Annotated in this window: 39 protein-coding genes and 1 pseudogene; 19 read left to right on the top strand and 21 right to left on the bottom strand. The window is 70.4% G+C overall.

All coding sequences use genetic code 11. The features are described from left to right. Positions 1–284: 284 nt before the first annotated feature. Positions 285–698, top strand: coding sequence for a response regulator transcription factor (locus tag PSEJ35_RS17480; protein WP_028917784.1), 414 nt, complete (start codon positions 285–287; stop codon positions 696–698). A 215-nt stretch (positions 699–913) separates the two neighbouring features. Here the strand turns inward: PSEJ35_RS17480 and PSEJ35_RS0110680 are convergent, their stop codons facing one another. After that, on the bottom strand, positions 914–1765 hold the full coding sequence (locus PSEJ35_RS0110680; RefSeq protein ID WP_028917783.1) for a hypothetical protein: 852 nt from the start codon (positions 1763–1765) through the stop codon (positions 914–916). Between the two features lie 449 nt (positions 1766–2214). Between PSEJ35_RS0110680 and PSEJ35_RS0110675 the strand changes: the two genes are divergently transcribed. Then, entirely contained in the window at positions 2215–2625 is a 411-nt protein-coding gene (locus PSEJ35_RS0110675; protein ID WP_028917782.1) for a hypothetical protein, read from the top strand. A 53-nt stretch (positions 2626–2678) separates the two neighbouring features. Here PSEJ35_RS0110675 and PSEJ35_RS16030 read toward each other — a convergent pair whose 3' ends face one another. Together PSEJ35_RS16030 and PSEJ35_RS16025 are read right to left on the bottom strand one after the other, a co-directional pair. Then, complete coding sequence (locus tag PSEJ35_RS16030) at positions 2679–3614, bottom strand: DUF4344 domain-containing metallopeptidase (protein ID WP_232207636.1); 936 nt, start codon at positions 3612–3614, stop codon at positions 2679–2681. Between the two features lie 181 nt (positions 3615–3795). Next, on the bottom strand, positions 3796–5037 hold the full coding sequence (locus PSEJ35_RS16025) for an amidohydrolase family protein (RefSeq protein WP_232207635.1): 1242 nt from the start codon (positions 5035–5037) through the stop codon (positions 3796–3798). Between the two features lie 109 nt (positions 5038–5146). On the opposite strand from PSEJ35_RS16025, the gene PSEJ35_RS0110660 reads away from it, so the two are divergent. Beyond that, the gene (locus PSEJ35_RS0110660) at positions 5147–5578 is read left to right on the top strand and encodes a YciI family protein (RefSeq protein ID WP_232207634.1); all 432 of its coding nucleotides are present in this window, start codon (positions 5147–5149) and stop codon (positions 5576–5578) included. 30 nt (positions 5579–5608) lie between these two features. Here PSEJ35_RS0110660 and PSEJ35_RS0110655 read toward each other — a convergent pair whose 3' ends face one another. After that, positions 5609–5977, bottom strand: coding sequence for a hypothetical protein (locus PSEJ35_RS0110655; protein ID WP_028917780.1), 369 nt, complete (start codon positions 5975–5977; stop codon positions 5609–5611). A 94-nt stretch (positions 5978–6071) separates the two neighbouring features. Here PSEJ35_RS0110655 and PSEJ35_RS0110650 point away from each other — a divergent pair, with 94 nt between their 5' ends. Further along, positions 6072–9161 (top strand): DUF3427 domain-containing protein, encoded by a 3090-nt coding sequence (locus tag PSEJ35_RS0110650; RefSeq protein WP_028917779.1) that lies wholly within the window; start codon positions 6072–6074, stop codon positions 9159–9161. A gap of 284 nt (positions 9162–9445) precedes the next feature. Here PSEJ35_RS0110650 and PSEJ35_RS0110645 read toward each other — a convergent pair whose 3' ends face one another. The 4 genes from PSEJ35_RS0110645 to PSEJ35_RS0110630 all read right to left on the bottom strand — a co-directional run bounded on the left by PSEJ35_RS0110645 (position 9446) and on the right by PSEJ35_RS0110630 (position 16025). Further along, on the bottom strand, positions 9446–13021 hold the full coding sequence (locus PSEJ35_RS0110645; RefSeq protein ID WP_028917778.1) for a methylmalonyl-CoA mutase family protein: 3576 nt from the start codon (positions 13019–13021) through the stop codon (positions 9446–9448). A 288-nt stretch (positions 13022–13309) separates the two neighbouring features. Then, entirely contained in the window at positions 13310–14071 is a 762-nt protein-coding gene (locus PSEJ35_RS0110640; protein WP_028917777.1) for a hypothetical protein, read from the bottom strand. Positions 14072–14424: 353 nt separating this feature from the next. After that, positions 14425–15363 carry an alpha/beta fold hydrolase gene (locus PSEJ35_RS0110635; RefSeq protein WP_028917776.1) on the bottom strand — a complete coding sequence of 313 codons (939 nt, stop codon included), beginning with the start codon at positions 15361–15363 and terminating at the stop codon, positions 14425–14427. A 20-nt stretch (positions 15364–15383) separates the two neighbouring features. Next, positions 15384–16025, bottom strand: coding sequence for a TetR/AcrR family transcriptional regulator (locus PSEJ35_RS0110630; protein ID WP_028917775.1), 642 nt, complete (start codon positions 16023–16025; stop codon positions 15384–15386). A 198-nt stretch (positions 16026–16223) separates the two neighbouring features. Between PSEJ35_RS0110630 and PSEJ35_RS0110625 the strand changes: the two genes are divergently transcribed. Together PSEJ35_RS0110625 and PSEJ35_RS0110620 are read left to right on the top strand one after the other, a co-directional pair. Continuing rightward, entirely contained in the window at positions 16224–17324 is a 1101-nt protein-coding gene (locus tag PSEJ35_RS0110625) for a Glu/Leu/Phe/Val dehydrogenase dimerization domain-containing protein (protein WP_028917774.1), read from the top strand. A 223-nt stretch (positions 17325–17547) separates the two neighbouring features. Further along, the gene (locus PSEJ35_RS0110620; RefSeq protein ID WP_028917773.1) at positions 17548–18705 is read left to right on the top strand and encodes an isovaleryl-CoA dehydrogenase; all 1158 of its coding nucleotides are present in this window, start codon (positions 17548–17550) and stop codon (positions 18703–18705) included. Between the two features lie 245 nt (positions 18706–18950). On the opposite strand, the gene PSEJ35_RS0110615 is transcribed toward PSEJ35_RS0110620, so the two are convergent. Both PSEJ35_RS0110615 and PSEJ35_RS0110605 read right to left on the bottom strand, forming a co-directional pair. Continuing rightward, positions 18951–21920 carry a S8 family serine peptidase gene (locus PSEJ35_RS0110615; RefSeq protein WP_156924793.1) on the bottom strand — a complete coding sequence of 990 codons (2970 nt, stop codon included), beginning with the start codon at positions 21918–21920 and terminating at the stop codon, positions 18951–18953. A 259-nt stretch (positions 21921–22179) separates the two neighbouring features. Continuing rightward, a complete protein-coding gene (locus PSEJ35_RS0110605) occupies positions 22180–25053 on the bottom strand; it encodes an autotransporter serine protease (protein WP_051412646.1) in 2874 nt (957 codons plus the stop codon). Between the two features lie 164 nt (positions 25054–25217). On the opposite strand from PSEJ35_RS0110605, the gene PSEJ35_RS0110600 reads away from it, so the two are divergent. From PSEJ35_RS0110600 to PSEJ35_RS0110570, 7 genes and pseudogenes are all read left to right on the top strand, one after another. Further along, positions 25218–26393, top strand: a complete 1176-nt coding sequence (locus tag PSEJ35_RS0110600) for a thiolase family protein (protein WP_028917770.1) — start codon at positions 25218–25220, stop codon at positions 26391–26393. Positions 26394–26518: 125 nt separating this feature from the next. Continuing rightward, positions 26519–26860 carry a hypothetical protein gene (locus PSEJ35_RS0110595; RefSeq protein ID WP_028917769.1) on the top strand — a complete coding sequence of 114 codons (342 nt, stop codon included), beginning with the start codon at positions 26519–26521 and terminating at the stop codon, positions 26858–26860. A 163-nt stretch (positions 26861–27023) separates the two neighbouring features. Continuing rightward, the gene (locus PSEJ35_RS0110590; protein WP_028917768.1) at positions 27024–27392 is read left to right on the top strand and encodes a hypothetical protein; all 369 of its coding nucleotides are present in this window, start codon (positions 27024–27026) and stop codon (positions 27390–27392) included. Positions 27393–27500: 108 nt separating this feature from the next. Then, entirely contained in the window at positions 27501–29108 is a 1608-nt protein-coding gene (locus PSEJ35_RS0110585; RefSeq protein ID WP_028917767.1) for a carboxyl transferase domain-containing protein, read from the top strand. Between the two features lie 57 nt (positions 29109–29165). Further along, complete coding sequence (locus PSEJ35_RS0110580; RefSeq protein ID WP_028917766.1) at positions 29166–29942, top strand: SDR family NAD(P)-dependent oxidoreductase; 777 nt, start codon at positions 29166–29168, stop codon at positions 29940–29942. A 74-nt stretch (positions 29943–30016) separates the two neighbouring features. Further along, positions 30017–30467, top strand: a pseudogene (locus tag PSEJ35_RS16020) (SRPBCC family protein). Positions 30468–30541: 74 nt separating this feature from the next. Further along, the gene (locus tag PSEJ35_RS0110570) at positions 30542–31867 is read left to right on the top strand and encodes a glycosyl hydrolase family 8 (RefSeq protein WP_028917765.1); all 1326 of its coding nucleotides are present in this window, start codon (positions 30542–30544) and stop codon (positions 31865–31867) included. 72 nt (positions 31868–31939) lie between these two features. Here PSEJ35_RS0110570 and PSEJ35_RS0110565 read toward each other — a convergent pair whose 3' ends face one another. From PSEJ35_RS0110565 to PSEJ35_RS0110555, 3 genes are read right to left on the bottom strand one after another with little or no spacing between them, the layout of a single operon-like run. After that, positions 31940–32212: a DUF6587 family protein gene (locus PSEJ35_RS0110565; RefSeq protein ID WP_037083054.1), complete on the bottom strand. Its 273-nt coding sequence runs from the start codon at positions 32210–32212 to the stop codon at positions 31940–31942. A 7-nt stretch (positions 32213–32219) separates the two neighbouring features. Next, positions 32220–34079 carry a ferrous iron transporter B gene (locus PSEJ35_RS0110560; RefSeq protein WP_028917763.1) on the bottom strand — a complete coding sequence of 620 codons (1860 nt, stop codon included), beginning with the start codon at positions 34077–34079 and terminating at the stop codon, positions 32220–32222. Continuing rightward, positions 34076–34327 carry a FeoA family protein gene (locus tag PSEJ35_RS0110555; RefSeq protein ID WP_028917762.1) on the bottom strand — a complete coding sequence of 84 codons (252 nt, stop codon included), beginning with the start codon at positions 34325–34327 and terminating at the stop codon, positions 34076–34078. The genes PSEJ35_RS0110560 and PSEJ35_RS0110555 overlap by 4 nt, the downstream gene beginning before the upstream one ends. Positions 34328–34463: 136 nt before the next feature. On the opposite strand from PSEJ35_RS0110555, the gene PSEJ35_RS0110550 reads away from it, so the two are divergent. The 4 genes from PSEJ35_RS0110550 to PSEJ35_RS16690 are packed head-to-tail and all read left to right on the top strand — an operon-like array spanning position 34464 to position 40712. After that, positions 34464–35252, top strand: coding sequence for an enoyl-CoA hydratase-related protein (locus PSEJ35_RS0110550; protein WP_028917761.1), 789 nt, complete (start codon positions 34464–34466; stop codon positions 35250–35252). A gap of 8 nt (positions 35253–35260) precedes the next feature. Beyond that, positions 35261–37267 carry a biotin carboxylase N-terminal domain-containing protein gene (locus PSEJ35_RS0110545; protein WP_028917760.1) on the top strand — a complete coding sequence of 669 codons (2007 nt, stop codon included), beginning with the start codon at positions 35261–35263 and terminating at the stop codon, positions 37265–37267. Then, entirely contained in the window at positions 37267–38160 is an 894-nt protein-coding gene (locus PSEJ35_RS0110540) for a hydroxymethylglutaryl-CoA lyase (protein WP_028917759.1), read from the top strand. The genes PSEJ35_RS0110545 and PSEJ35_RS0110540 overlap by 1 nt, the downstream gene beginning before the upstream one ends. Then, complete coding sequence (locus PSEJ35_RS16690; protein WP_051412645.1) at positions 38157–40712, top strand: EAL domain-containing protein; 2556 nt, start codon at positions 38157–38159, stop codon at positions 40710–40712. Before PSEJ35_RS0110540 ends, PSEJ35_RS16690 begins: the two co-directional genes overlap by 4 nt. 472 nt (positions 40713–41184) lie before the next feature. Here PSEJ35_RS16690 and PSEJ35_RS0110530 read toward each other — a convergent pair whose 3' ends face one another. Together PSEJ35_RS0110530 and PSEJ35_RS0110525 are read right to left on the bottom strand one after the other, a co-directional pair. Beyond that, complete coding sequence (locus tag PSEJ35_RS0110530) at positions 41185–41883, bottom strand: MOSC domain-containing protein (RefSeq protein ID WP_028917758.1); 699 nt, start codon at positions 41881–41883, stop codon at positions 41185–41187. 63 nt (positions 41884–41946) lie between these two features. Then, positions 41947–43146, bottom strand: a complete 1200-nt coding sequence (locus tag PSEJ35_RS0110525) for a PLP-dependent aminotransferase family protein (RefSeq protein ID WP_028917757.1) — start codon at positions 43144–43146, stop codon at positions 41947–41949. Between the two features lie 125 nt (positions 43147–43271). On the opposite strand from PSEJ35_RS0110525, the gene PSEJ35_RS0110520 reads away from it, so the two are divergent. Continuing rightward, positions 43272–43463, top strand: coding sequence for a hypothetical protein (locus PSEJ35_RS0110520; RefSeq protein ID WP_028917756.1), 192 nt, complete (start codon positions 43272–43274; stop codon positions 43461–43463). Positions 43464–43467: 4 nt separating this feature from the next. On the opposite strand, the gene PSEJ35_RS0110515 is transcribed toward PSEJ35_RS0110520, so the two are convergent. The 6 genes from PSEJ35_RS0110515 to hrcA all read right to left on the bottom strand — a co-directional run bounded on the left by PSEJ35_RS0110515 (position 43468) and on the right by hrcA (position 50582). After that, entirely contained in the window at positions 43468–44604 is a 1137-nt protein-coding gene (locus tag PSEJ35_RS0110515) for a prephenate dehydrogenase (RefSeq protein ID WP_232207633.1), read from the bottom strand. Continuing rightward, on the bottom strand, positions 44601–45509 hold the full coding sequence (gene pdxY, locus PSEJ35_RS0110510) for a pyridoxal kinase (protein ID WP_028917754.1): 909 nt from the start codon (positions 45507–45509) through the stop codon (positions 44601–44603). The genes PSEJ35_RS0110515 and pdxY overlap by 4 nt, the downstream gene beginning before the upstream one ends. A 136-nt stretch (positions 45510–45645) precedes the next feature. Then, complete coding sequence (gene dnaJ, locus PSEJ35_RS0110505) at positions 45646–46761, bottom strand: molecular chaperone DnaJ (protein ID WP_028917753.1); 1116 nt, start codon at positions 46759–46761, stop codon at positions 45646–45648. A 123-nt stretch (positions 46762–46884) separates the two neighbouring features. Next, on the bottom strand, positions 46885–48813 hold the full coding sequence (gene dnaK / locus PSEJ35_RS0110500) for a molecular chaperone DnaK (protein WP_028917752.1): 1929 nt from the start codon (positions 48811–48813) through the stop codon (positions 46885–46887). Between the two features lie 110 nt (positions 48814–48923). Then, positions 48924–49436, bottom strand: coding sequence for a nucleotide exchange factor GrpE (gene grpE / locus PSEJ35_RS0110495; protein ID WP_028917751.1), 513 nt, complete (start codon positions 49434–49436; stop codon positions 48924–48926). A 69-nt stretch (positions 49437–49505) separates the two neighbouring features. Then, positions 49506–50582, bottom strand: a complete 1077-nt coding sequence (hrcA, locus tag PSEJ35_RS0110490; RefSeq protein ID WP_037083051.1) for a heat-inducible transcriptional repressor HrcA — start codon at positions 50580–50582, stop codon at positions 49506–49508. 132 nt (positions 50583–50714) lie between these two features. Here hrcA and recN point away from each other — a divergent pair, with 132 nt between their 5' ends. Further along, the gene (recN, locus tag PSEJ35_RS0110485) at positions 50715–52448 is read left to right on the top strand and encodes a DNA repair protein RecN (RefSeq protein WP_028917749.1); all 1734 of its coding nucleotides are present in this window, start codon (positions 50715–50717) and stop codon (positions 52446–52448) included. Positions 52449–52475: the final 27 nt, after the last annotated feature.

Genomic DNA, 52475 nt, shown 5'->3' with positions numbered 1-52475 from the left:
TTCCGTCGAGGTGAGCCGCACATTCTGGCAGCCCGTTCCGGAAGTGTCAACACCGCGTCAGCGATATCTTCAGCTTCCGTCGACTTCCGCAGCGAACCGCTTCCGTCGAGGTGAGCCGCACATTTTGGCGACTCTTTCAGGAAACGTCAACATCGCGATGCGATCTCTTCACTTCCCTCCCGCCTGAACCGGTGCGCTTTTCAGCGCGTCCTCGTTGGCGGGGCGCGCATTGTAGCGAGCCCGGACCGATCCGCATAGCCTCCGCGCGAAAATTTTCTCGCGCGTTGCTTTCGTCGCACGCGATCGGCGGCGAAGAACGCCGCGCAACCCTGCGCGAGCAGCGCCCGGACGTGCTCGTCGTGGATCCGGGCCTGCTTTCGGAAGCCGTGCCGCCGGCCGCACTCGTCGGCATCCGCGTGCTGCACATTTCCCCGCACCCGCATGCACGGCCTGCGACGGGCAGCAGCGCCTGCGGGTTCGTCAGCGAACGCAGCGACCTGGAGCGGGTCTGCGAGGCCCTGGAAATCATCACCGGCCGCACGGTCGCCCATGGCCAGCGCGGGGACTGCCAGGCCTGCCCGCTGAGCAAGTCGCTCAAGCCGGCGCCGCTGCCGGTACTGACCCGCCGCGAGTCGGAAGTGTTCGCCCTGATCAGCCGGGGCAAGGGCCCGACTGCCATCGGCCAGGGCTGGGCCTGAGCATCAAGACCATCGAGACCCATCGCGAGAACATCAAGCGCAAGCTCGGCCTGTCCTGCTCGATGGACCTGGTCGACCTGGCCCGGCGCTGGAGCCGTGGCGAATCGATCGACGATGCGTTCCCGGCGCGGCAGGCGCCCAACGGCGTGCGGCGACCACCGGCCTGAGCATCGGCGCGCAGCGTCGCCAGGCGCGGCGTACGGCCACCGCCTCGATCAGCGGTAAGGCCCGGGCCCGCGCCAGACCAGTTCGCCCAGGTGGTAGACGGCGACCACCACCACGACCTGGCGCGCGTCGCCGATGCCCTGCATCTGCGGGTCGGCAGGATCCAGCAGCCGGCACTTGCCCGAGCCGCGGCGCAGCGCGATCTCCAGCGGGCACACCATCCGCGAACGCAGGCCCGGCAGCGGGAAGGAGATCTCCTCCATGCCCTGCTCCTTCCACGAACGCAGGCGCTCCTCGGCCAGCAGGTCGTAGATGATCTGGTAGCCGCCGACCTCGACGCTGGGCTCGGCCGCGTCCAGGTCGTGCCCCCTCCCCGGCTTGTTGGCCGGGCCGCGCGAGGGACCGCTGACCGCAGGACCGGTTTCCTCCTCCAGCATGCCTGGCGGGCGCCCGGTCCATTCGTGCGGGCGCCGCTGCGCCTGCGCGGGGCTGGACGCCGGTGGACGCACCGCGTCCTTCCCCGCCGTGTCGCTCGGCCGGGTGCTGGCTTCCGGCTGCGGCTCCTCCACGCGAAGGATGTACTTGGCTTGCGCGACGGGTTTGCGCGGAGGCTCGGGCTTGCGGACCTCGCGCGTGGCGGGCTTCGGCGGCGCACTCGGCGCCGGGCTGGGCGGCGCCTGCGTTTCCGGCGACTCGGCCGGCTCGCCGAGGAAGTTCACCCGTACCCGGCCGCCACCGGCCGCGCCCTGCGGCGTGGTCACCACTTCCTGGCGCGCCGCGTACAGGACCAGCAGCAGGAACAGCACGTGCAGCAGCGCGCTCAGCAGCGCGGCGATCCAGCGCTGCAGGCGTTCGTTGCGTGGCGTCGGGTCCGGCTGTGGGGACTGGTTGGGCGCGTTCATTCCGCCATGGGGGCGTGGCAGCTGCGGGCCCTCATGCGGGAACCACGAAGCGGTGGAGGAGCAGGCGGGCATGGTAACGCCTGCGCGCGCACCCCGATCGCCCCGGCGGGCCGGCGCTCACCGCCGCGTCACGTTGCCCCGACGCCGCCGTCCGCGCATCGGTGCTAACAGCGGGTTCATGGCCCGCTCCCCTGCCCCACCCTCCGGCCTGCCCGGCGCGCTGCGCTGCTGGCGCAAGTTCCTGCGCCAGTTCCCGGCCGGCTTCCGGGATCCCACCTACCTGGACTGGGAACGCGACTACAAGGTCGAGAGCCATCGCCGCTGGCGGGAAGCGCTGCCGCGCGCCACCTTCCGCGCCCTGCTCAACGGCGGCCAGGAAGCGGAGGTGGCGGCGCGTGCCGTGCGGGTGGAACAGCGCTCACGCCACAGCATGCTGTTCTCGTTCGAAGATGGCCCTGCGCGACGCCCTGCGCGACCCGGACGGCGCCCATGCCTTCGCCCATGGCCTGTACGACTTCCTGCACGGCCGCGGCGCGCTGCCGGCGCGCTTCGACCGCTGGGTCGCCGTCCTCGACCGCCTGCCGCGCCGGCAGACCCGCGTGCTGACCTGGCCGCTGGCGACCGTGTTCGGCTTCATCGCCCAGCCGCGCACGCACATGTTCATGAAGCCCAACACGGTGCGCGCCGCGGCGCGCGCCTACGGGTACGACCTGCCCTACCGGTCGCGCCCTTCCCGGGAGATCTACCAGGGGCTGCTCACCTTCGCCGCCCTGGTGCGGCACGACCTCGCTGACCTGCAGCCGCGCGACATGATCGACGTGCAGTCGTTCCTGTGGGTGCATGGGGCGGACGAGTACTGAACGCCGCCGGGAGGCTGGCCGTTTGCCCGAAGGCCCGCTCGCTCCCTACGGCACTACTTGCTGCTGGCGGTCGCGTCTTCGCCGCTGCGTTCCAGGTACGCCTCCGCTTCCGCCGCGTAGGCCCCGTAACCGGGCGCCAGGTGCGGCAGCAGCAGGCGCACCCAGGCGCGGCTGGCGCGTCGGGTTTCGCGCGGACAGCCGGCGGCGCGGGCGGCGGTCAGGTCGCCGGCCGCGACCATCCCGGCGAAACCTTCCGGATCGGTGCCGTAGACCAGGCATTGCAGGTTGAAGTAGCGCTGCTCGCCCAGCGCATGCTCGTCGGCGTAGGCGTCCAGGTTGTAGGCGCCGGTGCTGCGCGAGAGCAGCCAGTTCGCAGCCAGTTCCAGGTTCTCCGCGACCTCGCCCGGCGATTCGTCCAGCCCGGCGAAGCGCAACATCAGGATCGCCGCCAGCTGATCAACCGCGTCTTCCTGGCGCCCGGTCACCGGCAGGTCCAGCAGCTCGACCAGGGCATGGCCGGCCTCGTGCAGGACGATGAAGCGCACGTTGGCGCGCACGTAGCGCAGCGGGTGGTCCGGCCCCAGGCCGAGGGCCTGCTGGTGGGCCTGGCCATGCTCGTACAGCGTGCGCAAGGTCTCGTAGCAGAGCACGACTTCGGCGCTGTCCGGATGGTAGAAGGCGCCGAACTCGCCGCACTCGGCGGTGACGAAGCGCAGCCGGCGCGGCAGCGCGAACATGCCGTCGATCGCCTGCACTTCCGGCAGCCGGCGTAGCAGGTCGGCTTCGCGGACGCGGCGGTAGATCGTCTGCAGGTCGTCCGCGGTGGGCGGCTCGTAGACGTACTCGAAGGCGTAGGTCGCGTTGCTGCCCTCTCCGGTGGCCTGCACCACCGAGCGTGGCAGGGGCGCCGCGCTGTCCTCCGCTGCCGGGTCGTCCGTGACCGTCGCGGCGACGGCAACAGGACCGGCGCTGGCCAGCGCCAGCAACACCAGTAATCCGGTTATGCGATTCCTGCTGGCCATCCGGCAGCCCTGTTCCCCTACGGGCCAAGCTTAGGCGATCAGCGGCCCGGCGTGGCGGCCGCGGCCGGCATCAGGTCTTCAGCAAGCCCGCGTTCCCGCGGCGCAGCTGCGCGCCCGGATGCACCAGGCAACCGGACTGTGCGCGGGCTCACCTGGACGGTCCGGCGCCCGCTTCGCGGCTGTAGATCGATTTGCCGCCACGCAGGGTGTGGACGACGTCGGCGAAGGCGGTGGCGTCCTGTTCGGGCGAGGCGCCGAGGATGACCAGGTCGGCCACCGCGCCCGGCTCGATCCGTCCGCGCTGCGCGCCCTCGCCGAAGAACCCGGCCGGGGCGGTAGTCAGGCTGGCCAGGATCTGCCGCCAGTCCAGGCCGGTGGCGGCCAGCAGCTGCAGCTCGCGGGTGGTGTCGAAGGCCTCGACGTAACCGGCATCGGTGCCGAACAGGACCGTGCCGCCGGCCGCGGCCAGCGCCGCCACCTGCTGCTGGCCATTGCCGACGAAGCGCTCCACCACCGCTGGCGGCGCCTGCTCGCGCCGGATCTCGATCTCGAACATCGCCAGCGTCGGGACCACGGCCACGTCGTCGCGGACCAGCCGCGCCACGATCCCGTCGCTCCAGGGCCCATCGGCCGGCGTGGTATGGGCCAGCACGTTCGCCCCGCCGTCGATCGCGATCTCCATGCCGCGCACGGTGGTCGGGTGGGCGAAGACGGGCTTGCCAGGCGCACGCGCCACCCTGCCGACCGCCGCAGCCACCGGCGCGTCCATCAGCTTGACCCCGTCGCGGCCGAGGATGGCGCCGGTGAACAGCTTCACTCCGTCCAGGCCTTCGTCCAGCTGGCGGATCGCTCGCGCGCGGCCTTCTTCGGCGCTGGCTACCTCGGGGCTGGGCACGCCGGCCTCTTCCAGCAGCTGGCGGGTGTAGACCGGCGTGCCATCCAGCGGGAAGAACGGCATGCCTACGCTGAGCACGCGCGGGCCGCGCACCTCCCCGGCCTCGATGCGCCGCTTCAGCGCCGGCGCGTCGCCGCCGAAGGAGGCCAGGTCGAACACCGTGGTGAAGCCCCAGTGGCCGTACTGCTCCTGCAGCACCGCGGCGAGCCTGCCGGCCGGCTGCCGGGCCACATCCTTGTAGGCCTCGCCGAGCAGGTGCATGTGGCTGTTCCAGAAGCCGGCCACGATCACCTGGCCGTCGACCTCCAGTCGCGGCACGCCGTCCGGCACGGCGACCTCGCCGGCGCTCCCGACCGCCTCGATGCGGCCGTCGTCGACCAGGATGACGCCGTTCCCGATCGGCGCCGCGTCCGGCGCGGGAATGATGCGTGCGCCGACGATGGCCAGGTCGGTGGCGCCGGCCGGCGCAGCGCAGGCCAAGGCGCCCAGCAGCACTGCGCGGGAGCGGGCTGCCGCGCGGAGCCCGGCGTCAGGCTGCCATCCGGTCAGAATCCGCGGCATCCCCCGTCGACGTGACAAAGGCCATCCGGCCGCTTCACGGAGCATGGCAATACGCGTCATGGTGATCGTCAAGGCCACCCCGGAAAGCGAACAGGGCACCCTGCCCTCGCCGGAAGCGTTCGCAGCGATGGACCGGTTCACCGAGGATCTGGTCCGCGCCGGCGTCCTGGTCGCGGGCGCCGGCCTCAAGCCCTCGCGCCACGCCAAACGCGTAGTCTTCGACGCCGGCGCCTGCCTGGTCACCGACGGCCCGTTCACCGAAACCCGCGAGCTGATCGCCAGCTTCTCGATCTGGGAGGTCAAGGACATGGACGAGGCCGAAGCCTGGGCCCGGCGCTACCCGCCGCTGGCCGCCGGCCCCAGCGAGATCGAGCTGCGGCCGTTCCTGGAGCTGGCAGACCTGGCGGAACGGGTGGCGCCGGAAGAACGGGAGACGCCGCGCGAAGGGGAGCGTGGGAGGCTGGGGGTGGCGTAATACGGAAAGTCAGGCCCCCGCCTCTCGGGGCTATAAGTCACAGTTCGGCGACAAGGTGACGTCCCACCTACCCGCTGCATCGCGCATCCGGGCCAGCATCGTGGCCAGCGTGCCCCAAAGCGGCAACCGCAGGTCGTCCGCTTCCGCAGGACGCAGACGTACAAACTCGTGGTAAGCATGGTCCAGATCGGACGGTCCTTCGCCGACCGATTCCCAATGCTCTCGGCACAACGCCGGGACACCAATCTGCTCGGCCACGAATTGATCGGACCACTCCAGGCAGCCCCGGATGATTGCCTCGGCCGTCGGGTCCTGGCCGGCAAGCCGCAAGCGGCCGCCTGTCTTAAAGTTCCCTGCGTCCCGGTAGATGTACTCAAACACCGTAAACTCTCCGTCCATGGTGCACTCCCGTGCTCAAGCTGGCCGCGGCGAGCATAGGAACCGGTAGTCTCACCAGCTGCGAGCGACTTCAACCTGTTGGCTTAGGACACCCATGTCTGAATTACCTCGTGGACTGTACGAGCAACTCGTAACCAAGGGCCTGGAAGATGCACTGGCCACACTGGATCCCCGACACCGCGCCCAACGCGAAACCTTGCACCCGGAAGAGGCTGCGGACCGGCTGGCCTTCCATCTGGCGGCCCTCGTCCGCCGCAGCGTAGCCGCCCTGGACGCCGGCAAGCGCATAGAAGTTGGCCTCAAGCTTGCCGACGAAGTCATCCAGCTGCTGGCTACGGGTAGCAAGGGCGTCGATGACGCCGACTCGCTTGCAACTAGCGGCGATGTGCTCCGAGCCATCACTGCATTGCGTCCAGACGGGCAGCCCGAAGCAGTTACCCTCCCGGCCACGCCGCTCCTCGACACGACCCTGCTAACCAATGCGCCCGGCGAGCCGCATATCGGCTTCCAGCTCAATTCCGAGATCAGTTCGGCCGACCGCATCGACCTACTGATGGCCTTCGTCCGCCGGACCGGCATCCGGCCGATGCTGGACCTGTTGCGCCGGCACGTGGACCAAGGCCGCCCGCTGCGCCTGATGACCACCACTTATACCAATTCGACCGAGCTGGCCGCGCTGGAAGTCCTGCGCGGGCTTGGCGCCGAGATCAAGGTCTCCTACGACGCCACCAGCACCCGACTCCATGCCAAGGCCTGGCTCTTCCATAGGCATTCGGGGTTTTCGACTGCGTACATTGGTTCGTCGAACCTGACCCATTCGGCGCATGTGACCGGGCTGGAGTGGAACGTCCGTGTCTCCGGCGCGCGAAACCCCGATGTCATCGACAAGTTCTCGGCGGTCTTCGAAAGCTACTGGCATAATGCCGACTTCCGGCCATTCGATGCCGAGGAGTTCCGCGAGCTGACCCAGACCCGGAGCGACGGCCCGGTGGTCTACCTGAGCCCGGTCGAGATACGTCCCGAACCTTTCCAGTCGCGCTTGCTAGAGCTGATTGAACTCTCTCGCTTACAAGGCCACCATCGAAACCTATTGGTCTCGGCTACCGGCACGGGCAAGACCGTCATGGCGGCCTTGGATTACCAACGTTTACGTACCCGCCTGCCGCGCTCGCGTCTGCTGTTCGTTGCCCATCGCAAGGAGATTCTCGAGCAGAGTCTGGCGACGTTCCGGCATGCGCTCCGCGACCCCGCCTTTGGCGAGCTATGGGTCGGGGGCGACCGTCCCGACCGCTTCGAACATGTATTCGCGTCGATCCAGAGCCTACGGGGAAGCAAACTTGAGAACCTGGCGCCCAATCACTTCGATGTCGTCATCATCGATGAGTTCCACCACGCCGCCGCGCCCACCTATCAGACGCTTCTGGAGCATTTGCTTCCTCGGGAGCTGCTAGGCCTGACCGCAACGCCGGAGCGTGGCGATGACGAACCGATCCTGCACTGGTTCGGCGACCGGATTGCCGCCGAGCTACGTCTCTGGGATGCCATCGAGCAGCATCGTCTAGTCCCCTTCGCCTATTACGGCATTGCAGACGACACCGATTACCGCAATGTCACCTGGCGGCGTGGCCGTGGCTATGATCCTCAGGAGTTGAGCAACCTAGTTACCGGCAATGATGTGCTGGCGCGGCGCATCATCTCCAAGGCTCGGGACACCGTGCCCAACTTCGAAAGCATGCGGGCGCTGGGCTTTTGCGTCTCAGTGGGACATGCACGCTTCATGGCGGACCAGTTCAACGCCGCCAACCTGCCTTCGGTAGCCGTGTCGGCGGACACGCCCCAGGCCGAGCGGACGCAAGCCCTGCAGGCATTGGCAGCCGGACAGCTTCGCGCGGTGTTCTCCGTGGACCTTTTCAACGAGGGGATCGACGTGCCGGCGGTGGACACCCTGCTCCTGCTTAGACCCACCGACAGCCCCACCGTTTTCCTGCAGCAGCTCGGCCGAGGCCTTCGCCGGGAACCGAACAAGAGCATCTGCACCGTCCTGGACTTCGTCGGCCATCACCGCAACGAATTCCGCATGCATAGGCGGTACGGGGCACTGCTTGGCGGCGGCCGCAGGCAGCTCGAGCGACAGATCGAACAAGGCTTCCCATTCCTGCCGAGTGGTTGCCACATGCAGCTGGACGCGGTAGCCGCCCAGCGGGTGCTTGATAACATCCGCCAGAGTATTCCGCGTACCTGGCGCGGCAAAGCCCAGGAGGTGCGCCGGGTCGCCGAATCCGACCCGCGGATCACCCTCAAGAATTTCATCCTCCAAAGCGGCATCGAGCTGGAGGACATCTACGCCAACAACAAGAGCTGGTCGGACCTGCTCGAGGAAGGCGGCGTGCCCACCCTGCCGCCGGGGTCGCACGAGGCCAGCCTGCGTCGGGCACTGGGGCGCATATTGCACCTGGACGACGCTTTGCGTATCGAGCAGTACCGGGCCTTTGCCGTGCAACCGCATGCCCCGGTCATTGCCCAGTTGGATGTGAGGACCCGCAGGCTGTTCCACATGCTGGCTGCGATGCTCACTGAGTCTGTCCTTAGCAGAGACGAAACGCTCGACGACGCGGCCGCGCTCATCTGGTCTCATCCGCAGGTATTGGCCGAGCTCGTACAACTCCTCGACGTGCTCTCTGATCGGATCGAACACGTGCACCAGCCATTGGCAACACACCCGGATGTGCCCCTCAGCGTCCACGCCCGGTATACACGTCGAGAGGCATTAGCCGCGTTCGCCAGCGGCAACAAACTCAAGTTGCGCGAGTGGCGAGAAGGCGCTTGCTGGCTCCAGGACGAACAGGTCGACTTGCTCGCCATTACCCTGGATAAGACGAGCGGGCACTTCTCGCCCACGACTCGCTATCGCGACTACGCGATCAGCCCTTCCTTGCTCCACTGGGAAAGCCAGTCCGGCACGCGAGAAAGCAGTCCATCGGGCCTTCGATATCAACACCACGAGGCCGAAGGCAGCGTCGTTCTGCCAATGGCGCGGCTAACGGTCGAAGATCGCGCCTTCTGGCTCCTAGGGCCCGCGGCCTACGTAAGCCATGAGGGCGAGCGGCCAATGGCGATCACGTGGCGGCTCGCACACGAGCTACCAGGCGACCTCTTCGCCAGCTTCGGCGCGGCTGTCAGCTGACTAACGCCACATCGCCCTGCTTGGATCCGTACTTCCTACCGACTCCGGAGTAATCAATCACCGCAACGTCAAAAAGCTGACCCACGACTTGTTGCTCAAAGTCATGGCCTGACTGATCGTGATTGACTGCAAACCCAGAATTTTTCAGTTCTTCGATGAGGGGTATCAGTTCATCATCGATGGAAATTATCCGACCGAATTGGCTCGCGCTAGGCCATTCTGATACGACTCCAGTTTCGGCGCACGATTAAAACATCCCCACATATTGCCTCCCCTTTCGCGACCTACATATTCCTTCGATACTCCCCGCCCACGTCGTACAGGGCGTGGCTGATCTGGCCCAGGCTGTGGGTCTTGACCGCCTCGACCAGCGCCTCGAAGACGTTGCCGCGGCGGCGCGCGGTATCCTGCAGGTAGGCCAGACCGTGGCCATTGTGCACGGCCTCGGACAGGCCGCTGCCGGCCTCGTCGGCCCCGGCCAGGTGGCCAGTGACTGTCTCCCCTTCCGGGGCCAGGCGGTTGCGGTTGGCCTGCCAGGCGCGGACGTTGGCGATCTGCTGGGCCTTCTCGGCCTCGGTGGAGCGGATCAGCTCGATCTCGGTGGCCACCTCGCCGGCGTGTTCCTTGGGCAGGAAGGTGTTGACGCCCACCAGCGGCAGGCTGCCGTCGTGCTTCTTCTGCTCGTAGTACAGGCTCTCTTCCTGGATCTTGCCGCGCTGGTACATGGTGTCCATGGCGCCCAGCACGCCGCCGCGCTCGCTGATGGCCTCGAACTCCCTGTAGACCGCCTCTTCCACCAGGTCGGTCAGGTACTCCACCGCGAAGCTGCCCTGCCAGGGGTTCTCGCAGTAGTTCAGGCCAAGCTCCTTGTTGATGATCATCTGGATGGCCACGGCGCGGCGCACGCTTTCCTCGGTCGGCGTGGTGATGGCCTCGTCGTAGGCGTTGGTGTGCAGGCTGTTGCAGTTGTCGAACAGCGCGTACAGGGCCTGCAGCGTGGTGCGGATGTCGTTGAACTGGATCTCCTGCGCGTGCAGCGAACGGCCGGACGTCTGGATGTGGTACTTCATCATCTGGCTGCGCTCGTTGGCGCCGTAGCGCTCGCGCATGGCGCGGGCCCAGATGCGGCGGGCGACGCGGCCGATGACGGTGTATTCCGGGTCCATGCCGTTGCTGAAGAAGAAGCTCAGGTTGGGCGCGAAGTCGTCGATGTGCATGCCCCGGGCGAGGTAGTACTCGACGATGGTGAAGCCGTTGCTCAGGGTGAAGGCGAGCTGGCTGATCGGGTTCGCCCCGGCCTCGGCGATGTGGTAGCCGGAGATGGACACCGAGTAGAAATTGCGGACCTGGTGCTCGACGAAGTACTGCTGGATGTCGCCCATCATGCGCAGGGCGAACTCGGTGCTGAAGATGCAGGTGTTCTGGGCCTGGTCTTCCTTGAGGATGTCGGCCTGCACGGTGCCGCGCACCGTCTTGAGCGTGTCGGCCTTGATCTTCGCGTAGGTCTCCGCGTCCACCAGCTGGTCGCCGGTGACGCCCAGCAGGCCCAGGCCGAGGCCGTCGTTGCCCGGCGGCAGCTCGCCGTGGTACTGCGGGCGCTGCCGGCCTTCGAAGAACGCGTCGATCTTCTTCTGCGCCACCGCCCAGCGATCCGGGTCGGCCTTCAGGTACTTCTCCACCTGCTGGTCGATGGCGGTGTTCATGAACATCGCCAGGATGATCGGTGCCGGGCCGTTGATGGTCATCGACACGCTCGTGGTCGGCGCGCACAGGTCGAAGCCGGAGTACAGCTTCTTCATGTCGTCCAGCGTGGGCACGTTGACGCCGGAGTTGCCGATCTTGCCGTAGATGTCCGGGCGCGGCGCCGGGTCCTCGCCGTACAGGGTGACCGAGTCGAACGCGGTGGACAGGCGCGCGGCCGGCTGGCCGGCGGACAGGTAGTGGAAGCGGCGGTTGGTGCGTTCCGGCGTGCCCTCGCCGGCGAACATGCGGATCGGATCCTCGCCGGTGCGGCGATACGGGTAGACACCGCCGGTGTACGGATAGCTGCCGGGCAGGTTCTCCTTGCCGAGGAAGGTCAGCAGCTCGCCCCATGAGCGGTAGGTGGGCGCGGCGATCTTCGGCACCTTCTGGTGGCTGAGCGATTCGCGGTAGTTCTCCACGCGGATGGTCTTGCCGCGGACCTGGTACTCGGTGACCTCGTCGGTGATCGACTTCAGCCGCTGCGGCCACTCGCGCAGCAGGCGCAGGGATTCGCTGGAGAGCGACTGGACGGCGTCGTTGTAGCGCTGGCGCAGGTTGAACAGGGTGCGGTCGGCCTCGGGCGCCATCGCCCCTCGCCCCTCGGGAGAGGGGTGCATGGCGGCCGTGTCGTACAGCGACAGCGGCTGCGGCAGCAGCGGGTCGCCCAGCTCGCGCAGGACTTCCCAGTAGTGCTGGGCGCGGGCAGCGGTCTCGGCCTCGCATTCGATGCGGCGGTTGATCGCCCTGCCCTGCTCGGCGATCTCGGCCAGGTAGCGCACGCGGCTGCCCGGGATCAGCACGGTGGCGCGCGGTTCCTTGAGCGAGGTGTCGATGTCGGGCCGGTAGTCGCAACGGCCACCCTCGCCCACGCCGAGCTTCTCGCGCAGCAGCCGGCACAGGTTGGCGAACATCCAGCTCACGCCCGGGTCGTTGAACTGGCTGGCGATGGTCGGATAGACCGGGATGTCCTCGTCCTTCGCCTGGAATGCGGTGCGGTTGCGCTTCCACTGCTTGCGCACGTCGCGCAGCGCATCCTCGGCGCCGCGGCGGTCGTACTTGTTCAGCACGATCAGCTCGGCGAAGTCGAGCATGTCGATCTTCTCGAGCTGGCTGGCCGCGCCGTAGTCGGAGGTCATCACGTACATCGGGAAGTCGACCAGGTCGACGATCTCCGAGTCGGACTGGCCGATGCCGGCGGTTTCCACGATCACCAGGTCGAAGTCGAGCGACTTGAGGTAGCCGACGCAGTCCTTGAGCACCGCATTGGTGGCCACGTTCTGCCGGCGGGTGGCCATCGAGCGCATGAACACGCGGTGGCTGCGCAGCGAGTTCATGCGGATGCGGTCACCCAGCAGTGCGCCGCCGCTGCGGCGACGGGTCGGGTCGACCGAGACCACGGCGACGCGCATGGCCGGGAAGCAGGACAGGAAGCGGTTGAGCAGCTCGTCGGTGACCGAGGACTTGCCGGCGCCACCGGTGCCGGTGATGCCGATCACGGGCGTGATTCGTGATTCGTTGGAGCCTGAGGCCCAACCGCGGCGCATCAGGGCCAGCTCGGATTCGGAGAAAACGCCGTCCTCGATCTTCGAGAGCATGCGGGCGATCGCGAACTCGTCGGCCGTGTCCTGCCCTTTCGAATCCCCAATCACCAATCCCGAATCACGGTTGTTGCGCGTACGCGCAACAACGTCCTCGATCATCTCCACCAGCCCCATCTTCATGCCATCGTTGGGGTGGTAGATGCGCTCGACGCCGTAGGCTTCCAGCTCGCGGATCTCTTCCGGGGTGATGGTGCCGCCACCGCCGCCGAACAGGCGGATGTGCGAAGCGCCACGCTCGCGGAGCATGTCGACCATGTACTTGAAGTACTCGACGTGGCCGCCCTGGTAGCTGGACAAGGCGATGGCGTCGGCGTCCTCCTGCAGCGCGGCGCGTACCACGTCCTCGACGCTGCGGTTGTGGCCGAGGTGGATGACCTCGGCCCCCTGCGCCTGGATCAGGCGGCGCATGATGTTGATCGCCGCGTCGTGGCCGTCGAACAGGCTGGCCGCGGTGACGAACCGCAGCGGGGTGGTGTCCGGACGGGCGGCGGGGATCTGGCTTGCGGGGGTGCTCATGCGCGCTGCTGGTCTTCGGGAATCAATGGCTTGTTCCCGATTCTAGTGCTTTCACCCGAAACCTTAGGGTGCGCTGCAGCGTGACTTTGGCGGCCGGGATGGGAACGCGGCGTGCAGGACGTCGTAGAGCGGGGCTTGCCCCGCTGCTTCTCCCGGTGATGTCGGGAACCATACGCTGGAGTCGGGCAAGCCCGACTCTACGTGGGCGCGTTGGCGGTTCTGCGTGCGGCGGCCGCCGTTCTGGAGCGGGGCTTGCCCCGCTCCCGTGCGTGATGGCCGGCGCCGGCCTCAGAACCGGCCTTCGATACCCAGCGTCACCGTATCGGCGCTGTTGATCTCGGTGTCGTAATAGTCGCCGTTGTAGTAGTAATCCGTGGCGTAGGCGTACCTGGTGTAGACCAGGCTGACGCTGAAGTGCCGGTTCGCGTCCACGCCGATGCCGAAGCTGGCGTAGGCGCCATCCACGTCCACGTCGTCGTCGGCGGTCCAGTAACCCAGGCGGGCGATGGCGAACCAGGGATTGCGTTCGCCGAAGTTGAAGCGGGCATTGGCACCGATGTTGGCGTAGCGGATCGACGGGAACAGCCCGCTCTCCGTGGTCCGCTGGTCGAGGCGGCCACCGCCCAGCTCGAAACCGACCAGCGACACATCCCCTGCCAGCCAGCGGTAACCGAAGTTGCCCGACGCGAAATCCTGGCGCACGTCCTCGTAGACCCAGCCCTGCCCGGCCTGCACGCCGGCGAAGAACCCGTCCTGCAGCGGCTTCTTGCGGCGCGCCTGGTGAGGCGACGGCGGCGGCACGGACGGCACCGGCGCACCCAGTGCCGATGGCGTCGACGTCGCCTGGGCAGGCCCGGTCGCCTGCGATTGCGGGTACTGTGACGGTGGCTCGGTGGAACTGCCCTGCGCGGGCTGGGCCTGCGGCTGCGTGGTGGCCGGCTTCTGCCCTTTCCGATACGCATTCCAGGCAGGCGAGATGGACTGGGCCTGGGCCTCGGCGATCCCGCTGGCCAGCAGGACGGACACGGCGAGTACTGCGGTCTTCTTCATGCGCTTCCCCCGTTGGACGTGAGCATCCGCGCATCCACGCACGGATGGTGCGGTCCGCCGCGGCCCTGCCGTCCATGGGCATGGAGGCGTCCCCGGGCACGCGGATCGTCCGCGTTACAGCGGTTCTGCTACGCATCGACCTGGCGGCCTGCGAACCCCGTCGCGACCGCCCTTCCCCGGGCCGCGGAGGCGGCCCGTGCCGATTGTGCCAGCCTGCGACCGGCGGGCAACACCCGCCGGTCAGGCCGGACCCGGCGACGCCCAACCATGGCCCGGCATGGAGGCGCCACATCCGTCGCCCGCCTTGCGGGCAGCAGGCCGCGGCGGCCGGCCTCGTCTGCCCAGGCCCAGGCTCAGGCGAAGCCGAATGGCAGGTTGGGCGAAGAGACCACGCGCTCGCCCACATCCTCGCCATGCAGGAAGCGCAGTGCGGCCTCGATCACGCGCGGCTCGCCGGCGATGCGGTGGTGGCCCAGGTCACTGGTACTGAGCAGGCGCGCGTCCGGCCACAGCCGCGCGTAGCGCTCGCCCTCTTCCCACGGCACGTCGCCGTCTTCGAGGTCGTGCACGACCAGCGCCGGCACGCCCAGCGCGGGCACGTGATGCTGGATCCCGAACGCGTCGACCGGCACGCCGATCTCGCGCTCGAAGCGCTGGAACATGCGGTCCACCAGCGGCGGCGCCAGCCCGACCATGCGGCCGAAGCGGTTGCCGGCCTCGCGCAGGTCGGCGGCGGGCGCGATGAGCACCGCGCGCCCTGCCTGCACGCCCCCGTGCAGGGCCAGTGCCGCCGCGGCGCCGCCCATCGAGTGCGCGACGATGGCGGCGGCGGGGCCGTGCTGGCGCGCCACCGTGGCCAGCGCTTCGGCGAACGCCGGCAGGATCGCGCGGCCGTCGCGGTTGCGGCCGTGCGCGGGATGGTCGAAGGCGACCACCGCGTAGCCGGCCTGGCGCAGCGGTTCCACCCACGGCCGGCAGCGCAGGCCGAAGCTGGACCAGCCGTGCGAGAACAGCACGTAGGGCTCGACCGCGGGGTCGCCCCAGGTGTACGTGGTGAGCGTGCCGACGGCGCTTTCGACCTGGCCGATCACGGCATCGTCGGCCGGCGCCGCCATGGCGCGCGCATGCGAGGACGGCAGCGGCGTGCCGAACAGCCGCGCGGCCCGGCGCACCGTGGCGCCGGGCATCACCCAGCCGCCGATGGCGAAGGCGGCGCGCAGCAGCCGCGGGACACCCGGATTTCGAACGGTCGTGCTTTTTTGTGGCGGAGCGAAGGGAGCAACGGTAGCCATGGCGATCCTCCGTGGGGGAGTCAGCGGCGGGGGGCGGCGGCCGGGGTGGCCGGCTGGGATTGCAGGCGGGCGAACAGCTCGTCGAACGCACGGCGCGCCAGTGCCTGGGCCTGCGGGTTGTGCAGGCGCGCGTGGTGCAGGCCGTGCATCAGCGCCTGCAGCTGGAAGGCGACCAAGGCCGGATCGGTGTCGGGACGGAAATGCCCTTCCTCCACCGCCAGGCCGACCGCGCGTTCCAGCGCCTGGCGCCAGTTGTCCATCAGCTGGGCGACGTGGTCGCGCATGGGGCCGGGACGGCCGTCGTACTCGAGGGTGGCGCCGGCGAACACGCAGCCTTCCGGATGCGCGGCCAGCCAGCCCAGCCAGGCCTCGATGATCGCGCGCAGCCGCGGCAGGCCGCGCGGGCGGGTCAGCGACGGCGCCATCACCTGCCCGGCGAACTGGCCCGCGACCCAGTCCAGGGTCTGCCGCACCAGATCCTCGCGCGAGCCGAAATGGGCGAACACGCCGCTCTTGGACATACCCGCAGCCTGGGCCAGCTCGCCGATGGTCAGCCCTTCCAGGCCGCTGTGCGCGGCCATGCCGGCGGCCCGCTCCAGCAGCATGCTTCGGGTGCTGGCGCCCTTGGCGGTGGGCGGCGGGCTGGCGGCGACGGGGCTCATGATCGACGTAATAGCACGACCGTTCGTTTTATTCAAGCCCGGTGAGGCTTCCTGCACGGGCTGGGGGTACAATGCGCGCCTGCGACGCACGCCCCCTTCCCGGCCGAGTCGCTTTTTTGTTTGCGGACCCGGCGCGAGCCACCAACAGCCATACCGTCACGGTCGCCGCAGCCCGGCGCCCTGACGCGGAGCCAACCGATGCTTCTGGAAACCCTCGCCACCTCCGGCCACGAGCAGGTCGTCTTCTGCAACAACCCCCAGGCGGGCCTGAAGGCGATCATCGCCGTGCACAACACGGTGCTGGGCCCGGCGGTCGGCGGCGTGCGCATGCGCCATTACGCCGACGAGGCCGACGCGGTGCGCGACGTGCTGCGCCTGAGCCGTACCATGACCTACAAGAACGCCCTGGCCGGCCTGAACATCGGCGGCGGCAAGGCGGTGATCATCGGCGACCCGAAGACCGACAAGAGCGAGGCGCTGTTCCGCGCGTTCGGCCGCCAGGTCGAGGCGCTGGGCGGCCGCTACATCACCGCCGAGGATGTCGGCACCGACGTCAACGACATGGAGCTGATCTACCTGGAGACGGAGTTCGTCACCGGCGTGCACCAGGTCCATGGCGGCTCCGGCGACCCGGCCCCGTTCACCGCCTACGGCACCCTGCAGGGCCTGATGGCCTCGTTGCAGCGCAAGTTCGGCCACGAGGAAGTGGGCAAGGTCAGCATCGCGGTGCAGGGCCTGGGCCACATCGGCATGGAGCTGGTGAAGCTGCTCAAGGAACGCGGCGCCAAGCTGTTCGTTTCCGACCTGGATCCGAAGCTGGTCGACCGTGCGGTGTCCGAATACGGCGCCGAAGCGGTGAAGCCCGAAGAGATCTACGACGTGCAGGCCGACGTCTTCGCGCCCTGCGCGATGGAAGGCTCGATCGACGCCAGCACCCTGGAGCGGCTGAAGGCGAAGATCGTCTGCGGCTCGGCCAACAACCAGCTGGCCAGCCACGCCATCGGCGACGAGCTGTACCGCCGCGGCATCCTCTACGCGCCGGACTACGCGGTGAACGCCGGCGGGGTGATGAACGTGTCGCTGGAGATCGACGGCTACAACCGCGAACGGGCGATGCGCCTGATCCGCAGCATCTACCACAACGTCACGAAGATCTTCGACCTGTCCGAGCGCGAAGGGATCAGCCCGCAGTACGCGGCCGACCGCATCGCCGAGGCGCGCCTGGAAGCGATCGGCCGGCTGAAGCTGCCGATGGGCCGCACCCGCCCGCGGATGGGGCACCTGCGCGGCGAGCACTGAGCCGCCCCGGCGTGGGAGTCGGGCAAGTCCGACTCTACAAAGGCACCGCAACGCCGCCTTTGTAGAGCGGGGCTTGCCCCGCTGCCTTTCATGCGGGCCGGGCACACCGGGCGTGGGAGTCGGGCAAGCCCGACTCTACGAAAGCCACGCATGCTGCACCTGCACGTGTGGTCGCCGGGGCGGCGCACTACACTGGTCGCAAATGAAACCATTGAGGTAGGCAATGCGGCTGTTCCAGCTGGGAGAGGAGATCGACGCACTGCGCGAGGCCGTGCGCCGGTTCGCGGACTCGGAAATCGCACCGCGGGCGGCGGAGATCGACGAGGCCAACGCCTTTCCCCAGGACCTGTGGCCCAAGCTGGGCGAGATGGGCCTGCTGGGCATGACCGTGCCGGCCGAATACGGCGGCAGCGGCATGGGCTACCTCGCCCACCTGGTGGCGATGGAGGAGATCTCCCGCGCCTCCGGCTCGGTCGGCCTGAGCTACGGCGCGCACTCCAACCTGTGCGTGTCCAACCTCTACCTCAACGGCAACGAGGCGCAGCGCCAGAAGTACCTGCCGAAGCTGTGCAGCGGCGAATGGAAGGGCGCGCTGGCGATGAGCGAGCCGGGCGCCGGCTCGGACGTGGTCGGCTCGATGCGCTGCAGCGCCGAACTGCGCGATGGCATGTGGATCGCCAACGGCAACAAGATGTGGATCACCAACGGCCCGGAGGCCGACGTGCTGGTGGTCTACATGCGCACCGCCGGCAAGGACGCGGGCAGCCGCTGCATGACCGCCTTCATCGTCGAGCGCGGCATGCCCGGCTTCTCCACCGCGCAGAAGCTCGACAAGCTGGGCATGCGCGGCTCCAACACCTGCGAACTGGTGTTCGAGAACTGTGCGATCCCGCAGGAGAACGTGCTGGGCGAGGTGAACCAGGGCGTGCGCGTGCTGATGCGCGGCCTGGACACGGAACGCCTGGTGCTGACCGGCGGCCCGCTGGGCCTGATGCAGGCGGCGCTGGACATCACCCTGCCCTACGTGCGCGAGCGCAAACAGTTCGACGCGGCGATCGGCACCTTCGGCCTGATGCAGGGCAAGCTGGCCGACATGTACACCGCGCTGCAGTCCAGCCGCGCCTTCGCCTACCAGGTCGCGCGCGATTTCGACGCCGGCCATACCTCGCGCGCCCTGGCCGCCTCGTGCCTGCTGCACGCCTCCGAGGCCGCGGTGCAGGTGGCGCTGGAAGCGATCCAGTCGCTGGGCGGCAACGGCTACATCAACGAGTTCCCGACCGGCCGCATCCTGCGCGACGCCAAGCTCTACGCGATCGGCGCCGGCACCAACGAGATCCGCCGCATGCTGATCGGCCGCGAACTGTTCGAAGGCCGCGGCTGAGCCGCACCACCGCACCTGGCCGCGACGTCATCGTTGCTCCGTAGAGTCGGGCTTGCCCGACTCCCCCGCCGGATGTGCCGGCGCACGCGAAGAGCAGCGGGGCAAGCCCCGCTCTACATCCACGCCCGATGTCCGCCGCATCGGGAGCGGCGGGACGCAAACCTCGCCCTCCCGATGGCCTTCCAGCCCTCCCAAAAAAGAACGCGCCCCGAGGGGCGCGTTCCTGTTTCCACCGACCGCCGCGCTCAGAACGCGTGGCGGTACTGCAGGTTCACCTGCTGGTCGCTGTAACGGTCGCTCTGGCGACGGCTCAGGTCGACGCGGAACAGGTTGCGAGGCGAGAACGCGGCGTTCAGGCCAAGCTGGTACAGGCTGCTGTGCTCGGCCAGGCCGATGCCGTACAGCGGCTCCCACTGCTCGTAGCCGACGAAGCTGGCATTGAACAGTTCGCCACTGGACTGCAGGCGCTCCTGGTACTCGCCACGCGCGTCCAGCGACAGCGACAGGCCGTTGCCCATCCGCCAGCTGCGCTCGCCGCGCAGGCCCACGTAGCCCTGGGTGCGGGTGCTGTCCCAGGCGTCCGCACGCAGGCCCAGGCCGCTGGCGCCGGCTTCGCTGAAGCCGTCGTTCTCCAGGCGGGTGTAATCCACGCCGACGTACGGGGTCAGGGTGGCGCCCGCCAGGCGGAAGCCATGACCGGATTCCACGTTGGCGGTGAAGTAGTTGCCCGACACCCGCGAGGACACGCCGTCCAGGCTCATGCCCAGCAGCACGTTGCGCTGCATCTGCCGGTCGAACTGGCCCATGCCGACGCGGCCCTGCGCGTACCAGCCGTCATCCAGCCAGGCCGCGTAGAGTTGGCTCTCGTACTGGTAGCCGCGCACGCGGTCGCCCATGGCCGGCAGCCAGCCCTGCTGCTGCTGGCGGCTGAAGGCCACGCCGGCCAGTGCATTGGCGCCCAGCGCGATGTCGTGGCCGACCATGTCGCCGCTGGTGGCGAAGTCCACCGCGTCGAACCCGGTCAGCGACATGGCGCCATCGCGCGACAGGCTCGAAGCCCAGGCGCCGGTGCCGCGGATGCTGTCGCGGAAGCGGTCGACACGAGCGTTGGCCGCGCGACGGTTGGCGTCGATGCTGTCGTAGGTCATCGCCGAGGACGCGCCGTGCAGCTGGCCCGACAGGCTGCGCAGCGACAAGTCGAAGCCGGCGATGCCCTGGGCCTGCTGGAACGCGGCAGCCGCATCGAGCAGGCGCGCGTCGATGCCGACGCCGCCACCGAGCTTGATACCGTTGTCGATGCCGCCGAGCATGTTCTCCACGCGGGTGGCCGAGCCCTGCGACAGCGCCGACAGGCCCCACATCGACGACGCCGCGGCCACGTCCACGCGGGTGGCGCGCAGGTAGGCATTGAGCAGGTCGTACTCGAGGCTGTAGTTCACCAGGGTCACGTTAGGCGCGCTGGTGACGAAGGCGAACTCGCCGTCCAGGCCTTCCTTGGTGTACAGCACCATGGCGCGCTGGTCGAAGACGTAACCGTTGCGGATGCCTTCGATGTACAGCGTGCTGTCGGCGATCTTGGCCGTGCCGTCCACGCCGAGCGGGTTGCCCAGCCAGATGTGCAACGTGCCGGTGTCGGTGTTGACGAAGTCGCCGGCGATGTTCATCGCGTTGACGCCGTCGCCGGCGATCAGGTCGCCGGCATTGGTGACGCTGCCGCCGAAATTGCCCACGCCCTTGAAGCGGGTACCCGCTTCCGTGCTCACGTTGGAGCTGGTGAGGCCCTGCCGCACTTCCAGGCCGCCCTTCCGCAGCACGGTGTCGCCGGTGTACGAGCTGCGCTCGGTCAGCACCAGGGTGCCGGTGCCGTCCTTGATCAGGCCGCCGCTGCCGCTGATCGGATTGCGGAAATAGCTGACGTCGATGCCGCGCGCCGGATCCACGCGCTTGTTGTCGAACTCGACCAGCACGTCGCCCCAGTCGAACTTGCCCGGGCCCTTGACCGCCGCGCCCACGTTGAGCAGGCCGTAGCCGAAGATGTCGTCCACGCCCTCGGCGCCGATGTCGGTGGCGGTACCGAGGATGGTCTGGCGGACCAGGTCGTTGTTGAAGTACGGGAAGGCTTCCCACACCAGCGCGGCTGCGCCGGACACCAGCGGCGCCGCGTAGGAGGTGCCCCCGCCCCACTTGTAGGAGGTGCTGCCGGCGCTGTCGGTGTGGCCGGTGAACACCGCGTTGCCCGGGGCGACCAGGCAGTAGTTCCTGGCGACGCCGCAGGCCTGCGAGTAGTCGGTCAGGGTCGGCTCGGCCTCGGTCGGGTTCAGCGCGCCCACGGCCAGCCAGCCGCGCTCCAGGAATGCCGCCGCGGGCGACTTGCTGGGCAGCGCGGCGTTGTCGGTCGGATTGGCACGGTAGCGTTCGTCGCGGCCGGCGTTGCCGTTGGCGAACACGACCAGGCCATCGCGGTTGAGGATCAGGTCGCTGTACGCGTTGACGAACTCGTTGGTGACCCGGTCGTCGGTCCAGTACAGGCCGCCCCAGGAATTGTTGATGATCACGCCCGTGGCGCCAGCTCTTTCGGCGGCGTCGGCGATCTCGAGGTTGAGGGCACGGAAGTAATCGCCGTAGCCCTGCCCGGCGCGGACCTCGTTGCCCTGGCCCGAACCGTCGTCGTCCGGCGATTCGTCGTAGATGATGCGCGAGGACACGATGCTCGCGCCCGGGGCGACGCCGCCCGGCCAGTTGCCGACGGCCTTGCCGGCGGCCAGCTGCGCCACCGTGGTGCCATGGCCGACCTTGTCGCCGACGCTGAGGTCGTTCTCGGCCGGGTCCACGTGCACGAAGCTTTCGATCACCCGGCCCGTCAGCGCGGGATGGTTGCTGTTCACGCCGGTGTCGAGCAGGCCGATGACCACGCCCTTGCCGGTGTAACCGGCGCGCTCGGCTTCGGTCGCGTGGGTCAGGGTCAGGTGCGCGTCGTGCGGCGGCTGCACATTGGCCGGAGGAGGTGGAGTACCACCGCCACCGCCGCCGTCGTTGCCACCACCGCCACCGCCGCCACCACCACCGCCACCGCCGGAGCCGCCGCCACCACCGCCACCGATGACCAGCGGCGGGACATCGCTCTTGGAGTTGCCACCGCCACAGGCCGACAGGCCCAGGCTCAGCACCGCGACGACAGCCAAAGCCAAGGCATTGCGCCCTTGCGTGTTCTTCATCCGTGTTTTCCCCCATGGCAGTGGCGCGACGGTCGCGCCAGGCATTGGGGCAATTTGTAACCCGTATCCCATCCAGAAACAACGACTTCCACCGGTGTCCTGTGGCGTAGGTCCAGTTCCATGCACTCCACCGGACGCTGGCGAGCTTTGTCCTGAGGCGCTCGTCACGCAATCAACGAAGCTGGGGAAACACCGGTGCGCAGACAGCGCATGGCGGTCCGACGCGGCGGCCGGATGCCCCCACCGGATAACGGCTGGATCAGAAGCCGACGGCGTAGCGCAGCGAGACCAGGCTGGCATCGCCGCGCGGGCCGAAGCGCTGGTCGTAACCCAGCGACAGCACCGAGCGCGGCGACAGCCAGGCCCGTGCCGAGACCCCGAACATGCCGCCGGACAGCGCCGGATCGGTGGCCGCCAGCGGCGACCAGGCTTCCACGCCGACGAAGCTCGCCGGGCGTTCCAGACCGTCGCTGGCCACTGCCTGCTGCCACTCGGCATAGCCGTCGAGGCCGAAGCGACCCCAGTCCTGGCTTGCGCGCAGGCCGGCAATGGCCTGGGTGCGCGAGGCCGCGTGGCCGTCGCTGCGCAGGCCGAAGCCTTCGGCGCCCTGTTCCTCGAAGCCGTCGCTGACCACGCGCACGTGTTCGGCGGCCACGTAGGGCGACACCGTCCAGTCCGCGCCCCCGAAGCGGTAGCCCGCCTCTGCACCCGCCAGCGTGTAGCTGCCGCCATAATCCGCGTGCAGGCCATAGGTGCTGCCGCCGAGCAGCAACTGCCGGTCGACCTGGCGCTGCCACTGGCCGGCACCGAACTGCCCCATCAGATAGCCCTGGTCCCACTGGCGGCCGATCCACGCCTGCGCGCCCGCCTGGCGTTCGCGGCTGCGGTCGGCCACCCCGCGGACCAGGCTGTCGCCACGCGCCTCGCTGACCGCGATGCCGGCCAGCAGCGAGCCGGACAGGCGCGCGTCGTGGCCGGCCATCCACCCGCCAACACGGGCATCCGCCCCTGCCACCGGAGCACCGGCCGCATCCAGGGCCTGCATCCAGCCACCGGCGCGGACATGGCCATTGGCGACTTCGTCGAAACGCGAGGCCAGCGCGCGCCGGCCCAGGTCCAGGGCATCGAAGGTCGCCGCCGCCGCGGCCGCATGCACTTCGCCGGACATGCTGCGCAACGTGGACACCGCCTCGCCAGCGCTGGCGATGTTCTGGAACTGGCCGGCGATGCGGATGAAGCCGTCGGCCACCGCGCCCTCGCCCCCCTGCTGCGCGTCGATGGTGTCGAACGCCGCCTCCACCCGCTGCGCCGCCGACAGCGCGGCGGGCGTGATGTCGGCCAGGCTGGCCGCGGTGGCCTGCACGTCCAGGCGGCTGATGTCCATCCATGCACGGTTGGCGTCGTACCCAAGCGTGGCATCGAGGAACAGGCTGGACGAGGCGGTCAGGCGGTCAAACCGGCCGGTCAGGCCGCCATCGGCGGTCAAGACGTACTCGCGTGCCTGCCAGGTGTAGCCGCTGCGCAGTCCGGCGACATGGACGTCACCGCCTTCCAGGGTCGCCGTGCCGCCCACCTGCAAGGGCCCGTAGCCCACCACCAGCGACAGCACGCCGCCGGGCTTCTGCACGTAGTTGCCGGCCACTTCCATCCCGCCGGCCGGCAGGTCGCCGTCGATGAGGACGGTGCCGGTGTTCTGCAGGTTGCCGCCCAGCCAGCCGGCGCCGGCCAGGCGCGCGCCGGCCGCGACGAAGACATCCGACCGGCTCAGCCGCCCGGGGATCTTCAGCGTGCCGCCCTGCACGCGGGTGGCGCCCTCGTAGTCCAGCGCCACTCCGCCGGCGCCGAGCACCAGGGTGCCGCTGCCCTGCTTGAGCAGGCCGCCGCTACCGGTGATGGCGTTGCTCCAGGTCGACTCGCCGCTGAAGTTGACGGCAACGTCGCCCCAGTCGAACTTCGCCGGCCCGCCCAGCGCCTTGGCGACATCGAGCAGGCCGTAGCCGAACACCGCGTCCACGCCCGGGTCGCCCAGGTCGGTGGCGGTACCCAGCAGGGTCTGCCGGACCAGGTCGTTGTTGAAGTACGGGAATTTCTGCCAGACCACCGCCGCGGCGCCGGACACCAGCGGCGCGGCGTACGACGTGCCGCTGCCGTAGTAATAGGAAGGGTTGCCGGCGGTGTCGTTGGTGCCGGTGAACATCGCCGTGCCCGGCGCGACCAGGCAGTAGTTCTTCGCCAGGCCGCAGGCGTTGGAGTAGTACATGAGCCGGTCGGGCCGGGAGGTGTCCAGCGCCGCGACCGCCAGCCAGCCGCGCTCGAGGTCGGCCGCCGGCAAGGTGCTGTTGGGGCCCGGCTGGCTGGGCAGTGCCGCCATGTCGGTGGGATCGGAACGGCTTTCGTTGCCGGTGGCGAACACCACCAGGCCGTCGTGGTCGCGGATGAAGAAGCGGTACTCGTCGGCGATCGCGGCGGTGGCGGTGTCGCGGGTCCAGTACAGCCCGCCCCAGGAGTTGTTCATGATGCGCATGCCGCGCGCGACCAGGTCCTGGTGGATCGCCTTGACCCCGATCGCGCCGGTGACCTCGTTGCCCTGCCCCGACCCGTCGTCGGTCGGACGCTCGTCGTTGATGATGCGGGCCGACAGGATGGTCGCGCCGGGGGCGACGCCGCCGGGCCAGCGCCCGAAGGCCTGGCCCGCGGCCAGCTGGGCGACGGTGGTGCCATGGCCGACCTTGTCGTCGACGCTGAGGTCGTTCCGGCTGGCACTGACGTAGGTGAGGTTGGCGGCCACCCGCCCGGCCAGCGCCGGCTGGTTGCGGTTGACGCCGGTATCGATCACGCCGATCCGGTAGCCGGCGCCAGTATAGCCCTGGCGCTCGCCGGCGGTGGCGTGTGTCAGCGCCAGGTGCGCGTCGATGCCCGGCTGGATCAGCGGCGGAGGCGGTGGCGGCGGCGGAGGCGAAGTCGGCGGGGGCGGCGGCGGGGGCGATGGCGCGCTTGGCGTACCGGAACGGACGTTGCCGCCACCACCACCGCCACAGGCGGCCAGTCCGGATACCAGCGTGCTGGCGATCGCGATCGCCAGCAGCGAGCGCGCCAGCCCGTTGCCCGTGCCCGCACTGCCGAAGACCTGCATCAGTTCACCTCTCGCGATGTTCTCGCCGGCGGGTCGCCCACCAGCCCCCCCCGCCCCGTCTATACCGCAACCGGGGGCCCGCTGTCGCCTGTCCGGGGGGACGGTAGCGGGCGCCGGCGGCCACCGCGATAATCAGGACTCATCCGCGAGAGGTTGCCTCCCCCATGTCCGACATCGTCATTGCTGCCGCCAAGCGCACCGCCATCGGTTCCTTCCTCGGCCAGTTCACCGGCGTGCCGACCCCGACCCTGGGCGCCGCCGCCATCTCCGCCGCGCTGGAGCAGTCCGGCGTACCGGCCGCCGACGTGTCCGAAGTGATCATGGGCTGCGTGCTGCCGGCCAACCTCGGCCAGGCGCCCGCACGCCAGGCGGCACTGGCGGCCGGCCTGCCGGCCAGCACCGGCTGCACCACCATCAACAAGGTCTGCGGCTCGGGCATGAAGGCGATCATGCTGGGCCACGACCTGATCAAGGCCGGCTCGGCCTCGATCGTGGTCGCCGGCGGCATGGAGTCGATGACCAATGCGCCGCACATGATCCCCAACTCGCGCACCGGCAACCGCTACGGCGGCTTCCAGGCCGTCGACCACATGGCCTGGGACGGCCTGACCAATCCCTATGACGGCCAGGCGATGGGCGTGTTCGCCGAGAAGACCGTTGAAAAGTACGGTTTCTCCCGCGAGGAGCAGGATGCGTTCGCGATCGAGTCGGTGAAGCGCTCGCAGGCCGCGCAGGCCTCCGGCGCGTTCGCGGACGAGATCGTCCCGGTCAAGGTCGCCACCCGCAAGGGCGAGGTCGAGTACGCCACCGACGAACAGCCGGGCAAGTCGGACATCAACAAGATCCCGACCCTCAAGCCGGCGTTCAAGAAGGACGGCACCGTGACCGCCGCCAGCTCCTCGTCGATCTCCGACGGCGCCGCGGCCACCGTGCTGATGTCGGCCGAGGAGGCGGCGAAGCGCGGCGTGCAGCCGCTGGCCCGGATCGTCGGCCACGCGACTTTCTCGCAGCAGCCGGAATGGTTTACCACCGCGCCGGTCGGTGCGATTTCCACCCTGCTGGACAAAGTCGGCTGGAAAATCGCCGACGTCGACCTTTTCGAAATCAACGAGGCCTTCGCGGTGGTGGCCATGGCGCCGATCAAGGAGCTGGGGATTCCCCACTCCAAGGTAAACGTCAATGGCGGCGCCTGCGCGCTCGGCCACCCCATCGGCGCCTCGGGCGCGCGCCTGGTCGTGACCCTGGTCAACGCCCTGCGCAAGCGCGGCCTCAAGCGGGGCGTGGCCACGCTGTGCATCGGCGGCGGCGAGGCTACCGCTATCGCGCTCGAAATGTTGTAATCGTTTTTCACGGGTCTTTTATGAATATGACCGAATTCCGCTTGACAGCGGATTCCGGCTTGTCATCATGTTGCCGGCGCGCAACCTAGCGCGTTGCCCAACTTAACGACGAGGAACATCCAATCATGAGCATCAACAAGCTGCTGATCGCCCTGGCCCTGGGTCTGGCCCTGGCCGCGTGCTCGAAGCAGGAGCAGGCTCAGGACGCCGCCGCTGCCGCCGACCAGGCTGCCGCCGAGGCCCAGGCTGCCGCCGACCAGGCCGCCGCTGCCGGCGCCGAGACTGCCGACGCTGCCCAGGGCGCTGCTGACGCCGCCGCTGCTGCCGCCGACACCGCTGCCGACGCTGCTGCCGCCACCGCCGGCGCCGCCACCGACGCTGCTGCCGACGCTGCTGCCGACACCGCCGAGGCTGCTGCCGACGTGGCCGACCAGGCCAAGGACGCCGCCGAAGAGGCCAAGAAGTAATTCGCGCAGTAACCTGCCGAACACTTCAGTTGTACTGGAAGGCCGCCGGGTAACCGGCGGCCTTTCCGTTTATGCGCCATCCATCGGGGATATTCCGGATTCACGGGATGCTGAGGCGGGTTTGGCGATGCTCGCGCCGACCCACCCGACGATGGAGTTTCCAATGAAGCGCACCCTTTCGCTGTTGACCGCCACCGCCGTGGCCGTGGTGCTGGCGGCGTGCAACCAGCCGGCCCGCGACGAGGCCAACCGGGCTGGCGACCATGCCGCCGCCGCGGCCGATCATGCGGCCGCCGCCACCGAACACGCCGCCGCCGACGCCGTCGATGCCGCGCGCGAAGCCAGTGCCACGGCCGAGGTCCGCGCCGAGCAGGCCGCGGCCGAAGCCCGCGAAGCCGCCGACCGTGCCGGCGATGCCGCCCGTGACGCCACCGCACGCGCCGCCGATGCCACCGCCGACGTGGCCGAAACCGCCGCCGCCAAGGCACGCGACGCCGCCGAAGCGGCCGAGCGCAAGGCCAACCAGGACTGACCCCGGCAGCGCCCGCGGCCCACGCCGCGGGCGCCTGCGTGCTGCGCCGCCAGAAGGCGTATGCGGAGGCGTGACGTATCCTTCGGGCATCCCGTCTTCGCCACGCCCATGCCCGCCATCCGCAGCCAGATCGATACACGCTCCCCCGAGTTCGCCGCCCACTCCGCCCATCATCGCCAGCTCGCCGCCGAACTGAAGCGGCGCCTGCAGCGTGCCGCCGAAGGTGGCGGCGAGAAGGCCCGGCAGCGCCATACCGAACGCGGCAAGCTGCTGGCCCGCGACCGCATCGACGCCCTGCTCGACCCCGGCTCGCCCTTCCTCGAGATCGCCCCGCTCGCCGCCGAGGACATGTACGACGGCGCCGCGCCGGCGGCCGGCATCGTCTGCGGCATCGGCACCGTCTGCGGGCAGGAAGTGGTGATCGTCGCCAACGACGCCACGGTCAAGGGCGGCACCTATTTCCCGATGACGGTGAAGAAGCACCTGCGCGCGCAGGAGATCGCGCGCGAGAACCGCCTGCCGTGCATCTACCTGGTCGATTCCGGCGGCGCCTTCCTTCCGCTGCAGGACGAGGTATTCCCCGACCGGGAGCACTTCGGCCGGATCTTCTACAACCAGGCGCGGCTGAGCGCGGAGAACATCCCCCAGGTGGCGGTGGTGATGGGCAGCTGCACCGCCGGCGGCGCCTACGTGCCGGCCATGTGCGACGAGTCGGTGATCGTGCGCGAGCAGGGCACGATCTTCCTCGGCGGCCCGCCGCTGGTGAAGGCGGCCACCGGCGAAGTCGTCGACGCCGAATCGCTCGGCGGTGCCGACGTGCATACCTCGGTGTCGGGCGTGGCCGACCATTACGCCGAGGACGACGCGCACGCGCTGCAGATCGCCCGCGGCATCGTCTCCCACTTCAACCGGCGCAAGCACATCGCCCTCGCCACCCGCGAGCCGCGCGAGCCGCTGTATCCCGCCGAGGAGCTTTACGGCATCGTTCCCGCCGACACCCGGCGCCCGTTCGACATCCGCGAGGTCATCGCGCGCCTGGTGGACGGCAGCGAGTTCGAGGAGTTCAAGGCGCGCTACGGCAAGACCCTGGTCACCGGCTTCGCCCACCTGCACGGCTACCCGGTCGGCATCGTCGCCAACAACGGAATCCTGTTCTCCGAGAGCGCGCTCAAGGGCGCGCACTTCATCGAACTGTGCAACCAGCGCGGCATTCCGCTGGTGTTCCTGCAGAACATCACCGGCTTCATGGTCGGCCGCAAGTACGAGAACGCCGGCATCGCCAAGGACGGGGCCAAGATGGTCACCGCCGTGGCCTGCTCGTCCGTGCCCAAGTTCACCGTGGTGATCGGCGGCAGCTTCGGCGCCGGCAACTACGCCATGTGCGGCCGCGCCTACGGCGCCCGCTTCCTGTGGATGTGGCCGAACGCGCGGATCAGCGTGATGGGTGGCGAGCAGGCCGCCAGCGTCCTGGCCACCGTGCGCCGCGACGCGATCGAGGCCGGCGGCGGCAGCTGGAGCGCCGCGGAGGAGGAAGCGTTCAAGGCGCCGGTGCGCGAGCAGTACGAGCATCAGGGCAGTCCGTGGTACGCCACCGCGCGGCTGTGGGACGACGGTATCATCGACCCGGCCGACACGCGCCGGGTGCTGGGCCTGGGCCTGTCGGCCGCGCTCAATGCGCCGATCGAGCCGGCGCGGTTCGGCGTGTTCCGCATGTAACCGCAGACCCGTGTCCGGCACGCCCGCCGGATGCGGCCGCGGCACGGGGAGGAAGCGATGGACCTGCAACTGCAAGGCAAGCGTTGCGTGGTGCTCGGCGGCAGCCGCGGCATCGGCCGGGCGATCTCGCTGGGACTGGCGGCCGAGGGCGCGGATGTGGCGGTGTGCTCGCGCGCGGCCGATCCACGCGGCCGCAACGCGCTCGACGATACCGAAGCCGCGTTGCACGACCACGGCCACCGCGTGCTGGCGCGCCCCTGCGACCTGGGCGATCCGGCGGCCCTGGCCGATTTCCTCGATGCCGTGCGCCAGGCCTTCGGCGGCGTCGACGTACTTGTCCACAACGCCTCGGCGCTGGCGCTGGGGCCATCGGTGGCCGACTTCGAAGCCAGCCTGCGGCTGGACGTGCTGGCTGCCGCGCGCGCCTGCGAGCAGGTGATCCCGTGGATGAAGGCGGCCGGCGGAGGCAGCATCGTGCTGGTGGCCTCGATCTCGGGCCTGGAAGCCAGTCCCGGGCCGGACTTCGGCTACGCCTCGGCCAAGGCCGCGCTGATCGCCTATGCCAAGAAGCTGTCGATCTTCCACGCGCCCGATGGAATCCGCGCCAACGCCATCGCCCCCGGCTCGATCGAGTTCGAAGGCGGCCTGTGGGCACAGGTGCACCGCCAGGATCCGGCGCGCTACGAGGCGGTGCGCTCCACCATCCCCTGGGGGCGGATGGGCACGGTGCAGGAAGTGGCCGACGTGGCGGTGTTCCTCGCCTCGCCGCGCGCACAGTGGGTGACCGGTGCCTGCGTGCCGATCGACGGCGGCCAGCACAAGGGCATGCGCTGAGCCGCGCGACCTCGATGTCGATCCGCAAGCGGCTCGCGCGTCGCCTGCATGCGTCCAACTTCGAGGAAACTGCCATGCCTACCGGCACCGTCCGCCTGCACCGCGTCCTGCGTTGTCCGCCCGAGCGCGTCTATCGCGCCTTCCTCGACCCGGCGGCGATGGCCAAGTGGTTGCCGCCCTGCGGCTTCGCCGCCCGCGTCGACGAGTACGACGCGCGCGTCGGCGGCCGCTTCCGCATGGCGTTCACCAATTTCGGCACCGGCCACGGCCACTCCTTCGGCGGCGAGTACCTCGAACTGGTCGAAAAACCGCACGATCCGCTACGTCGACCGCTTCGACGATCCCGGCCTGCCCGGCGAGATGCACGTCACCGTGCAGCTGGCCGCGGTACCGGGCGGCACCGACCTGCGCATCGCCCGGGAAGGCATCCCCGAGGCGATCCCCGAATCGATGTGCTACCTGGGCTGGCAGGAATCGCTGCGCCAGCTGGCCGACCTGGTCGAGCCTGAGATCCCGGACGGCTGACCCGACCGTGCCGGTGGGCACGGTGCGCGCGGCTCTGCTAGCGTCGGCGTCCTTGGTACGCACCCGGGAACCGCATGACCGCCTTCCGCCTGCCCGTCTTCGTCGCCGCACTGCTGGTGCTGGCCACTGCCTGCCGCCCGGCCGAGGCGCCCGCCTCCGCCGCGGCGCCGGAACCTGCCGCGTCGCCCGCCTCCGCCCCCGTCGGCGCGGTCGCCAGCGGCCGTTATCCGGACCTGTTCGCCGAGGCCGGCTATCCGCGTGCGGAGACCGAGGCGAAGATCCAGGCCGCGTTCGAGCAGCTGTTCCATGGCGATGCGAAGGAGCAGGCGGTCTACTACGAGACCGGCCGCAACGAGCACGGCCCGCTGGCCTACATCCATGACGTCAACAGCGACGACGTGCGCTCCGAAGGCATGTCCTACGGGATGATGATCGCGGTCCAGCTGGACCGGAAGCGCGAGTTCGACGCGATCTGGAACTGGGCCCTGACCCACATGTACCGGGACGATCCGGCGCACCCGTCGCACGGCTACTTCGCCTGGTCGGTGACCACCGGCGGCGAGCCCAACGATGAGATGCCCGCACCGGACGGCGAGGAGTACTTCATCACCGCCCTGCTCTTCGCCGCCGAGCGCTGGGGCAATGGCGAGGGCCGCTACGACTACGCCGCCCAGGCCCGGCGCCTGCTGACCGACGTGCTGCACCGGCAGGAGATCACCGGCGCCACCCGGCACGGGGAGATGACCGCGACCAACCTGTTCGACCACGACGCGAAGATGGTCCGCTTCACCCCGGACATGCGCAACGCCGCGCATACCGACGCGTCGTACCACCTGCCGGCGTTCTACGAGGTCTGGGCGCGGCTGGGCCCGGAGGGCGACCGCGGCTTCTGGCAGGAGGCCGCGCAGACCAGCCGCGATTACTTCGCGAAAGCGGCGCACCCGCAGACCGGGCTGACCCCGGACTACGGCAACTTCGACGGCACGCCCTGGGCGGCGTCGTGGCGACCCGAATCGGCGGACTTCCGCTACGACGCCTGGCGCAGCGCGATGAACTGGTCGGTCGACTGGTCGTGGTGGGCCGCCGATCCGCGCCAGGTGGAGCTGGGCACGCGTCTGCACGGGTTCTTCGCCACGCAGGGCCTGGACGCGTACCAGAGCCTGTACACGCTGGACGGCAAGCCGCTCGGGGGCGGCCAGACCACCGGCCTGGTGGCGACCAATGCGGTCGCCGCGCTGGCCTCCCGGCATCCGCAGCGGCTGGATTTCGTGCGGGCGCTGTGGGAGCGGCCGATTCCCAGCGGCCAGCACCGGTACTACGACGGCATGCTCTACCTGATGGCCCTGCTCCACTGCAGCGGCGACTTCCGCGCCTGGCTGCCGAAGGACACCTCCCTGTAGCGCGGGCCCTGGCCCGCTGCCGGTGCGGCCACGCGGCGCATCGTCCTGCCGCCGCCGGTCAAGCCCAGGCGCCTAGTGCTTCTTCGGCTCCGGCCCGCACTGGCTGCTGTTGTCGCAGCCGCCGCAGGCGGAACCGCCGGCCCCGCCCTTCGAGGGGGGCGCGATGCGCCGCGCCAGCGCGCGCATCCACGCCGGACGGCCGTCGCGCACCAGCGGCGTGGCCAAGGCGATGCGTGCCTTGCGCAGCGGCCCGGGCAGCTGCTTCTTGACGAAGATCCACAGCGCCACCAGCACCACCGCCGCGACGATCACGTACTGCAGGGCGATGGGCAGGTCGAGGGTCATGGCGGCCTCAACCCGCCCCCAGGCGCACGGCGACCTGGTAGGTCAGCATCGAGGCCAGGTAGGCCAGCGCGAACAGGTAGCCGGCCGCGACCGCCATGGTCTTCCACGAGCCGGTCTCGCGCTTGATCGCCGCCCAGGTGGCGATGCACTGCGGCGCGTAGATGAACCAGACGAGCAGGGCCAGGCCGGTGGCCAGCGACCAGCCGTCGGAGATCACCGGGCTCAGCGCCTGCGCGGCGGCCTCGTCGTCGGCGGCCGACAGGGCGTATACGGTGGCCAGCGAGGACACCGCCACTTCGCGCGCGGCCAGGCCGGGGATCAGCGCGATGCAGATCTGCCAGTTGAAGCCCAGCGGCGCGAACACCGCGGTCAGCGCATGGCCGATGCGGCCGGCCAGGCTGTAGTCGATCGCCGGCAGGGTCGCGTCCGGCGGCGGCGCCGGGAAGGTCAGCAGCACCCACAGCAGCACGGTCAGGGCGAAGATGATGCCGCCGACGCGCTTGAGGAAGATCAGCGCGCGTTCCCACAGGCCGATCAGCAGGTCGCGCGGGTTCGGCAGGCGGTACGAGGGCAGTTCCAGCATCAGCGGATGCTCGCCCTTGTCGCGGCGCCACTTCTTCATCACCCACGACACCGCCAGCGCACTGAGGATGCCGGCCATGTACAGGCCGAACAGCACCAGGCCCTGCAGGTTGAACCCGCCCCAGACCTCGCGCGAGGGGATGAAGGCGCCGATCAGCAGCGCGTACACCGGCAGCCGCGCCGAGCAGGTCATCAACGGCGCCACCAGGATCGTGGCCAGGCGGTCGCGCGGGTCCTGGATGCTGCGCGTGGCCATGATCCCGGGGATCGCGCAGGCGAAGGACGACAGCAGCGGGATGAACGAGCGCCCGGACAGGCCGGCGCCGGCCATCATCCGGTCCAGCAGGAACGCCGCGCGCGGCAGGTAGCCGGATTCCTCCAGCGCCAGGATGAAGGCGAACAGCACCAGGATCTGCGGCAGGAACACGATCACCCCGCCGAGGCCGGCGATGATGCCGTCGACCAGCAGGCTGGCCAGCGGACCTTCGGCCATGCGGCTGCCGACCCATTCGCCAAGCGCGGCGGTGCCGGCGTCGATCAGGTCCATCACCGGCGTGGCCCAGGCGTACACCGCCTGGAAGATCAGGAACATCACCACGGCCAGGGTCAGCAGGCCGAAGAACGGATGCAGCAACCAGCGGTCCAGCGCGTCGTCGATCCTGGCGGTGCGCGCCGGCATGGACACGGTGGCGGCCAGCAGGCGGCGGGTTTCGGCATGCAGGTCGGCATCGGCGGGCAGCTGCACGGCCGGCGGATGCGGATTGGCCGCCACCCGGTCGATCAGCTCCAGCAGGGCGCGGGCGCCGTTGCGGCGCACCGCCACGGTCTCCACCACCGGCACGCCCAGTTCGCGCTCCAGACCGGCGCGGTCGATCACGATGCCGCGGCGGGCCGCCGCGTCGCTCATGTTCAGGGCGACGATCATCGGCTTGCCCATCTGCCGCACCTCGAGCACGAAGCGCAGGTGCAGGCGCAGGTTGGTGGCGTCGACCACGCAGACCAGCACGTCCGGGGCCGCCTCGCCCGGGTAGAAGCCGCGGCACAGGTCGCGGGTGATCGCCTCGTCCAGGCTGGCCGGGTTGAGGCTGTAGGCCCCGGGCAGGTCCAGCACCGCGTAGCTGCGGCCGGACGGCGAGACCAGGCGGCCTTCCTTGCGCTCGACGGTGACGCCGGCGTAGTTGGCGACCTTCTGCCGGCTGCCGGTGAGCTGGTTGAACAGCGCGGTCTTGCCGCAGTTCGGGTTGCCCAGCAGGGCCAGGCGCAGCGTTTCGGCCTGGGCGCTCATGCCGCCTCCCCGGTCGCGGGGACCACGCGCACCCGCGCCGCCTCGATCCGGCGCAGCGCGAAGCGGGTGTTGCCGACCTGCACCAGCAGCGGCTCGGCGCCGAACGGGCCGCGGGCCACGACCTGGACCGGCTCGCCGGCGACGAAGCCGAGCTCGCGCAGGCGTCGTGCGACGGGATCGTTGGGCTGGCGGTCCTCCACGGACTCGACGATGACAGGGGTGCGTGGCGGCAGCTCGGACAGCGTCACGATGGATCCGGTATCAAGAACTGTTCTCAATTCTAGCACCGACCACGCGCCGTGGCCGCTCCCCGCGCCGCGCTGCGTCATGGCCGCCACGGGCGCCACGGCTATCATCCGGCGCTGGAATCGGACAGGAATCCCCATGGCGGAACCGCTACTGGTCAAACGCGCCGGGCCCGTGCTGCGCCTGCGCATGAACCGGCCGAACCTGCACAACGCGTTCGACGCCGGGCTGATCGCCAGCCTCACCCGGGCCCTGGAAGCGGCCGCCAGCGACCAGGCGGTGCGGGTGGTGGTGCTGGAAGGCGAAGGCGCCTCCTTCTCCGCCGGCGCCGACCTGCAGTGGATGCGCGGCATGGCCGCCGCCAGCGAACAGGAAAACCGCGAGGACGCCCTCGCCCTGGCCCGGCTGATGCGCACCCTGGACGAGCTGCCCCGCCCCACCCTGGCCCGCGTCCACGGCCCGGCCTTCGGCGGCGGCGTCGGCCTGGTGGCCTGCTGCGACATCGCCATCGGTACCCCGCAGGCCCGCTTCGGCCTGACCGAGAGCCGGCTCGGCCTGCTGCCGGCAGTGATCTCCCCGTACGTGATCGCGGCCATCGGCGCGCGCCAGGCGCGGCGCTGGTTCGCCAGCGCCGAGGCCTTCGACGCGCAGACCGCGCAGCGCCTGGGCCTGCTGCACGAAGTCGTGGAGCCTGGGGCGCTGGACGAAGCCGTGGCCAGGCAGGTCGCCCTGCTGTGCCGCGCCGGTCCGCTCGCCGCCGCCGGCGCCAAGGAACTGGTCCGCCGCGTTGCGCACCACGCCGGCGACACCGCCACCCTCGACGAGGCCAACGCCGCGCTGATCGCGCGCCTGCGCGTCTCGCCGGAAGGCCAGGAAGGCCTCGGCGCCTTCCTCGACAAGCGCGAACCGCGCTGGGCACAGGACTGATCCACTCCATGTTCGAACGCATCCTCATCGCAAACCGCGGCGAGATCGCCTGCCGCGTCATCCGTACCTGCCGCCGGCTGGGCATCGCCACCGTGGCCGTGTATTCCGAAGCCGACGCCGGCGCCCTGCACGTGCGCCTGGCCGACGAGGCCCACTACATCGGCGGCGCCGCGCCCGGCGACAGCTACCTGCGCGGCGAGCGGGTGATCGAGGCGGCGCTGCGCAGCGGCGCCCAGGCCATCCATCCGGGTTACGGCTTCCTCTCCGAGAATGCCGGCTTCGCCGAGGCGGTAGCCGCGGCGGGCCTGGTGTTCATCGGCCCGCCGGCCGCGGCCATGCGCAAGCTGGGCAGCAAGGCCGGGGCCAAGCAGCTGATGGCCGCCGCCGGCGTGCCGGTAGTGCCCGGCTACACCGGCGAGGACCAGGCGCCGGATACGCTGGCCACCGAGGCGGCGCGCACCGGCTTCCCGCTGATGGTCAAGGCCGCCCATGGCGGCGGCGGCAAGGGCATGCGCGTGGTCCACCGCCTGGACGACTTCATGGCCGCGCTGGAGAGCTGCCAGCGCGAGGCGCGTAACGCCTTCGGCAACGACCGCGTGCTGCTGGAACGCTATGTGACCTCGCCGCGCCACATCGAGGTGCAGGTGTTCGGCGACAGCCACGGCAACGTGATCCACCTCAACGAGCGCGAATGCTCGGCGCAGCGCCGCTACCAGAAGGTGCTGGAGGAATCGCCCTCGCCCTTTGTCACCCCGCAGCTGCGCGCGGCCATGGGCGAGGCCGCGGTCGCCGCGGCGCGCGCGATCGGCTACGTCAACGCCGGCACCGTCGAGTTCATCGTCGATGGCGACGGCGGGTTCTACTTCATGGAGATCAACAGCCGCCTGCAGGTCGAGCACCCGGTCACCGAGATGGTCACCGGGCTGGACCTGGTCGAATGGCAGCTGCGCGTGGCCGCCGGCGAGCCCCTGCCGCTGGAGCAGGACGGGATCCCGCGCAATGGCCACGCGATCGAGGTGCGGCTGTACGCCGAGGATCCGGACGCCGGCTTCCTGCCGGCTTCGGGCACCCTGCGCGCGCTGGCGCTGCCGGAAGCCTCCCCGCAGGTCCGCCTGGACGCCGGCGTGGAAGCCGGCGATACGGTGACCGTGCACTACGACCCGATGATCGCCAAGCTCATCGTCCACGACGCCGACCGGCCGCGCGCGCTGTCGCGGTTGCGCGAAGCGCTGGCGCAGTGCCACGTGGCCGGGCCGAAGACCAACCTCGCCTTCCTGGAGGCGCTGGCCCGGCATCCGGCGGTGGTCGAGGGCCGGATCGACACCGGCTACCTGGACCGCCACGTGGACGAGTTCCTCGCTGGCGACCAGGCCGTCCCCGGCGAAGCCCTGGCGGCCGGTGCGGTCGCCCTGCTCCTGCGCGAACAGGGCCGGGAGACCGAGCGCGCCGCCGCCAGCGGCGACCCGACCTCGCCCTGGCACCTGGCCGACGGCTGGCGCCTGCACGGCCGCGCCCCGCGCCGCCTGCGGCTGCAGGCCGGCAGCGCAGTGCACGAGCTGGCGGCGACCGGCCATGGCGGCGACTGGCAGGTCCGCGCTGGCGAGACCGGCCACGAGGTGGCCGGTGCCCGCCTGGCCGGCGACCGCCTGCAATTGCGTATGGACGGACAGGGTCGCCAGTGGGGCTGCCACTTCGACGGGGACACGGTGGAACTGCACGACGGCCAGCGCCGCCTGTCGCTGCGCTGGCTGCCGGCCGAGCGTGGCCGGGATGCCGCAGGCAGCGGCGGCGACGGCCGCGTACTGGCGCCGATGCCGGGCCGGGTGGTGCTGGTGAAGGTGCAGCAGGACCAGGCGGTGGAAGCCGGCGCCGAACTGCTGGTGATGGAGGCGATGAAGATGGAGCTGACGGTGCGTGCCCCGCGCGACGGCGTCATCGCCGAGCTGCGCGCGGCCGCGGGCGATTTCGTCGAGGCCGACGCGGTGCTCGCGGTCGTGGCCGCGGCGGAGGCGTGATGGCCGACTTCGTCCGCATCGTCGAGGTCGGCCCGCGCGACGGGCTGCAGAACGAACCGGCGATGGTCGCCACCGCCGACAAGATCGAGCTGGTCGACCGCCTGTCCGCCACCGGCCTGCGCAGCATCGAGGCCACCAGCTTCGTCAGCCCGAAGTGGGTGCCGCAGCTGGCCGACGCGGCCGAGGTGATGGCCGGGATCCAGCGCCGCCCCGGCGTCAGCTATCCGGTGCTGGTGCCGAACGAACAGGGCTACGAGCGCGCCCGCGCCGCCGGCGCCGACGAAGTGGCGGTGTTCACCGCCGCCTCGGAGTCGTTCAACCGGCGCAACACCAACGCCTCGATCGACGAATCGATCGCCCGCTTCGAGCCGGTGCTGGCGCGCGCCCGCGCCGACGGCGTGCGCGTGCGCGGCTACGTCTCCACCGTGCTCGGCTGCCCCTACCAGGGCGAGGTGCCGCTGGCCGACGTGGTCCGCGTCGCGCGCCGCCTGCACGCGCTGGGCTGCTACGAGATCTCGCTGGGCGACACCATCGGCGTGGGCACCCCGCGCAAGGCGCGGGCGATGCTGCAGGCGGTGGCGGCGGAGGTGCCGATGCAGGCGCTGGCCGTGCACTTCCACGACACCTACGGCCAGGCGCTGGCCAACGTCGCCGCCTGCGTCGAGGCCGGCGTGCGCGTGGCCGACTCGGCGGTGGCCGGCACCGGCGGCTGTCCCTACGCCCGCGGTGCCAGCGGCAATGTTGCCAGCGAGGACCTGGTGTATATGCTGCACGGCATGGGCATCGACACCGGCATCGACCTGGATGCGCTGGCCGACACCGGCCGCTGGCTGGCCTCGCGGCTGGGGCGGCATACCGGCAGCAAGGTCGGGCGGGCCCTGGAAGGCGCATGAACGCCGCCGGCCAGGCCGCTTCCGAGGCCGCGCAGCGCGCGGAGCCGGAGGCGGTTTTGGCCGCGCTCGATGCGGCCCTGGCCGGCCGCACCCTGTCCCCCGACATCCGCGAGCTGCTGCAGCAGGCCCGCGACGCCCTGCACGACGCGCTGGCCGAAGGCGAATCGGCGCGCCTGCGTTACCACGCCCTGTTCGACGCGGTGCCCGACCCGGTCAGCATCCTCAGCGAGACCGGCATCGTGCTGGACCTCAACCGCGCCGGCGTGCGCGCCTACGGCCGGCCGCGCAGCGAAATCGTCGGCCAGCCGATCGAGGTGCTCAACCCGGACCTGCCACCGGACCACCTCAAGCCGGTATGGGAATCGCTCAACCGCGGCGAGACCTACGTCATCGAAGTGACCAACATGCGCGGCGACGGCAGCCGCTTCCCGGTGGAGGTGCACTCGGCCGGGTTCATGCATGGCGGGCGCCGTTGCATCGTCGCGGTGGCGCGCGACCTGTCCGGGCGCTGGCAGGCCGAGTCTCGCTACCGCCTGCTGGTGGAGTCGATCGACAAGGGCGTGCTGCTGCTGGACCGCAACTTCCGCCTGCTGTCGGCGAACCCGGCCGCGCACCGCATCCTCGGCGCCAACCTCGAAAGCGACCTCAACGGGCCGTCGAACGCGCGGCAGTGGGCCATCCTCGACGAGCACGGCCGGGTGCTGCCGGAGTCGGAATGGCCGCCGCAGCGCGCGCTGCGCAGCGGGCAGATCGTGCCTTCCACCACCATCGGCCTGCACCACCTGCCCAGCGACCGCATGGTCTGGATCTCGGCGACCACGGTGCCGGTGTTCTCCTCCGGGCGCGCCGAGGCCGACCACGTGTTCGTGCTGTTCAGCGACATCACCGACCTCAAGCGCGACAACACCCTGTTCGACCGCGCGCAGTCGCTGGCCCACATCGGCGGCTGGGAATGGGACCGCGGCCGCCAGCGCCTGTACCTGACCGACGAGGCGCTGCGCATCGTCGGCCTGGAACCCGGGCGCCACACCATGGACGACCTGCTCGCGCGCCTGCGCGGCGGCGGCCGGTACCGGGTGGAGGCGGCGCTGGAGCGGGTGTTCCTGACCCGCGACGGCTTCGACCTGGAGCTGCAGGGCGTGCGCGGCGACGGCCACGCGTTCTGGATCCGCATGATCGGCGAGGTCGAGCCTGGCAACCACGCCGCCCCGCGCATCACCGGCACCATGCAGGACATCACCGAGCGCAAGCAGGCCGAGGAAACTCTGCGCATCCAGGCGCGCACCGACCCGCTGACCGGCATCCTCAACCGCGACGCCATCCTCGGCGAACTGGACGCGCGCCTGCGCGAGCCGTCCGAGGCCGAGGTGGCGGTGCTGTACATCGACCTGGACCGCTTCAAGACGGTCAACGACGTGCTCGGCCACGGCGCCGGCGACGACCTGCTGGTGCGCACCGGCCAGCGCATCGCCCACGCCATCGGCACCGAGGGCCTGCTGGCGCGCTTCGGCAGCGACGAGTTCCTGGTGCTGTGCGACGGCAGCGAGCGCGAGCAGGTGCCGCGCCTGGCCGAGGCGATCCTGCATGCGCTGTCGGTGCCGTTCCTGTTCGGCGAGGACGAGTTCACGATCAGCGCCAGCATCGGCATCGCCTACGCGCCCGAGCATGGCAGCCGGCCGCAGCAGCTGATCCAGAACGCCGACACGGCGATGTACGACTGCAAGCGGCGCGCGCGCAACGGCTGGCAGGTGTTCACCCCGGACCTGGCGCAGAAGCAGCAGGATCGCCTGCAGATCGAGACCCAGCTGCGCCGGGCGCTGGACAACAACGAGTTCCGCCTGGTCTACCAGCCGCAGGTGAACCTGCGCGACGGCCGGATCGTCGCCAGCGAGGCGCTGATCCGCTGGCAGAGCCACCAGCTGGGCGAGCTGCGTCCGGACCTGTTCATCGGCCATGCCGAGACCACCGGCGACATCGTCCGCATCGGCGACTGGGTGTTGCGCGAGGCCTGCCGGCAGGCGCGCGAGTGGCAGGAACAGGGGCTGGGCGTGGTACGGGTGGCGATCAACGTGTCCTACCGTCAGTTCGTCGGCGAGGACCTGGCGGTGAAGGTCGGCGAGACCCTGCAGGAGTTCGACCTGCCCGGTTCGGCGCTGGAACTGGAGTTCACCGAGCGGGTGCTGATCGAGGACGCGCCGGCGACGCTGCGCATCTTCGCCGAGCTGCGGCGGATGGGCGTGGTTCTGACCATCGACGATTTCGGCGAGGGCTACAGCGCGCTGAACTACCTGCGGCGGCTGCCGATCCACGGGCTCAAGCTGAGCCAGCTGTTCGTCGAGGGCGTGCCTGAGAACCGTTCGGACGTGGCGGTGTGCGAGGCGGTCAGCGCGATCGCGCGCAGCCTGGGCCTGGGTCTGGTCGCCGAGGGCGTGGAACAGGAGGCGCAGCGGCGCTTCCTGCTCGAACTGGGCGTGCCGGTCGGCCAGGGCTTCCTGTTCGCCCCGGGCCTGCCCCCGGACGAGCTGGCAAGGCGGATGGCGCAGCGGCGCTGAGGCGGGCGTGGCTTGAAGCGTCCGCTTGCTGGAGCAACGCTGCGACCGGATGCTTGGAGTGATTGGCTCGCACGGAGCCGCGGCCGCAAGGGGCATGGCGCATCGCGCGGTTCCGCGTCCGCGCTGGCAATGAAGCGGGACGCTGGAAAGGTCTGGCGCGTCGGCACGATCCAATTGTGTGCCTGGATCGCTGCCGCCTGATGGCGTGATCGGCTTCGGACGGAGCCGCGGTAGTGCGGGGGTATCCCGCATCGCGCGGTTCCGCCATCCCTGGCTCCAACGCGCGAGCGCAGGCCATCCATGGCCTGCTTGCCGGATACCCCCCGCACTACCGCGTCTTTCGGCGCTTGGAGGTCGCGGCTCCGTTCTCTTCTTCCCCTCTCCCTTGAGGGCTTTGGGAGCGCAACGCTTCGTAGAGCGGGGCTTGCCCCGCTGCTTTTCGCGTGCACGCTGCCCGGCCGGGAACCCCAGTTCAGCGCGATGGGCCGCCGAGCCGTGAGTCCCAGCTCTCGGTTTCGGCGCGTTCCAGCCGGCGCGCGAATACGTTGCGCCAGGATGGCACCAGCGGCAGCTGCAGCGCCGCTCCCAGCTCGCTCCGGTCCAGCGTGCGCCGGTACAGCAGCTCGCCCAGCCGGGTCAGCGGCCACTCCGGGAACGGACGCTCGAGCAGCACCAGGTCGTCGCCCGCGGCCACCAGACCCGGTCCAAGCACGCGGTAGTACCAGCCGCTGCGGCCGCTGTCCTGGACGCGCCGGGCCATGTCCGGCACGCCGAAACGGTCGGACAGCTTCCAGCACGGCTGGCGACCCTGCGAGACCTCGACCACGGCCGCGCCCAGGCGCAGGCGGTCGCCCAGGCACAGGTCGGCTTCGGTGACGCCGGTGGTGCTGATGTTCTCGCCAAAGGCACCGGGCGCCTCGAGCAGCGGGTGCGCGCCGATCTCGCCACGCCAGTTCGCGTAGTGGTCGCGCGGGTAATGGTGGATGGCCTTGTCGGGACCGCCGTGGACGCGGCGGTCGCCCTGCTCGTCGCCCTCGAGGCCTTCGGGGCCGACGGCTACCGGTCCGGCGACGGGTCGCTTGGCGATCGCACTGCGGCTGCCGGGCCGGGTGTAATCCACCGCCCGGCCAGCCAGCACCGCCTCGATGCGGGCCAGTGGGCGCGGGGTCACCGCGCCTCCCGGGCAGGCGGCGCCCCGCCGGTTTCCTGGCGTCGCGCCGCCCTCATCGAGCGGTCAGGCCGCGGCTGGCAGCGCCGCGATCTCGGCCTTGAGCAGCTCGCCGAGGATCTTCACGCCGGCGTCGATCTTCTCGCCCGGCACGGTCACGAACGACAGGCGCAGGGTGTTGCTCTGCGGATCCACCGCGTAGAACGGCGCGCCCGGCACGAAGGCCACGTTGCGCTCGATCGCCTTGGCCAGCAGCTTGCCGCTGTCCAGGCCCCTGGGCAGGTTGACCCAGATGAACATGCCGCCTTCCGGGCGGTTCCAGGTCACTTCTGCCGGGAACTCGCGCTGCAGCGCCTCCAGCATGCGCTGGCACTGCGCCGCGTACAGGGTGCGGATCTGCGGGATGTGCTGGTCGATGAAGCCGTCCTGCACCGCCTCGTAGACGATGCGCTGCGAGAACGACGGGGTGTGCAGGTCGGCGGCCTGCTTGGCCTGGACCATCTTCGCGTGCACCTCTTCCGGGGCGACCACATAGCCCAGGCGCAGGCCCGGGGCCAGCACCTTGGAGAACGAGCCCATGTAGATCACGCCGTCCGGGTTCATCGACAGCAGGCTCGGCAGCGCCTCGCCACCGTAGGACAGCTCGCCGTACGGATCGTCCTCGACCACCGGCACGCCGGCCCTCGCGGCCAGCTCGACCAGGGCCTTGCGGCGTTCCAGCGGCATGCGCCGGCCGGTCGGATTCTGGAAGTTCGGCAGGCAGTACAGGAAGCGCGCGCCGCCCAGCTGCTCCGGCGAGATCGCGTCGGTGACGATGCCCTGCCCGTCGCTGGGCAGCGAGGCGAACTGCGGCGCGAACAGCGAGAACGCCTGCAGCGCGCCGAGGTAGCTGGGGGTTTCCACCAGCACCTTGCTGCCTTCGTCGATCAGCACCTTGCCCAGCAGGTCCAGGCCCTGCTGCGAACCGGTGGTGATCAGCACCCGCGAGGCCGGGATCCGCGCGCCGCCGCGGCTGAGGCGTTCGGCGATCCACTCGCGCAAGGGGGTAAAGCCCTCGGTCGGGCCGTACTGCAGCGCCGCCTGCGGCGCCTCGCGCAGCACCTTCTCCGTCGCCTCGCGCATGCGCTCGACCGGGAAGGTGGCCGGGGACGGCAGCCCGCCGGCGAAGGAGATGACCTCGGGACGCTCGGTAACCTTCAGGATCTCGCGGATGGCCGAGCTGGTGAGCGCCTGGGCGCGACGGGACAGGGTGTATTGGGTAGTCATGGCTCCATTGTAGCCGCCCGCGCCGCCCTGCACGGAACCTTCACGGGCCGGCAACCGCTGCTTAAGGAACGGCCCGAATAATGGAAGCCTGCGCCCGCAAGGGGCGCCCCCTCACAGGAGGCCCCATGTCATTCCGCCAGTTCCCCGCCACCGGCAACGACGGCAACGCCTACATCATCCTGGAATTCCACGACGAGCACGGCGGTCCGGACGGCAAGCCGGCGCTGCGCTACGAGCTGTCCGACGGCCAGCGCCTGGTGCGCAAGGACAACCGCTTCGCCGTGGCCGACGGCACCCTGGTGCTGACCGCCGACTGAGCCTTCAGGGGCGTTCCAGCACCCGCCCCACCCCGCTGCGGTCGATCTCCTCGGCGGCCGCGCGCAGGCGGGCCACGTCCGCGCCGGCGTCGAAGCCGATGCGGAAATGCACCTCGCCGGCCGGGGTACGCGAGGAATGGATCGAGGACAGGCTGATCCCCCGCGCCTCGAACACGGCCAGCAGCGCGCGCAGCGAGCCGGCCCGGTCCTCGGGCAGGTGCACGCTCAGGCGCCGGGTCTCGGTGAGGTCGGCCAGCAGGTAGCCGACGCGCTCGAAGGTGTAGCTGCCCTCGGCGGTTGCCGTCTCGCCCCAGGCCTCGCGGTTGGCGTCGAGGAAGTGGCGGCGGAACTCGGCGCGGGCGCCTTCGTCGCCACGCGACACCAGCGCCCGCATGCGCTCGATCTCCTCGCCCAGCCGCGCCAGCGCCTCGCCGGCGTGCGGGTTGCCGAACTGGATGTCCTCGTAGATCTCCGGGTTCAGCGCCAGGATCCGTGCGATCACCGCCGCGTCCATCTCGAAGGCCACCGAACGGAACGGCATCAGCGCCGCCGGCCCGCCCAGTTCCGCGGCCAGGCCCCGCAGCGCGCCGGCCTGGCCCAGGTGCGCGGCATGCACCATCGCCTGCACCGCCGCCATGACCCGGTCGTGGTGGGCGGGCGTGGTGCGCACGTATTCGCCCTGCAGCGCGTCCAGCAGGTGCTGCAGCCAGGGCCGCCACGCATCCAGGCGCGCCTCGCAGACCACCACCACCCTGCCCTTCAGGGTCGGCGTCTTCAGCGGCGCCGTCATCGGGTGCAGGCCGACGACCTCGGCCTGCGAGGCCAGCATCGCCTCCACCGGCGCCTGTTTGAGCGAGGTGATGTCCAGCCACAGCCGGCCGCGTTCGCGCCCGGCCGAACGCGCCGCGTAGTCGGCGATCAATGCGGGGGTGTGACGGATCGGCGCGGCGAACACCAGCACCTCGGCCTCGTCGAGCAGCCGCTCCGACGGATCGCTTTGCGGATCGGCCGGATCGTGGCCGAGCACGCGCAGGCCCATGCATTCCTCGAAGAAGCGGCGCAGCCAGACGCCATAGGCGCCGGCGCTGCCGACCACGCCGATAACTGGCGCGCCCGGCGGCCGCACCGGGGTTGCGCTCACAGCGCCTCCGCCGGGAAACGCGGTGCGCCGTCCGCAAGCGCGGCGGCCGGCGCGGCCAGCACGTCCAGTTCTTCCCAGCCGTGGGCCAGGGTCGATTCCAGGGTGGCGTGGCAGCCGGCGAGCGCCCGTTCGGCGGCCCGCACCGGAGAGTCGCCGCGCAGCAGGAAGGTGGCCATCAGCGCCGAGAGCACGTCGCCGGTGCCGGCCACGTCCACGTCCAGGCGCGGCGAATGCAGGCGCCACGCACCTTCGCGGCCGACCAGCAATGTCACCAGCCCGTCGCCCTCGCCGGCGACGCTGTGCGCCAGCACCCATTCCGGGCCGCGGTCGAGCAGCGCGCGGGCCGCGCGCAGCGCATCCGGCTCGTGCAGCGCGGGCATGCCGGCCAGGCGCCCGAGTTCGAAGGCGTTGGGCGTGACCATCCACGCCAGCGGCAGCAGCCGTTCGACGAACACCTTCTCCAGTCCCGGTTCGACATAGGGGCCGGTGTGGGTGTCGCCGATCACCGGATCGAGCAGGTAGCGCGGCGCGGCGCCGGCGGCGTGGTGGCGTTCGAGCCACCCGGCGAAGACCTCGCCGTTGGCGACGCTGCCGAAATAGCCCGACAGCAGCATCGGCACGCGCGCGGTGACGTCGCGCTCGTCCAGGCCGCGCAGCAGGTCGGCGACCCAGTCGGAGGGCAGCACGCGGCCGCGCAGGGTCGCGTAGAAAGGCGTGTTGCTGAACAGCGTGGTCGGCACCTCGACCACGCGCACGCCAAGCATGCGCAGCACCGGCACCGCCGAACTGTTGCCGGCATGGCCGTAGGCCAGCTGCGACTGCACCGAGACCAGGTCCACCGGCAGCGGTCCCTGCGGGCGGTTGCGGCGTTCGTGGACCAGGTGGCTTTCCAGTGCGTCGCTCATGCGGTGGGTGCTGCGGGGAAACGCCACATGCTAACGCGCCGCCCGGTGGGCGGCGCGCAGCGTTTCAGGTGCAACGGAACCATGCCGGTTCCGGCGCATTTCCCGCGGAATCCCGCAGGAACGCGCGGCGCGGATGTCAGGACGAGGTCATCCGGTCCCAGAACGACTTGACCCCGTCGAGGAAGGTGGCCGAACGCGGCGAATGCCGGCGGCCCTCCTCGCCGGTGAAGGTGGCCTCGAACTTCTCCAGCAGCTCGCGCTGCTCGGCGGTGAGGTTGACCGGGGTCTCGACCACGACGCGGCAGTACAGGTCGCCCGGCGCGCGGCTGCGCACCGAACGGACGCCCTTGCCGCGCAGGCGGAAGACCTTGCCGGTCTGGGTCTCGGCGGGGATGCGGATCTCCGCCTCGCCGTCGAGCGTGGGCACGTTGACCACGTCGCCCAGCGCCGCCTGGGAGATGCGGATCGGCACCTCGCAGTGCAGGTCGTCGCCGTCGCGGCGGAAGATCGCGTGCTCGCGCACGCGCACTTCCACGTACAGATCGCCCGGCGGGGTTCCCGGCGGGCCGGCCTCGCCCTCGCCCTGCAGGCGGATGCGGTCGCCGCTGTCCACGCCGGCGGGGATCTTCACCGACAGGATCTTCTCGTCCTCGATGCGGCCGGCGCCGTGGCAGTGCTTGCACGGGTTGCTGATCGACTGGCCGCGGCCGCCACAATCCGGGCAGGTCTGCTGCATGGTGAAGATGCCGCGCTGGAAGCGGACCTGGCCGCGCCCGAGGCAGGTGCCGCAGGTGTCGATCTTGCCGTCCTCCGAACCGCTGCCGCGGCAGTGGTGGCATTCGGCGAGCGTCGGAATCTCGATGCGCTTCTCGATGCCGGCGACGGCCTCCTCCAGGTCCAGCTCCATCACGTAGCCGATGTCGGCGCCGCGGCGTGCGGCGCGCTGCCCGGCGCCGCCGAAGATGGTCCCGAAGATGTCGCCGAAGATGTCGCCCATGTCCGGGGCCGGGCCGCCACCGCCCATGCCGTGTTCGAACGCGACGTGGCCGTGCGCGTCGTAGGCACGGCGCCGGGCCGGGTCCGACAGGACCTCGTAGGCCTCCTTGCACTCCTTGAACAGGGCCTCGGCCTGGGCATCGCCCGGGTTGCGGTCCGGATGGTGCTTCATCGCGCAGCGGCGGTAAGCCTTCTTCAGCTCCTCGTCGCTGGCGGTGCGGGACACGCCGAGGACTTCGTAGTAGTCGCGTTTCATTGGAGGCCGGGATTCGTGATTCGTTACTGGTGATTCGAAAAGGCGGTTTCAGGCCAAGGCGATCCGTGAGGAAAGAGCGGGGCCAGGCCCCGCTCCTTCCAATCACGAATCACCAATCACCAATCACGACTTCTTGTCGTCCTTGACTTCGGTGAACTCGGCGTCGACCACGTCGTCCTGCGCGCCACCGGTGCTGCCAGCGGCGCCGGCGGCACCGGCATCGGCGCCCTGCGCGGCGGCCGCGGCCGCGGCGTACAACGACTGGCCGGCCTCCTCCAGGGCCTTCGACTTGGCCTCGATCTGGGCCTTGTCGTCGCCCTTGAGCGCGGTCTCCAGCTCGGCGATGGCGGCCTCGACCCGGCCGATCACGTCGCCGGGCACCTTGCTGCCGTGCTCGGTGATGGCGCTGCGGGTGGCATGGACCAGGCTGTCGGCCTGGTTGCGCGCCTGCACCAGCTCGTGGAACTTGCGGTCCTCCTCGCGGTGCGCCTCGGCGTCGGCGACCATCCGCTGGATCTCCTCCTCGGACAGGCCCGAACCGGCCTTGATCTCGACCTTCTGCTCCTTGCCGGTCTTCTTGTCCTTGGCCGACACGTGCAGGATGCCGTTGGCGTCGATGTCGAAGGACACCTCGATCTGCGGCATGCCGCGCGGCGCCGGCTCGATGCCGGTCAGGTCGAACTTGGCCAGCGACTTGTTGTAGCGGGCCTGCTCGCGCTCGCCCTGCAGCACGTGCACGGTCACCGCCGACTGGTTGTCCTCGGCGGTGGAGAACACCTGCGAGGCCTTGGTCGGGATCGTGGTGTTCTTCTCGATGATCTTGGTCATCACGCCGCCCAGGGTCTCGATGCCCAGGCTCAGCGGGGTCACGTCCAGCAGCAGCACGTCCTTGACGTCGCCGGCCAGCACGCCGCCCTGGATCGCGGCGCCCAGCGCCACGGCCTCGTCCGGATTGACGTCCTTGCGCGGCTCCTTGCCGAAGAACTCGGCCACGGCCTGCTGCACCTTCGGCATGCGGGTCTGGCCGCCGACCAGGATCACCTCGCCGATGTCGCTGGCGCGCAGGCCGGCGTCCTTCAGCGCGGTGCGGCACGGCTCGATGGTCTTGCGGACCAGGTCGTCGACCAGCGCCTCGAGCTTGGCCCGGGTCAGCTTGATGGTCAGGTGCTTCGGACCGGTCGCGTCGGCGGTGATGTACGGCAGGTTGACCTCGGTCTGCTGCGCGCTGGACAGCTCGATCTTGGCGCGCTCGGCCGCGTCCTTCAGGCGCTGCAGGGCCAGCGGGTCCTTGCGCAGGTCGATGCCCTGGTCCTTCTGGAACTCCTCGACCAGGTAGTCGATGACGCGCTTGTCGAAGTCCTCGCCGCCGAGGAAGGTGTCGCCGTTGGTGGCCAGCACCTCGAACTGCTTCTCGCCGTCGACTTCGGCGATCTCGATGATCGACACGTCGAAGGTGCCGCCGCCCAGGTCGTAGACGACGATCTTGCGGTCGCCGCCGGCCTTGTCCAGGCCGTAGGCCAGGGCCGCCGCGGTCGGCTCGTTGATGATGCGCTTGACGTCCAGGCCGGCGATGCGGCCGGCGTCCTTGGTCGCCTGGCGCTGGCTGTCGTTGAAGTACGCCGGGACGGTGATCACCGCCTCGGTGACCGTCTCGCCCAGGAAGGCCTCAGCGGTCTTCTTCATCTTCTCCAGGACCTTGGCCGAGATCTCCTGCGGGGCCATCTTGCGGCCGTCGGAGGTGGCCACCCAGGCGTCGCCGTTGTCGTGCTGGACGATGGCATACGGCACCAGGTCGATGTCCTTCTGCACCTCGGCGTCGGTGAACTTGCGGCCGATCAGGCGCTTCACCGCGTAGAAGGTGTTCTTCGGGTTGGTGACCGCCTGGCGCTTGGCCGGGGCGCCGACCAGCACCTCGCCGTCCTTGGTGTAGGCGACGATCGACGGGGTGGTGCGGTCGCCCTCGGCGTTCTCGATCACGCGGGCCTTGCCGCCCTCCATGATCGCCACGCACGAGTTCGTGGTGCCCAGGTCGATGCCGATGATCTTGCTCATGTGTCTTTGCTCCCTCGGGGAAATTTTTCCGGCCGGTCTGCGTCGGCCCTGTTCGCTAGATAGGGTCCCGCCGGCGCCGTTCAAGTAGGCGTCGCGGCGGCGGGGACCGGTCAGTCGTGGCGCGCGACCACGACCAGGGCCGGGCGCAGCAGGCGCTCGTTCAGCAGGTAGCCCTTCTGGAACACCTGCAGCACGCTGCCCGGCGCGGCATCGCCCGGATCAGCCTGGCTGATGGCCTGGTGGTGCTCGGGATTGAACGGCTGGCCCAGCGGATCGACCACGGTCAGGCCGTTGTCGTTGGCCACCTTCAGCAGCTGGCGCAGGGTCAGCTCGAGGCCGTCGCGCAGCGGGCTGGGCTGGTCGCCGGCGGCGGCCAGGCCGGCATCGAGGCTGTCGAACACCGGCAGCAGCTCGGCCAGCAGCTTCTCGTTGGCGAAGCGGCGGGCCATCTCGATGTCGCGGGCCACGCGCTTGCGCTGGTTCTCCAGGTCGGCGCGCTCGCGCAGGGAATCGGCGCGCAGCTGCTCCAGCTCCCCGCGCAGCGCCTCGATCTGGTCGCGCAGCTGGGCTTCCAGGCTGGCCTCGGCGTTGTCGGCGGGGGGCGTGTTCTGGTCTTCGGTCATGCTGATTGGGCTCCCTGGCGGCGCTCCCGGCCGCCTATTCCGACCCTATGGGGGCCGGGCCGGGACGATTCAAGGCAGGGATTCGGGATCCTCGCCGGGAACCTGCAACGCCGAACCGAGCAGGTCGGCGGTGGCCTGGACCACCGGGATCACCTTGTCGTAGGCCATCCGGGTCGGGCCGATCACGCCCAGCACGCCCAGCACCTGGCCGCCGGCCGCGTACGGGGCGGCGACCACCGAGATGCCCTCCAGCGGGACCAGGCCGGTTTCCTCGCCGATGAAGATGCGCACCCCGGGGGCGCGCTGGGTGCGCTCGAGCAGCTGCAGGATCTCGCGCTTGCGGGCGAAGGCCTCGAACAGTTCGCGCAACCGCTCCAGGTCGGACAGGTCCTGCAGCCCCATCAGCCGCGTCTGGCCGGCCACGACCATGTCCTCGTCCGGTGGTTCCAGCGCCTGCGCGGCCAGCTCCACCGACTGCGACAGCAGCTGCTCCATCTCGTCGCGGGCCTGGCGCAGCTCGTCCAGCAGCATGGCCCGGATCTGCGCCAGCGGGCGGCCGCTGCAGTGGGCGTTGAGGTAGTTGGCGACCCGTTCCAGCTCGGCCGGTTCGAACACCCGCTGCGGCTCGATCACCCGGTTCTGCACCTCGCCATCGGCGAACACCACGATGGCCAGTACCCGGCGCCCACCCAGCGGCACGAAGTCGATCTGGCGGAAGGCGAACTGGCCGCGCTGCGGCGCGCTGACCACGCCGACGAAATGGGTCATCGCCGACAGCAGCTCGGAGGTGTTGCCCAGCAGGGCCTGGGTGCCGGGCGTGCCGGCGGTCAGCTCGGCGCGCAGCCGGGCCAGCTCGCGCTCGCCCAGCGACTTGACCTGCAGCAGGCTGTCGACGAACACCCGGTAGCCCTGCGCGGTCGGCACCCGCCCGGCCGACGCGTGCGGCGAGCTGAGCAGGCCGCTGTCCTCCAGGTCGGCGAGGATGTTGCGGATCGTGGCCGGGCTCACGTCCAGCCCCGACAGCCTGGCCAGGGTCTGCGAGCCGACCGGTTCGCCGTCGCGGATGTAGCGCTCGATCAGGGTGCGCAGCAGCTGCCGCGCGCGCGGGTCCAGCGGGGGTATCGGCGGGGACGGCTGGGCGATCATGGCCGATAGATAGCGGCCGCCCGGCACCTTTGCAAGCCGGCCGGAGGTCGCATCTCAGCCTGCGCGACGGCGCCCGGCGATGCTCGCGGGGCGACGGTTCGCGCCCACCCATGCCGCCCCTACAATGCCGCCATGCTGACCCATCTCGCCCTGAAGGACTTTGCCGTCGTCCGCGCCACCGAACTGGAGTTCGGGCCGGGCATGACCGTGATCTCCGGCGAAACCGGCGCCGGCAAGTCGCTGCTGGTGGACGCCCTCGGCTTCCTCTCCGGCCTGCGCGCCGACAGCGGGGTGGTCCGCCACGGCTGCGAGCGCGCCGAGCTGTCCGCCGACTTCGACCTGTCCGGCAACCCGGCCGCGCGCGAGTGGCTGCGCGGCAACGAGCTGGACGAGGACGGCCAGTGCCAGCTGCGCCGGGTGATCCGCGCCGACGGCGGTTCGCGCGCCTGGATCAACGGCCGCCCGGTCACCCTCGCCCAGCTCACCGAACTGGCCGGGTTGCTGGTCGAGATCCATGGCCAGCACGAACACCAGTCCCTGCTCTCCCGCGCCAGCCAGCTGGCCCTGCTCGATGCCCATGCCCGCAACGACGCCGAGCGCGCCCGGGTGCGCGCCGCCGCTGCGGCCTGGCAGGCGCTGCTGGACGAGCGCGAGGCGTTGCAGGCGCAGGGCGACGTCTCCGACCGGATCGGCTGGCTCGAACACCAGCTGGCCGAACTGGAACGGGAGGACCTGGACCCGGCCGCGCTGGAGGCGCTGGACGCCGCCCACCGCCGCCAGGCCAATGCCGCCGGCCTGATCGCCGCCTGCGACGACGCCCTTGCCCGCCTCGGCGGCGACGACGGCCCCTCGCTGTCGCGGCAGCTGCAGCAGGCCCGCGCCGGCCTGTCCCGCGCCGCCGGGCACGAACCGCGCCTGGGCGAGGCCGACGCCCTGCTCGAGGGCGCGGCGGTGCAGCTGGAGGAAGCCCTGGCCCTCGTCGGCCGGATCCGCGACGACCTGGAGCTGGACCCGGCCCGCTTCGAGGAGCTGGAACGGCGCCTCGGCCGGATCCACGACCTGGCGCGCAAGCACCGCCTGCCGGTAACCGGGCTGGCGGCGCACCGCGACGGCATCGCCGCCGAGCTGCAGAAGCTGCGCGGCGCCGGCGAGCGCCTGGACCAGCTCGACGGCGAGATCGCCGCCGCCGCCGCGGCCTGGCAGGCTGCCGCCGACGCGCTCGGCGTCACCCGGCGCGCCGCCGGCGAGACGCTGGCCGCCGCTACCACCGCGATCATCGACGAGCTGGGCATGGGCGGTGGCCGCTTCCTGGTCGAGCTGGAGCCGGTCGAGGCCCGCCGGCCCGACCCCAACGGCGCCGAGCGGGTCGAGTTCCTGGTCGCGGCCAACGCCGGCCAGCCGCCGCGGCCGTTGCGCAAGGTGGCTTCGGGCGGCGAACTGTCGCGCATCTCGCTGGCGATCGAGGTCGCCGCGCTGGGCTCGGACGCGGTGCCGACCATGGTCTTCGACGAGGTCGATTCGGGCATCGGTGGCGCCGTGGCCGAGATCGTCGGCCGCAAGCTGCGCGCGCTCGGCCGGGCCCGCCAGGTGCTGTGCGTGACCCACCTGCCGCAGGTGGCCGCGCAGGGCCATGCCCACTACCGGGTCAGCAAGGCGCCGGTGGAAGGCATCACCCGCAGCGCGGTGGAGCTGCTGGACGACCCCGGGCGCGAACTGGAACTGGCGCGCATGCTCGGCGGCGTGGAGATCGGCGCCGAGGCCCATGCCGCGGCGCGCCGGCTGCTGGATGCGGCGGTGGCCGCGGACGAGGCCGCGGCGGCGGACACGGCCACCGGCCGGCGCCAGCGCCGTACCGGCACCCGCTGAGCGGTCATCCGATGTCGGGAAGCGGCC

The organism is Pseudoxanthomonas sp. J35, assembly GCF_000513995.1.
Classification (GTDB): domain Bacteria; phylum Pseudomonadota; class Gammaproteobacteria; order Xanthomonadales; family Xanthomonadaceae; genus Pseudoxanthomonas.
Note: the sequence above shows the minus strand (reverse complement) of the source record. Positions and strands in the feature narration are given on the sequence as shown.

What these genes read in the sequence shown, in the direction of transcription:
- PSEJ35_RS0110680 (WP_028917783.1), bottom strand. Translation starts at nt 1,765, where the DNA reads ATGAACGCGCCCAACCAGTCCCCACAGCCGGACCCGACGCCACGCAAC.
- PSEJ35_RS16690 (WP_051412645.1), top strand. Translation starts at nt 38,157, where the DNA reads ATGAACGCCGCCGGCCAGGCCGCTTCCGAGGCCGCGCAGCGCGCGGAG.
- PSEJ35_RS0110565 (WP_037083054.1), bottom strand. Translation starts at nt 32,212, where the DNA reads ATGACCCTCGACCTGCCCATCGCCCTGCAGTACGTGATCGTCGCGGCG.
- PSEJ35_RS0110675 (WP_028917782.1), top strand. Translation starts at nt 2,215, where the DNA reads ATGGCCCTGCGCGACGCCCTGCGCGACCCGGACGGCGCCCATGCCTTC.
- PSEJ35_RS0110660 (WP_232207634.1), top strand. Translation starts at nt 5,147, where the DNA reads ATGGCAATACGCGTCATGGTGATCGTCAAGGCCACCCCGGAAAGCGAA.
- PSEJ35_RS0110635 (WP_028917776.1), bottom strand. Translation starts at nt 15,363, where the DNA reads ATGGCTACCGTTGCTCCCTTCGCTCCGCCACAAAAAAGCACGACCGTT.
- PSEJ35_RS0110585 (WP_028917767.1), top strand. Translation starts at nt 27,501, where the DNA reads ATGCCCGCCATCCGCAGCCAGATCGATACACGCTCCCCCGAGTTCGCC.
- PSEJ35_RS0110615 (WP_156924793.1), bottom strand. Translation starts at nt 21,920, where the DNA reads ATGAAGAACACGCAAGGGCGCAATGCCTTGGCTTTGGCTGTCGTCGCG.
- PSEJ35_RS0110630 (WP_028917775.1), bottom strand. Translation starts at nt 16,025, where the DNA reads ATGAGCCCCGTCGCCGCCAGCCCGCCGCCCACCGCCAAGGGCGCCAGC.
- PSEJ35_RS0110550 (WP_028917761.1), top strand. Translation starts at nt 34,464, where the DNA reads ATGGCGGAACCGCTACTGGTCAAACGCGCCGGGCCCGTGCTGCGCCTG.
- PSEJ35_RS0110520 (WP_028917756.1), top strand. Translation starts at nt 43,272, where the DNA reads ATGTCATTCCGCCAGTTCCCCGCCACCGGCAACGACGGCAACGCCTAC.
- PSEJ35_RS0110560 (WP_028917763.1), bottom strand. Translation starts at nt 34,079, where the DNA reads ATGAGCGCCCAGGCCGAAACGCTGCGCCTGGCCCTGCTGGGCAACCCG.
- PSEJ35_RS0110590 (WP_028917768.1), top strand. Translation starts at nt 27,024, where the DNA reads ATGAAGCGCACCCTTTCGCTGTTGACCGCCACCGCCGTGGCCGTGGTG.
- PSEJ35_RS0110525 (WP_028917757.1), bottom strand. Translation starts at nt 43,146, where the DNA reads ATGACTACCCAATACACCCTGTCCCGTCGCGCCCAGGCGCTCACCAGC.
- dnaJ (WP_028917753.1), bottom strand. Translation starts at nt 46,761, where the DNA reads ATGAAACGCGACTACTACGAAGTCCTCGGCGTGTCCCGCACCGCCAGC.
- hrcA (WP_037083051.1), bottom strand. Translation starts at nt 50,582, where the DNA reads ATGATCGCCCAGCCGTCCCCGCCGATACCCCCGCTGGACCCGCGCGCG.
- PSEJ35_RS0110620 (WP_028917773.1), top strand. Translation starts at nt 17,548, where the DNA reads ATGCGGCTGTTCCAGCTGGGAGAGGAGATCGACGCACTGCGCGAGGCC.
- PSEJ35_RS0110540 (WP_028917759.1), top strand. Translation starts at nt 37,267, where the DNA reads ATGGCCGACTTCGTCCGCATCGTCGAGGTCGGCCCGCGCGACGGGCTG.
- PSEJ35_RS0110595 (WP_028917769.1), top strand. Translation starts at nt 26,519, where the DNA reads ATGAGCATCAACAAGCTGCTGATCGCCCTGGCCCTGGGTCTGGCCCTG.
- PSEJ35_RS0110655 (WP_028917780.1), bottom strand. Translation starts at nt 5,977, where the DNA reads ATGGACGGAGAGTTTACGGTGTTTGAGTACATCTACCGGGACGCAGGG.
- PSEJ35_RS0110625 (WP_028917774.1), top strand. Translation starts at nt 16,224, where the DNA reads ATGCTTCTGGAAACCCTCGCCACCTCCGGCCACGAGCAGGTCGTCTTC.
- PSEJ35_RS0110640 (WP_028917777.1), bottom strand. Translation starts at nt 14,071, where the DNA reads ATGAAGAAGACCGCAGTACTCGCCGTGTCCGTCCTGCTGGCCAGCGGG.
- pdxY (WP_028917754.1), bottom strand. Translation starts at nt 45,509, where the DNA reads ATGAGCGACGCACTGGAAAGCCACCTGGTCCACGAACGCCGCAACCGC.
- PSEJ35_RS0110605 (WP_051412646.1), bottom strand. Translation starts at nt 25,053, where the DNA reads ATGCAGGTCTTCGGCAGTGCGGGCACGGGCAACGGGCTGGCGCGCTCG.
- PSEJ35_RS0110570 (WP_028917765.1), top strand. Translation starts at nt 30,542, where the DNA reads ATGACCGCCTTCCGCCTGCCCGTCTTCGTCGCCGCACTGCTGGTGCTG.
- PSEJ35_RS0110600 (WP_028917770.1), top strand. Translation starts at nt 25,218, where the DNA reads ATGTCCGACATCGTCATTGCTGCCGCCAAGCGCACCGCCATCGGTTCC.
- PSEJ35_RS0110650 (WP_028917779.1), top strand. Translation starts at nt 6,072, where the DNA reads ATGTCTGAATTACCTCGTGGACTGTACGAGCAACTCGTAACCAAGGGC.
- dnaK (WP_028917752.1), bottom strand. Translation starts at nt 48,813, where the DNA reads ATGAGCAAGATCATCGGCATCGACCTGGGCACCACGAACTCGTGCGTG.
- recN (WP_028917749.1), top strand. Translation starts at nt 50,715, where the DNA reads ATGCTGACCCATCTCGCCCTGAAGGACTTTGCCGTCGTCCGCGCCACC.
- PSEJ35_RS0110645 (WP_028917778.1), bottom strand. Translation starts at nt 13,021, where the DNA reads ATGAGCACCCCCGCAAGCCAGATCCCCGCCGCCCGTCCGGACACCACC.
- PSEJ35_RS0110580 (WP_028917766.1), top strand. Translation starts at nt 29,166, where the DNA reads ATGGACCTGCAACTGCAAGGCAAGCGTTGCGTGGTGCTCGGCGGCAGC.
- grpE (WP_028917751.1), bottom strand. Translation starts at nt 49,436, where the DNA reads ATGACCGAAGACCAGAACACGCCCCCCGCCGACAACGCCGAGGCCAGC.
- PSEJ35_RS0110545 (WP_028917760.1), top strand. Translation starts at nt 35,261, where the DNA reads ATGTTCGAACGCATCCTCATCGCAAACCGCGGCGAGATCGCCTGCCGC.